Here is a 57,671-nt window from a genome sequence, read left to right on the forward strand (position 1 = left end):
CGTCAGGCGCGGCCGGCCTGGGGGCCGGCCGCGTCGAGGAGCGGTCGGGCCGGTCGCCGGAGGTGTTGACGGACTCGTTGCCGGTGGCCGCGTTGCCGGCGCCGACCACGCTCACGGTGTTGCCGCTGACGTTCACCGGGAGGTGGACCGGGAGCTGGACACCGTTGCCGGACAGCACACCCGGCGAATCCTTTCCGCGGCTCTCCGCGCCGGCTCCGCCGGGCTTGCCGCCCCGCTTCCCGCCCCCGCTCTCGTTGGCGCACTCGTTGCCCACCGTCGGATTGAGGAGCCCCACCACGTTCACGGTGTTCCCGCACACGTTCACCGGCACGTGCACCGGGAGCTGGATGGTGTTGCCGGAGATCAACCCGGGCGAGCCGGCCGCGGCACCCTCGGCCGCGGAGTCGGCGTACGCGGGCACTGTCACTGCCATCGCGCCGGACGCGGCGGCGACGGCGATCACACCGTTTCGGGTAACCCGTCTCATAGGTTCCCTGCCTTCCAGACATGGTCGCGGGCACTCGCCCGCACCGGATAAAACGCAAGCGAACCATCCGAGTTATGGCTTATCGGCCTTTCACCCCATCGAGCGGCAGACTTATCGAACTGGCGGCAAAGCCGCACCATGCGCCGAGGAGCGCACAGGGTAGGGCACTCCACACGATCCCGCCCGCCCGGAGGCGTCGGTTCCGGGGGCCGCCTATCGTGAGCGGAGGCGCCAATTCCGGTCCTCGGCGGGCGCCTCTGGAGGCATGGATGCTGGCCAAGCTGACGACGCGCCTCAAACTCCGGCGCTCCACGCTCACCGGCGCGGTCGGGCTGGCCGTGCTGGCGGCCGGGCTGCCGGCGGTGGCCGTACGTGACACCGAGTCCGACCTGACGCGGTTCTACCGGCAGAAGGTCGTGTGGACGAAGTGCGACAGCAAGTCGATGCCGAAGGACCTCCAGTGCGGCAAGGTCACCGTCCCCCTCGACTATGCGAAGCCGAAGTCGGGCACGCTCGAGCTGGCCCTCGCCCGCTACCGGGCCACCGGCAAGTCGCGCGGCTCGGTGGTGCTGAACTTCGGCGGCCCCGGGATCCCCGGGATCCCCGAACTCGCCTTCGGCGGCGACGACTTCATGGAGCTGACCGACGGCTACGACGTGGTCTCCTTCGACCCGCGCGGCGTCGGCAGATCCTCCCCGGTCAGCTGCGGCGACGGCTCCGACGAGGCCTCGGAGGCGATGGGCACGGGCACGGACCTCACCGACGACCCGCGGGCCGTCCTCAAGCAGTTGAAGGAGGCGGCCGCCCAGTGCGCGAAGCACTCCGGACCCGTGCTTCCCAACATAGGAACCGTGAACGCCTCCCGCGACCTGGACGTCATACGCCAGGCCGTCGGTGACAAGAAGCTCAACTACCTCGGCTTCTCGTACGGCACCCGGCTCGGCGCCGTGTACGCGGCGCAGTTCCCGGACAAGGTCGGCCGGCTGGTGCTCGACGGCGTGGACACGCTCACGGAGCCGCTGACCGAGCAGGCGGTCGTGGGCGCGGAGGGGCAGCAGACCGCGCTGGACGCCTTCGTCGCGTGGTGCGCCGAGGACGACGTCGCCTGTCCGCTCGGGACCGACTCCCGCACCGCCCGGGAACACGTCGTGACCCTCGTCGATTCGCTCGACGAGGATCCGGTGCCGACCGACTTCGGCGACTCCTTCACTGGGCAGGACCTCGTCGCCGCCCTCAGCCAGGCCCTGTACAGCGAGAACATGTGGCCCACGCTGGAACGTGCCATCGCCTCGCTCGTCGAGGACGGCGACGCCCGGGGCCTGCTCGCCCTCACCGGCGGCGGCATGGCACGGGACGACGACGGCGCCCTCGCGGACGAGGAGGACGTCCCCTTCGACAACCTGCCGGCCGCGTTGATGGCGATCAACTGCGCCGACGACCCCGACCGCCCGACGGCCGACTGGATCACGAAGAACCTCGACCGGCTGCGCACCGAGTACGAGGAGGCATCCCCCGTCTTCGGCGAGTACCGCCTCACGGAGGTACTCATGTGTTACGGCCGCCCCAAGGGCACCGACTACATCCGCAAGAAGGTGCGGGACGTCGACACCCCGAAGATGCTCCTCGTGGGCACCCGCGGCGACCCGGCGACGCCGTACTGGTGGACCACGGAGACGGCGAAGCGGCTGGGCTCCTCGGCCGTGGTGCTCGACAACAGGGGCGAGGGCCACACCGGTTACGCCTCCTCGAAGTGCGTGCACAAGAAGGTCGACGACTTCCTGCTCTACGGCTCCCTGCCCGCGAGCGGCAGCTCCTGCGGCTCGGATGACGACGACTGAAGCCCAGGTCAGCGAATCACCCCTGATGTCCGGTTGAGTTACCCCAAGTGCCCGATCGGTGAATCGGGCCTATCGTGCTGATATGGAGCACGCACTCAGCCCCGCGACCCTCACCGAGCTGCGCCGTCCGCGCCCTTATCCGGCGGTGTCCGTGCTGACGCCGACGCACCGCCGTGAGCCGGAGAAGGCCCAGGACCCCGTACGGCTGCGCAATGTCGTGGCCGCGGCCAAGAAGCAGCTGGAGTCCGATCCCGCGGTCAGCCGGGACCGGCGTGCCGACGTCGAACGACAGCTCGACCAGGCCCTCGCCGAGGTCGACCTCACGCATGCCGAGGACGGTCTGGTGATCTTCGCCGCGCCGGGTGAGCACCAGGTGTGGTCGCTCGCCCGTCCGGTGCCCGAGCGGGTGGTGCTGGCCGACACCTTCCTGACCCGGAACCTCGTCTCGGCGCAGGCGGCCGAGCGGCCGTTCTGGGTGCTGTCGGTCTCCACCGACCACGTCACACTGTGGAGCGGCGGCACGGACCGGGTCACCGAGGTCCGCGCCGGCGGTTTCCCGCTGACCCGGTCCTTCGACAACTTCGACGCCGAGCGGCAGGAGCGGATCGGGGATCTGCCGAGCACCTTCCGCGACGAGGGCACCCGCCACTTCCTGCGCGACGCCGACACCGCGATGAGCGCGGTCCTCAAGGACGACGCTCGCCCGCTGTACATCACCGGCGAGCAGGCAGCACTGTCCGCGCTCGACGAGATCGGAACGGTCACCAAGGACGCGGTGCACGTCCCGCACGGCGGCCTCGCGCACGGCACACACGAAGCCGTCTGGCAGGCGGTCCGGCCGATCGTCGCCGCCCAGGACCGCAAGAGCACCGACGAAGTCGCCCGGGAACTCGTATCGGCGCGCGGGCGGCGGGCGTTCGCGGCCGGCCTCGACGAGGTCTGGCAGAACGCCCGCGAGGCACGGGTGCGGCTGCTCGCCGTCGAGGAGAACTACCGGGCGACGGTCCGCGACGACGGCGATCACCTGGTCCCGGCCGAGAGCGGCGACCTCGACGCCCGCGAGGACATCGTGGACGAGATCGTCGAGCAGTGCCTGGAGACCGGCGCCGAGGTCCGCTTCGTACCGGACGGCACGCTGCGGGACGCCCACGGGATCGCGGGCGTACTGCGCTACTGACCGACGCTCCGGCGCCTCCCGCGTCTACCCTTCGCCAGGGGCAGTCGGCGACAAGGGAGTGCGCACGTGGGTGACCTGCTGGGCGTGGCGGTACTGGGTGCCGGGCACATGGGGGCCGACCACATACGTCGGCTCGAGTACGTGGTGAGCGGCGCGCGTGTCGCCGCCGTGGCCGACCCCGACACCGCGCGGGCCAAGGAGGCGGTGGCCGGGATCGACGGGGTCGCCGTGCATGCCGAGACGGCGGCCGCGCTCGATGCGCCCGGGGTCGACGCCGTACTGATCGCCTCGCCCGGCCCGGCACACGAGGAGGCGCTGCTCGCGGCGTTCGCGCGCGGCCTTCCGGTGCTGTGCGAGAAGCCCATGGTGCCGGACTCCACGGGCGCACTCCGCGTCGTGGAGGCGGAGGCACGACTCGGGCGGCGGCTGGCACAGATCGGGTTCATGCGGCGGTACGACGCCGAGTACCGGCAGCTCAAGTCGCTGCTGGACGGCGGGCGGTTGGGGCGTCCACTGATGCTGCACTGCACCCACCGCAATGTGTCCTCCCCGCCCGGCTTCACCTCCGCGATGCTGATCAACAGCTCTGTCTCGCACGAGATCGACGCCGCCCGCTGGCTCCTCGGCCAGGAGCTGACCGCGGTGACCGTGCTGCGTCCACGGTCCTGCGCCGACGCCCCCGAGGGGCTGCTGGACCCGCAGTTCGTGCTCTTCGAGACCGAGCACGGCGCCCTCGTCGACGTGGAGGTCTTCGTCAACTGCGGCTTCGGCTACCAGGTGCGCTGCGAGGCCGTCTGCGAGCGGGGCAGCGCCCGGATCGGCGAGGGGCACACCATGCTCGTCACCGCCGACGGCGGGGCCCGCGAAGAGGTCCCGCAGGACTACCTCGTACGGTTCGCCGATGCCTATGACCGCGAGGTGCAGGCCTGGGTCGACGCCACCCGGCAGGGCCGGGTCACCGGTCCCGCCGCCTGGGACGGCTATGCGGCCTCGGTGGTCGCCGAGGCCGGGATCCGGTCCCTGGAGACCGGCGACCGCACGACCGTGGCCCTCGCCCCACGCCCGCACCTGTACGCCGGCCACTGAGGCTGTCAGACACTCCCGAACAGCGCGCTCAGTCCGCGGTCGACGGCCGCGCCGACGTCCTCCTGCCCCGACGCGACCACGGCGTACGTCCGCAGCAGGAAGCGACGCAGGGCGGGCGTGCGGAACTGGAGCAGCGCCAGCCCGTACGGCGAGTGGAACTCCATGACCGTCCGGTCCAGGCCGCACGGCCAGATGCGCACGTCGCCGCTGCCCGCCGGGCCGCGCAGACCGGCCTCCAGCAGGGCCCGCCCGAAGGTCCAGGTGACGCACTCGCCGTCGAGTGCGGCCTCGGGCGGGAAGTCGATATGCACGGCCAGCGGGTCCGCGGCGGTATAGCGAAGCGTGGCGGAGACAGGAAGTTCCTCCTCCTCGGCGGTGATCAGGAGGGCGCGTGCGGGCTGCTCGAGGCTGATGTCCATGGTCGGTCTCCACTGCGGGTGAGAGGTCGGCCCGTTGTGCCGGTGTCTCTTACGACCCCGCAGAGGCCGTTTGCATTACGGGAAACCCGGAATCAATGGTGTGACCTGCGTCACGTCCGAATGATCGGCCCCATCCATAGAACAAACACGCGTCGAACACGTAACTGAGCGTCGACCCGAACCCGTCGACGACCGGTCAAGTCACGTATCCCGCCTACGACTTGCACCTTCGGCGACGTACTCCATTCGCACCGCACACGCAGGCCGTGAAGACTGTGGCATATGCCAGGAGCACCACCGTATCGTGTGTTGCCGAATCCCTTACAGCGCGTCGCGGGCTGTGCAACAGTCGTAACGGTCCCTCCGTCCGCCTTGGTCGTACCGTCCCCCTCGGAGTGCCTGATGCCGTCCCATCTCTCTGCGGACCGCCCAGCCGCCCAGCCGCCCGGACGCGGCTCGGTCGACGCGCTCATATCGCAGACGCGACGGCTCAAGGGCGACGTGGACGCCGTACGGCGGGACACGCAGAGCGAGGGATCGGATCCGCAGGACCGGTGGCAGCGCGCTCTGTACGACCTGGCACTGCACCAACTCAACGACCTGGACGCCCACTTGGCACAGCTGCGGGAAGGCCCGCCGCCCGTGCCGATGGCACCGGAGCCGGTGTCCGCAGTCCGGGCCGTGCCGCCCGCTCCCCGGCGCGGCTCGCTGCTCAGCCGGGTCGGCAGCGCCGAGTGGAATCTGCTGACGGACGAGGCCAGTTGGTCCGGTGAGCTCTTCCAGATCCTGGGCCGCGACCCCGCCGCTCCCCCGCTCACCCTCGACGAGCTCCCGTCCCTGGTGTTCGACGAGGACCGGCCGAAGCTGACAGCGATGGTCACCGACTGCCTCGTCGACGCGAAGCCGATCGACGGGGAGTTCCGCGTCGTACGCCCGGACGGCGACGTACGGACCGTGCACATGATGGGCGAGCCGGTGCTCGATGCCGACGGCAGCACCGCCTCGATGTGGGCCGTGCTGCGTGACGTCAGCGAACTGCGGCGCAGCCAGCGGGCGGTGAGCGAGACCCGTGACTCGCTGCAACGCCACCGGCAGCATGCGCAGACCGAGCACCGGCTGGCGGTCGAGTTGCAGGAGGCCGTGCTGCCGCCGTGGCGCGGTTCCCTGCGGCTCCCGCACCAGGGCGCCGAGAGCCTGGACCTCGCGGCGCACTACCTCCCCTCGTCGACGAGCGCACTGATCGGCGGGGACTGGTACGACGCGATCCAACTGGCCGACGGCGACACCCTGTTGAGCGTGGGCGACCTGACGGGACACGGTGTCGCCGTGACGTCCGGCATGGCGATGCTGCTCGGCGCGCTGCGCGGGATGGCGATGGCGGGCACCGAGCCCGGCCAGCTGATGTCCTGGCTCAACCAGTTGCTCGACGCCACCGTGCAGCCGGCCCTGGGCAGCGCCGTCTGCTGCCGCTACCGTCCCGCGACCCACACGCTGACGTGGGCGCAAGCAGGACACCCCGCCCCGCTGCTGTTCCGCAACGGGACGGGGCGCTCACTGGACGCGCCGGACGGCGTCCTGCTCGGCGCGACCTCGGGCGCCGCCTACGAGCAGGCCGAAGTGACCCTTGAGGCGGACGACCTGCTGGTGCTGTACACCGACGGGCTGGTGCCCAGGCGCAGCCGGGAGGAGGCGGTGCAGCGGCTCCTCGACCTGGCCCCCCGCTTCCACGAGGCGCGCACCGCACAGGACTGCGTACGGACGGTCGTGGAGGAGTTGGGCGAGTTCGAGCGTGAGGACGACACCTGCGTGCTCATCGCCCGGGTGGCCGACTGAAACCGAACGCCGACTGAACCCGACAGCGGCACGGACCCCCTATGCCCGTGCGCTGTTGCCGCCCTTCGGCTTCGGCAGCGCGAGCTTGATCTCCTCCCGCAGTTCGCTGATCCTCGGATAGCTGGAGTACTCGGCGGTGAGCCGGTACATCTGGCGCAGCCGGTCCCAGGTGCGATGGGAGGAGTTGGAGCCCATCGACATCAGGGCCAACCGCGCGTACCTGTCGGCCTGTTCGGGGTCGTCGGAGATGAAGCAGGCGGAGGCCATGGACAGATAGTCGAAGATCTTCGACCGCTGCCGCCCGTCGACCCGCAGAGCCAGGGCCTTCTCCGCATAGTGCTGGGCGTGCACGGCCGCGCCCGGCTCGTGCTCGGCCAGCGTGCGATAGGCCAGGGCCTGCATGCCGTACAGGTCCTCCTCCTTGAACATCTGCATCCAGCTCGGCGGCGGCACGTCGCCCCGGTCGGAGACGAAGAGGTCCTCCGCCTGTCCGAGGGTGCGGCGCATCGCCTGCCCCTTGCCCATCGACGCCTGTGCCCAGGCCTCGATGGTGTGCAGCATCGCCCGGGTGCGCGGCAGCACCTCTTCGCCGGAGCCGGACTGGGCGAGCTTCATCAGGTCGAGTGCGTCGTCGGGCCGGCCGAGGTGCACCATCTGGCGAGCCGCTCGGGAGAGCGCCTCCCCGGCGCGGGGCCGGTCGCCGCCCTCACGGGCCGCATGGGCGGCGATGACGAAGTACTTCTGGGCCGTGGGCTCCAGGCCGACGTCGTGCGACATCCAGCCCGCGAGAACGGCGAGGTTGGCGGCGACGCCCCACAGGCGCCGCTGGAGGTGATCGGGGTGACGGTAGGCGAGCATGCCGCCCACTTCGTTGAGCTGACCCACGACGGCCTTGCGTTGCAGCCCGCCGCCGCGGGCCGCGTCCCAGGCTCGGAACACCTCGACCGAGCGCTCCAGTTCCTCGATCTCCTGCGACCCGATGGGGGCGGCCTCATAGCGGTCGAACCCGGCGGGGTCGGCGTGCAGGGGATTGTCGAGGTCGGGAGCGTCGGCCGAGAGGGTCGGATCGGTGTGCAGCCAGTCGTGCATGGCGCTGCTGAGTGCTGATCCCGCGGCGAGCGCGGCACCCGCGCCCACCAAGCCGCGTCGGTTGAGCATGAGGTCCATTCCCGTGAATTCGGTGAGGACCGCGGCAGTCCGTTCGGGCGCCCACGGCACACCGTCGGGATGTTCCGCACTCCCGCCGCTCTGCCGTTTCCCCGTACGCCCGTGCCGGACCAGACCGAGGTCCTCGATGGTCACGACACGGCCGAGACGCTCTGTGAACAGGGCCGCCAGCACCCGCGGCACGGGATCGCGCGGGATCTCTCCCATGTCGATCCACCGCCGCACCCGGGAGGTGTCGGTCGACAGCTGGGGGTGGCCCATGGCCGCCGCCTGCCGGTTGACCAGCCTCGCGAGTTCACCTTTGGACCAGCCGGCCAGGCCGAACAGGTCCGCCAGGCGGGTGTTGGGTTCTCCGCTCACGTCAAGCCCCCAGGTTCTCGGCTGAGTTGACAGTAGCCCGGTGAGAGTTGCCGGGCGACTATTCGCCAGGGTTCGCCAGGGCGCGCCAGATGGTGTGCCACTGGGCGACGGGTGTCAGGTAGGAACGCGCCACCCCGACCCGGTTGCCGAGGGACATTCCCCAGGGTGCACCCGAGGGGCCGGGCCGGGTAGCGCATTGTCGTCGCAGGCACACGAAGGGATCTGTTTCGCCCATGTACGCAGCATCGTCCTCCGTGTCCGCCCCGCCCCGGTCGCTGCGCCCCCGCCCTGCGGGCAGCGGCCCCTACCTCGACCCCGCGCGTCCCGCGCCTCCCCGGCTCGGAGCGGGCCGGCCGCCGCGCGCCGCGGGGGTCGGCACCCAACCGCTCAGCGGGAGACTCGACTTGTCCGGCCCTCAGGGCACGCAGCTGCGTACGGCGGTCGCGTCGGTGCATCGCATCTGCCCGGAGTTCGCTCCGGTCCAGGTTCTGCGCCGCAGCGGGCGATCCGTCCTCCTGGTGGGGACGACGGGGCGCAGCACGGCCGTCGCGAAGTGTTTACTGGACCACTCCCCAGCGTGGGCCGAGCGCATCCGGCACGAAATAGCTGCGTACCGCTCGTTCGTCCGGCACCGCCCGCCCGTGCGGGTGCCCCGGCTGATCGCGGCGGACCCGGACAGCTGCACGCTCGTGATCGAGCGGATGCCGGGGCGGGTGGCGGCTCTCCAGCGGCACCCGGCGGAGGCCCCGCCGCGTGCGGACATCAGGGCGGCACTCGGCGCGATCTGCCGGCTGAACGCCTGGCGGCCACCGGCGGGCACCTTCGACGCGCCGCTGGACTATGCGGCGCGCATCGCCCGGTACCACGAGCTGGGTCTGCTCACCGACCGGGACATGGGCGATCTGCAGAAGCTGGTGCACGGCATCGCGCATACGGCGGGACGGCAGGGCATGGGCCAGTTCTGCCACGGCGACGCACTGCTGTCGAACATCCTCCTGTCACCGGCCGGTCCAGTGCTGGTGGACTGGGAGCACGCGGGCTGGTATCTGCCCGGGTACGACCTTGCGACCCTGTGGTCGGTCCTCGGGGACGCACCGGTGGCCCGGCGGCAGATCAGTCAGATCGCGCAGTCGGCGGGACCGGCCTCGCGGGACGCCTTCCTGGTGAACCTGATGCTCGTCCTGACGCGTGAGATCCGTACCTACGAGACGGCCGTGCAGCGTTCGATGCACGACACGACCCCGGCGGCACCGGGAGTGGCCCACCCGGGTGCTGCGCCGTCCGGCGAGGAACAGCGGCTGCTGCTCAGGCGGCTGCACGACGACTGCCAGCTGGCCCGACGGGCCGTACGCGCGGCGGTCGGCACTCGCTGACGGGGACGGAGATCCGCGGTACGCCCGGGACAGCGGCGTACCGCGGATCTTCGTATGCGCGAGATGGCTGTACGACGGGGCGCGCGCCCTTGCACTCCACCGCCACGAAACTCCCTACACCCTACGATTACACGATAAAACGCCTCTCTCTGGGCATGATTGACGGATCGTCGGCAGGCCGGTAGCACAGACGCACACCCGGCCCCGCACGGCTCGTCGCACTCGTCCGTCCCAGGAGGCTGTTTTGCGAGGATCCGCCACCGCTCCCGACCGAGACCGTCGCAGAACCGCCCAGGCAGTCGCAACCGCGGCCCTCATCCTGCCGCTCCTCGGCGCGGCACCGTCCGAGACGTCGGCAGACGGTCTGCAGCAGGCGTTCGCCGCAGCTTCCGCCGAGTACCACGTGCCGCAGAGCGTGCTCCTCGGCGTCTCCTATCTCCAGTCCCGCTGGGACGCGCACGGCGGGGCACCGAGCGTGGCCGGCGGCTACGGCCCGATGCACCTCACCGACGCCCGCACCGCGCTGGCCGAGGCCCCGCTCCACAGCGAGGGCACCGAGGACGCCCGCGGCGACAGCGCCCGCACTCCCCTGCTGCCCAGGACCGAGGTGCCGGCGAGCACCGAACTCCCGGCCCGCCTCACGACGTTGACGAAGGCGGCCGAGCTGACCGGCCTCGCGGCCGAGGAACTGCGCACGGACCCGGCGGCCAACGTGGCGGGCGGTGCGGCACTCCTGGCCGCCGCCCAGAAGGACCTGGGCGAGCCGCTCAGCGACGATCCGGCGGACTGGTACGGGGCGGTGGCCCGCTTCCCGGCCGCCGACGACAGGGCAACGGCGGCGGCGTACGCGAACGACGTGTACGACGTGCTCCGCACCGGCGAGCAGCGCACCACGGACGCCGGGCAGCGGATCACCCTGGCCGCCCGCCCGGGCCTCGCCCCCGAGACCGGGCAGCTGGCCCGGGCGGGGCTGCGGGACGCCTCGGCCGCGGAGACCGAGTGCCCCACGACGGTGTCCTGCGAGTGGATCCCGGCGCCGTACGGGCAGTTCGGCGAGGGCGACTACGGCAACCACGACCTCGGCGACCGGCCCGCGTCCCAGAGCATCGACTACATCGTCATCCACGACACGGAGGGCGCCTGGGAAGGTGTCCTCAACCTGGTGCAGGACCCGACCTATGTGTCGTGGAACTACAGCCTGCGCTCCACCGACGGCCACATCGCCCAGCACCTCAAGGCCAAGGATGTCGGCTGGCATGCCGGGAACTGGTACATCAACTCCAAGTCGATCGGCCTGGAGCACGAGGGCTTCCTGGCGAACCCGGACGCCTGGTACACGGAGGCGATGTACCGGACGTCCGCCCGCCTGGTGAAGTACCTCGCCGCCAAGTACGGCATCCCGCTGGACCGGCAGCACATCCTCGGCCACGACACCGTGCCCGGCCCGACCAGGTCGACGATCCCCGGCATGCACACCGACCCCGGCCCCTACTGGGACTGGCAGCACTACTTCACCCTGCTGGGCCGTCCGTTCGGCACCACCGCGCGAGCCGGCGCGGGCCTGGTGACGATCCTGCCCGACTACGCCAACCACCGGCCCGCCTTCACGGGCTGCACGGCGCAGGGCAAGCCCTGCCCGGCCCACGGCTCCAGCGCGGTCCGGCTGTACTCCCAGCCGGACGAGAACTCCGCCCTGATCAAGGACATCGGTCTGCGTCCGTCGGGGGACGCCTCGACGATCGACGTCAACGACATCGGTTCGCGGGTCTCCACCGGCCAGCAGTACGCGGTCGCGGGCCGGCAGGGCGACTGGACGGCGATCTGGTACCTGGGCCAGAAGGCCTGGTTCAAGAACCCGAAGAAGCAGCCGACGGCGGTGAACGCCTCCGGTGCAGTCGTCACCCCCAGGGCAGGGCTGGCGCAGATTCCCGTGTACGGGCGCGCGTACCCGGAGGCGGGGGCGTATCCGGCGGATGTGCCCACGCAGGCGGTGTCGCCGCTGCCGTACAAACTGCTCGCGGGGCAGAAGTACGTGGTGGGTGACAAGGTGCCGGGCGAGTACTACTACGCGGTCACCTTCGCGACGGACTCGCACAAGGTGATCGTCGGGAAGGATCTCTACTACGAGATCCAGTTCGGCCATCGGGTGGCGTACGTGCGGGCCGCCGACGTGCGCGAAGAGCCGGTCCGGTAGGTCGTCAGCCCTGCTGGAACAGCTCCGCGGGCAGCGGTTTCAGCAGGGCGTACAGGTCGTCGGTGATGGGGCGGTCCCAGGCGGCGATGGTGACCAGGACCTTGTCGCTGCGGTCGAACTGCACGCAGGAGATCCGGCTCTCGGAGAGCTTGAGACGGCGCACGATCAGCAGGTTGTCGCCCTGCATGACGGGCACGTCCTCGGCGCCGACGACGGTGACGTCCTCCTCGTTCTCCAGCGCGAGCAGCAGCTGGGCCACCTCGAAGGGGATCTCGTCCTCGGCGACCTCACGAGCCGGTGAGCCCTCCGGCAGATTGCCGATGATCATCGCCGGGCCACGGCCGCCGAACAGGTCGTAGCGCAGGAAGACGCCCTGGCAGGTGCCGTCGGGAGCGGGCAGCAGGCCCGCGCCCAGGTTTCCGGGCCAGTCGCCCGGGTCCATGGCCAGTACGTCGAAGTCGGGCCCGGCGGGGGTGGCGCTGCGGCGGCGGAGGAACGACATGCGGCCAATGGTACGTGGCCGAGGGGCCGCATATCGATACAGCCCCGCGCCCCTTACGTGGGTCGACGTTCACGTTGGCTTCAGAGCTACTGCCAGTCCGGTGGTGTCCGTGCCTGTCTTTCGGCAGTCCGCCGACGGCAGGCGCCGCCGGCGGAGGCGAGCAGGGCAGGTCGAGTGGTTCAGCGCCGTCCGCAGGCAGACCGGCGAGTTCGGCCAACGCCTCGTCGACGGCGGCGAGTTCGCTGTCGCGTTCGAAGAGGGTCCTGCTGCCCGTGAGCGGGCACGTACGCCTCGCGCAGCCCGTACAACCCTGTCCGACCGCTACTGACCGACCTTGTCCGCGGCCTTCTTGTGCCGGTCGTGATGGCGGGCCACGCGGGCCCGGTTGCCGCAGGACGGCTTGCACCACTCCTGCCGCGGATGCTCCTTGAGGAAGTACCGCACACAGCGCGGCGCATGGCAGGCGCGCAGCCGCTCCCGGTCCGGTCCGGCGAGGAACGCGATCGCGGCCTGCGCGAGCACGGCCACCAGCTCGCCCTCTCCGTCCACTGCCTGCCGGTGTACGACGGGCTCGGCGCCCTCGGCCCAGCGCAGCACCGGGGTGGTCGGCATCCGTGCGGCTGACGCGTTGAGGCGCTCGACGGCCTCCGGCACGGACAGCAGACGGGCCGCGTCGGCAGGGCTCGGTGCGCCGGGACGCACGGCGCGGGCGAAGAGCGCGCGGACGGCGGCGCGCAGATCGCGTACGGCGGTGAGGGCGGCGGCGTCGGCGACGTAGCCGTCGGGCCGCGTGCCGGGGTGGGCCCGCACCCACGCGGTGAGGCCGGCGGGCTCGGTGAGGTCGTCGGCGACCGAGCCGTTTCCGTCGTGCCGGATGGTGAGGGCGAGGTCCAGGGCCAGCCTGCTGAGCGAGTCCTCCATGGGGCTAATGATAGGCATGGCCTCATCCATTAATTCGGCCGGAGCCTCACTCCTCGCCCGGCGTCGGTGGCACCACCGCGATCGGGCTCGCCGCGTGCAGCAGGACGGCCTGGGTGACGGAGCCCATCGTGCGGGCGGGGGCGAGCAGACGGCGTCGGTGGCGGCCGACGACGACCAGCTCGGCGTCCTTGGACGAGGCGACGAGGTGGCCGGCCGCGTCGCCCGGCGCCACATACGGCTCGGCGTGGACGTCGGGGTGCCGTTTGCGGTGCGGGGCGAGGAAGCCCTCGGCGAGGACGCGGGTCTCGTTCTCGACGGCGTCCTGGTCGATCACGGGCGGGACGAGTTCGCCGGGCGTCGCCCAGGTCTGCACGGGCCACGGATAGGCGGCGACCACCTGGAGGCGGGCGCCACGCAGGGCGGCCTCGGTGAAGGCGAAGTCGAGCGTCGCCTCGTCGGGGCTGTCGGCGTGCAGGCCGACGACGACACGCGGGCCCGGTCCGGCCAAAGCGCCGTCATGGACCTCGCGGCCGGGCCGGGGAACCACGACGACCGGGCATTCGGCGTCGCGGGCGGCGGCCATGCCGTTGGAGCCGAGCAGCAGACTGGCGAAGCCGCCGCGGCCCCGGGAGCCGAGCACCAACAGCTGGGCAGCGGAGCCCAGTTCGGGCAACACCGCACTCGGGGCGCCCTCCAGCGCCACGTACTCGGCAGTGGTCCGGTCGGCGACATACGCACGGATCTGGTCGAGCACGGGATCGACGTCCGGATCCGGCGGCCCGGCCGCCAGGACGTCGGGCTGGGTCCACACGGCGTACTGCCGCACATGGACCACCCGCAACGGTGCCTCGCGGCGCCGGGCGGCGTCCAGGGCCCAGTCCAGGGCGCGCAGACTGTCGTCCGAGCCGTCGACCGCGGCGATGACCGGCAGGGTGCTCATGGTTCCCTCACCTCCGGAGTGCGACCTGCACGTCCTGGGACCAGCCTCGCTCAGGCATCGGCCCCGGAGGGTGCTCAGGGTCGCGTGTCCGGAAAAACGGGCGGAACACCCAGGGCTCGGTCCCGCCCGCCCCGGCTCAGGTGAGGTCGAACTCGCCCTCCCGCGCACCCGACACGAACGCACCCCACTCCGCCGGCGTGAAGATCAAGGAAGGGCTCTCCGGGCGACCGCTGTTGCGCATGGCGATGAAGCCCTCGACAAAGGCGATCTGTACGTCCCCCAGCCCGCGGCTGCTGGAGTGCCACTCGGCGTTGCTGAGGTCCAGCTCCGGCTTGTCCCAGCCCGTGAGCGGGTGGTCCTGGATGGTGCTCTCGGCCACGTCCGTGCTCCTCCCGATTCGTCGTCCGCGGGCCAGCCTAGCGATCGGTTCCGAGTGCCAACAGGCCACGTGAGGGGGACCTTTCAGGAGTCGGGCGGGCGCGACCCCACGAGCCACATGGAGAAGAACTGGGATCCGCCGCCGTAGGCGTGCCCGAGCACCCTGCGAGCCCCCTCCACCTGGTGCTCACCGGCCTGTCCGCGCACCTGGAGGGCCGCCTCCGCGAAGCGGATCATGCCGGAGGCGCCGATGGGATTGGTCGACAGGACGCCGCCCGACATATTGACCGGAAGATCCCCGTCCAGTTCGGTCACCCCGGACTCGGTGAGCTTCCAGCCCTCGCCCTCGGCGGCGAAGCCGAGGTTCTCCAGCCACATGGGCTCGTACCAGGAGAACGGCACGTACATCTCGACGGCGTCGATGTCCCGGCGCGGGTCGGCGATGCCGGCCTGCCGGTAGACATCGGCCGCGCAGTCCTTGCCGGCCTGCGGTGACACCGCGTCCTTGCCCGCGAAAAGCGTCGGTTCGCTGCGCATGGCGCCGCCGTGCATCCAGGCGGGCGGCCGGGGCGCGCGGGCCGCCCCCGCGCGGTCGGTGAGGATCATGGCGCAGGCGCCGTCCGAGGACGGACAGGTCTCCGAGTAGCGGATCGGGTCCCACAGCATGGGCGAGGCCTGGACCTTCTCCAGGGTGATGTCGTGCTCGTGCAGATGCGCGTACGGGTTCTTCAGCGCGTTGCGCCGGTCCTTGTACGCCACGAGCGAGCCGACGGTGTCGGGCGCGCCGCTGCGCCGCATGTACGCGCGCACGTGCGGCGCGAAGAACCCGCCCGCGCCGGCCAGCAGCGGCTGCTGGAAGGGGATGGGCAGCGACAGGCCCCACATCGCGTTCGACTCGGACTGCTTCTCGAAGGCCAGGGTCAGGACGGTGCCGTGCACCCGGGCGGCGACGAGGTTGGCCGCGACCAGCGCCGTGGACCCGCCGACCGACCCCGCGGTGTGCACGCGCAGCATGGGCTTGCCCACGGCGCCGAGCGCGTCGGCGAGGTACAGCTCCGGCATCATGACGCCCTCGAAGAAGTCGGGCGCCTTGCCGATCACGACGGCGTCGACGTCGGCCCACCTCAGCTCTGCGTCGTCGAGCGCCCGCTGCGCCGCCTCCCGCACGAGGCCCGCGATCGACACGTCCCGGCGTGCCGCCACGTGCTTGGTCTGGCCGATGCCTACGACGGCCACGGGCTCCTTGCTCATCGGGGATCCCCTTCGAGTACGGCGACCAGGTTCTGTTGCAGACAGGGGCCGGACGTGGCGTGGGCGAGGGCCCGGTCGGACTCCCCGCGGTGGATGCGGGCCGCGGCCTCGCCGATCCGGATCAACCCGGCGGCCATGATCGGGTTGGCGGCCAGGGCGCCGCCGGACGGGTTCACGCGGACGCTGTCGTCGAGGCGGAGCGCCTTGCGCAGGACGACCTCCTGTGAGGTGAAGGGTGCGTGCAGCTCGGCGGTGTCGACGGGGCGTTCGAAGGCGCCCGCCTTCTCGGCGGCCAGGCGGGTGGACGGGGAGTCGGTCAGGTCGCGGACGCCGAGTCCGTGTGCCTCGATGCGGTGGTCGGTGCCGCGGATCCAGGCGGGCCTCTCGCACAGCTCCCGGGCCCGGTCTCCGGCCGCGAGGATCACGGCGGCGGCGCCGTCGCCGATGGGCGGGCAGTCGCCGGTGCGCAGGGGCCGTACGAGATAGTCCCCGTGCGGTATCGAACCCCTCAGCTGCGCATGGGAGTTGTCGGCGGCGTCCCTTCGGCTGCGGGCGGCGACCCCGGCCAGCGCGGGCTCGTCGGTGTGGCCCGCGTCGATGAGCGCCTGCGCCTGGAGCGCGGCCAGGGCCACGGAGTCGGGCCACAGGGGCGCGACGTAGTACGGGTCGAGTTGCCGGGTCAGGACGTCGCGGACGGAGCCGGGCGAGGACTTGCCGTACGCGTAGACGAGCGCGGTGTCCGCGTCCCCGGTGAGGAGTTTCGTCCACGCCTCGTACAGCGCCCAGGCACCGTCCATTTCGACGTGCGACTCGGAGATCGGAGGCCAGGCTCCGACGCCGTCGAGGGCGAGGGTGAAGGAGAAGGCACGGCCGGCGAGGTAGTCGCTGGATCCGGAGCAGGTGAAGCCGATGTCGGCGGTCTTCAGACCGGTCCGGTCGAGCACCTGGTGCAGGACCGGCATGAGCATCTCCACCTCGGAGTGCTCGTCGCTGGTGCGCCGGTGGTCGGTCTGGGCGAAGGCGACCAGTGCTATGTCACGCATCACAGGAGCTCCCTGTAAGTGTCGTAGTCCGCGTCGGCCTCGCCGGTCGGCCGGTAGTGATCAGGGAAGCGGGCGCCTTCGGTCCACACCGGTTCCACCCGCAGGCCCATGCGCACCTGGTCGTAGGGGATGCCACCGATCCGGCCGTGCAGCGCGAGGTCGGCGCCGTCGAGGGCGATGTGGGCATAGACGTACGGCACCTCGATGTCGAGGTTCTTGGCCTTGATGTTGACGATGCAGAACGTGGTCACTGTGCCGCCCGGCCCCACCTCGACCTGTTCCAATGTGGCCACGCCACATCTGGGGCACGCACCCCTCGGCGGGACGTACACCTTGCGGCAGCTGGGGCAGCGCTCGCCGACGTTGCGGCGTTCGGACAGGGCGTTGATGTAGGCGGACTGGGCCCGGCCGGGTGAGTAGGTGTAGTCGAGGCGGGCGGGGGCGACGATGCCCGTGACCGTGTCCTCGAACTCGCCGGTGTGGCCCGCTGGTTCAGCCGAACTGCCGTCGTACGGCTCGAAGCAGGCGATGTCCGTGATGGCGCCGGTACGTTCCTCGGCCCAGCGGACCCGGACGCGCATACCGGTGTGCACGGCGTCGGGGCCGGGGGCGTCGAGGGCGTGCAGGAGGGCCGTGTCCGCGCCGTCGAGGCGGACGAGGGCCCAGGCGAAGGGGGTGTCGAGGGGCTGGCCGCGGCGGGGGGCGTGGTTCCAGGCCCAGGTGGTGACGGTGCCGGTGGGGGCGACCTCGACCAGGTCGCGGATCTCCTCGGCGGTGACGGGGTCGTACTCGACGGGCGGTACGAGCGTGCGGCCGTCGGTCGTCCTCACGCCGAGGACGACGCGTTCGCGCAGACCGGTGAGGAAGGCACTCTGGACGGGGCCGAGGGAGCGGGTGAAGGGGAATTCAACAGTCAGCGGGGCCTTGAGAACTTCGGGCATCGGGGCAGGGCCTCCTTCGGAGGTCGGATGCGTGGAGCGCCCCGAAAGGGGCGCGGGGAACTGCGCGACCAGCCACAGACGGCCCGCAGCTGCGAACCGGCCCAAGCCAGCGCAGCGCCTACGCACGCTTGTAGTGCGGCGGTCGCTTCTCCGCGAAGGCGCGGGCGCCCTCCTTGGCGTCGGCGGTGTCGAAGATCGGCCAGCCGCGCTTGAGTTCGGCGGCGAGCCCGTCGGCCTCGGTCATCTCGGCGGTCTCGTACACCGATGCCTTGACGGCCTCGACGGCCAGCGGGCCGCAGGCGTTGATCTGTTCGGCGATCTCCAGGGCCTTGGTGAGGGCCGTGCCGTCCGGTACGACGTGCCCGATCAGGCCGATGCCGGCGGCCTCCCGGGCGCTGTAGGGGCGGCCGGTGAGCAGCATCTCCAGGGCGTGCGTGCGCGGGATCTGGCGTTGCAGCCGGACCGTCGACCCGCCGATCGGGAACAGCCCGCGCTTGACCTCGAAGAGCCCGAAGGTCGCCGACTCGCCCGCGACGCGGATGTCGGTGCCCTGGAGGATCTCGGTGCCGCCCGCGACGCAGTGGCCCTCCACGGCGGCGATCACCGGTTTGCGGGGGCGGTGATGCCGCAGCATCGCCTTCCAGTGCAGGTCGGGGTCGGCCTGCAGCCGGTCCCGGTACTGCTGCCCCTCCATTCCTTTCCCTGCCAGGGCCTTGAGGTCCATGCCCGCGCAGAACGCGCCGCCCGCGCCGGTCAGCACGATCGAGCGGACCTCGTCGTCCTCGTCGGCCGCGATCCAGCCGTCGTACAGGCCGACGAGCATCGGCAGCGAGAGCGCGTTCTTGGCCTCGGGCCTGTTGAGCGTGAGCACCAGTGTGGCGCCTTCCCGCCGGATGGCGAGGTGTTCCGTCCCACCCATCGACCGTCTCCCCTCTCACAGAACGAGAACAGGTTGCAGGAGGCGGGGAAGCACTTCAAGAGTTTTCTGACAGTCAGTCAGATTTATTGTGCGCGGGCCCTTCACAGTTGTGCCGCCCTTTGCTCTGATGACCGGCAGCCGGTGAAGGGCGAGGTCAGGAGGAGCCGTGGAGTACAACCTTGCCGACCTGTTCGAGTCGGTCGTCGACGTGGTGCCGGACCGTGAGGCGCTGGTGTACATCGACCATCCCGGCACGGGGGCGGAGCGTCGGCTGACGTATGCGCAGTTGGACGCGGGCGCCAATCGCATCGGGCACCATCTGCTCGACAGCGGGATACGTCCCGGCGAGCACCTCGGGCTCCATCTCTACAACGGTGTCGAGTATCTGCAGACGGTACTCGGCTGCCTCAAGGCACGGATCGTGCCGGTCAACGTCAACTACCGGTACATGGAAGAGGAGTTAGTCTACCTCTACCGGGACGCCGACCTGGTGGCTCTCGTCTTCGACGCCGAGTTCACCGACCGGGTGGCGGCGGCGCTGCCGCGGGCGGAGAAGGTGCGGCATCTGGTGCGGGTGGGAGCCGGGAGCACGCCGGGTGCGCCCTTCGGCGAGGCCGAGGCCGCCGGATCCGGGGAGCGCGGGTTTGCCGAACGGTCGGGCGACGACCAGTTCATCATCTACACCGGCGGTACGACCGGGATGCCCAAGGGCGTGATGTGGCGCCAGGAGGACCTGTTCTTCTCCGGGCTCGGCGGCGGCGCGCCGACCGGTGAGCCGGTCAAGAAGCCGCAGGAGCTGGCCGAGCGGGTCGCGGCGGGCGGCGACGGGATCACCTTCTTCCCCACTCCCCCGCTCATGCACGGCACGTCCACGCTGACGGCGTTCATCGGCTTCAACTTCGGCCAACGGGTCGTGCTGCACCGCAAGTTCGCACCCGAGGAGGTGCTGCGCACCATCGAGCGGGAGAAGGTCACCAGCGTGTCGCTGGTCGGCGACGCGATGCTGCGGCCACTGATCGACGCCCTGAACGGCCCCATGAAAGGCACCGACTGCTCGTCGATGTTCAGCGTGTCGTCGTCGGGAGCGATCATGTCGGACACGGTGCGGCGGCAGTTCCAGGCGCTCGTCCCGAATGCGATGCTGCTCAACAACTTCGGCTCCTCCGAGTCCGGCTTCAACGGCACGGCGACGGAGGACTCCGGCCCCGAACGCGGCTTCCGCATCCGCGTCAACTCCCGCACACAGGTGGTCGATCCGGCCACCCATGAACCGGTCGCCGTCGGCGAGGTCGGCCGCGTCGCCCAGTGCGGCCACGTCCCGCTCGGCTACTACAACGACCCGGCGAAAACCGCCGAGACCTTCTTCGAGAAGGACGGCGAGCGATGGGTGCTGCTCGGCGACATGGCCACCGTCGACGAGGAGGGCGTCGTCACGGTCCTCGGCCGCGGCTCGCAGTGCATCAACACCGGGGGCGAGAAGGTGTACCCGGAGGAGGTCGAGCAGGCGCTCAAGTCTCATCCGGATGTGTACGACGCACTGGTCGCCGGGGTGCCGGACGTGAAGTGGGGCCATCACGTGGCGGCGGTGGTGCAGCTGCGCGAGGGTGCGCGCACGCCGTCCCTCGACGACATCCAGACGCACTGCCGTTCCCATCTGGCCGGCTACAAGATCCCTCGCCAGCTGGTGCTCACGGATGCGATCCGACGGTCGCCGAGCGGCAAGGCGGACTACCGGTGGGCACGGGAGGTGGCGGTGGCGGCGGACCGGTGATCCGGTACGGGCGGAACCTGTGATTCCGCGGGTTGCCCGATTGAACAACAGATGACGTGCGACCGTATTGATGGTGGCGGAACGGGTTCCGGCCGGATCCGGTCCGCCGCACCATCGCCGGGGTTTCGCACGGAAGGACCTTTGTGTCACAGCACGTCACTCGTTCTCGTCAGCTGCCGGATGCCGAAGACGGGACGGCTGGGACCGGGACGACGGACGCCCTCTCTGATACGACGGACGCCCCTGCTGGTGGGAAAGGTGGCTGGTTCGGCTGGCGCCGGAAGTACCCCCGTACCGCCCGCGGCGTGAGTGTGGGCACCACGGTCCTGGCCGGTGCCCTCGTCCTCTTCGCCCTCCTCATGCCCAACCGGCTCGAACGCCTGAACCCCAGCGCGTTCCTGCGCATCCCCGCCGAGGGCGTCCTGCTCGCCGGGCTGCTGCTGGCGCTGCCGCCCAGGCCCCGGCGGATCATGGCTGTCGTCTCAGGCGTGTTCCTGGGTCTGCTCACCGTCCTGAAGTTCGTCGACATGGGCTTCTACCAGGTGCTGGCCCGCCCCTTCGACCTGGTCCTGGACTGGATCCTGCTCGACGACGCGACGGACTTCCTGCGCGAGTCGTTCGGCCGTACCGGCCAGGTGCTCGCCGTGGTCGCGGTGATCATCCTGTTCGCCGCGGTCCTGGTGCTGACCACGCTCGCGACGGTGCGGCTGACGAACCTGATGGTCCGCCACCGTCCCGCCGCCGCCCGTACGACCCTGGTCCTCGGCACCGCGTGGATCACCTGCGTCACCCTTGGCGTGCAGGTCGCCGGCACCCAGGTCGCCACCAAGGGCAACGCCGAGTTCCTCGGCAACCGGGTGGAACAGGTACGCGCGGGCCTGCGGGACGCCCGGGTCTTCCAGCAGCAGGCCGCCGTCGACGCGTTCGCGAAGACTCCGCCGGACCAGCTGCTCACCGGGCTGCGCGGCAAGGACGTCCTGTTCACGTTCATCGAGAGCTACGGCCGGGTCGCCATCGACGACCCGGCGATGGCACCGCAGATCGACGCGGTCCTGAAGGAAGGCACCCGCTCCCTCGACGCGGCCGGGTTCGCGTCGCGCAGCGCCTGGCTCAGGTCGCCCGTCACCGGGGCCGGCAGCTGGCTGGCCCACTCGACCTTCCTGTCCGGACTGTGGATCAAGAACCAGCAGCGCTACCGGAGCCTGACCACCAGCGACCGCATGACCCTCACCAACTACTTCGGCAGGACCGGCGCCTGGCGCACGGTCGGTGTCGTGCCCGGGGTGCGGCGGGCCTGGCCGGAGGGGAAGTTCTTCGGCCTGGACCACATCTACGACTCCGAGCACCTCGGCTATCACGGCCCCTACTTCAGCTGGACGCCCGTGCCGGACCAGTTCAGCCTGGAGGCCTTCGAACGCCTGGAGCACGGCCGCAAGGACCGGCAGCCGATCATGGCGGAGATCATCCTGGCCTCCAGTCACAACCCCTGGGCGCCCGTCGCCCGCATGATCGACTGGAACGACCTCGGCGACGGCTCGGTCTTCCACGAGATCAAGAAAGACGGCAAGGACCCCGAAGAGGTCTGGAAGAACCCGGAGAGCGTACGCACCGAGTACCGGCGCGCCATCGAATACTCCCTGCGCAGCACGACCGAATGGGTCGAGCGCTACGGCGACGAGAACACGGTCCTCGTCTTCCTCGGCGACCACCAGCCCGTCCCCACGGTCACCGCGGGCGACCGGAGCAAGGACGTGCCGATCACCATCGTCGCCCGTGACAAGAAGGTGCTCGACAGGATCGCGGACTGGGGCTGGACGGACGGCCTCAAGCCCGCTCCGGACGGCCCGCGCTGGGAGATGGACGCCTTCCGCGACCGCTTCATGACGGCGTACGGGCCTCAGAACTCCGGGTGAAGACGTCCTCAGCATCGAGGAACGCCTCCACAGCCGCGAGGAACTCCGCCGGCCGGGTCTCATGCACCAGATGACCCGCATCGATGGTCACGAGCCGGGCGTCGGGGATCTGGTCGGCGAGCGCGGCGATCTGCTCCTGTGGGATCAGGCTGGTGGGGCCACCCCCAATGAGCAGCGCGGGCATGGTGATCCGCCCCATGTGGTCCCACCACACAGGATCGGGCGCGTTGCGCTGTGCGTCGGTGGCCCGCACCATGACCCAGTCGAACGGCAGCTCCCCGTCGGGCCGTTCGGCGGGCGGCCGGGGCGGGTCGAGCGGGATCGGCACGGGCACGTCCTCCAGGACGAGCCGCCGTATGACGTCGGGTTCCGTCTGCGCCAGCAGGTAGGCGACAGCACCACCGAGCGAATGGCCCACCACATCGACGCGGTCGATGCCGAGGGCCGCGAGGAAGGCACGTATGTCGTCACGCATCGCCGTATACGCGTAGACGTCCGCACCCGCCCCCGGCACTGTCCCCGGCCAGTCGCTGCGCCCGTGTCCCCGCAGATCCGGGGCATACACCCGGCGCGGACCGGCCGCGAGCCGCTCGGCGACCGGCGCCCAGTCCGCGCCGTCGGCACCGCGGCAGTGCAGCAGCAGAACGGCAGGCGCCTGTTCGGGACCCCAGGCGCGGTAGGCGAGGGTGATGCCGTTGGCTTTGACGGTGCGCGGCTCGATGTCCATGCCGGGCACGCTAACCGGCGGAGCACCGCCCTCTCCCCCTGCTCTGCCCATAGCCGAGCCGCACCGGGCGACGCCTGCCAGGAGAAGTCGGCGGCACGGCTCTTGCCTGAGGTCAGATGGCCTGGATTGCTGATCCCGAGTGGATCGACCGCGCTGGAAGCCTTGACGGCCGCTGAGCGCCCATAGAGTTCAGACCGCGGTTTCGCCGAACCGGTCCCTCAGCTCCCGTTTCAGGATCTTCCCGCTCGCGTTCCGCGGCAGTTCGTCCACGAACAGGACCCGCTTGGGTGCCTTGAAGTGGGCGAGCTTGTCGCGGGCGTGCGCGATCAGGTCCTCCTCCGTGGTCTCACCGCGTCGGACGACGACGGCCGTCACGGCCTCGATCCAGCGGTCGTCGGGCAGGCCGATCACCGCCACCTCGGCGACCGCCTCGTGGGTGTAGAGCGCGTCCTCGACCTGCCGTGAAGCGACCAGCACGCCGCCGGAGTTGATGACGTCCTTCACCCGGTCGACGATGGTGAAGTAGCCGTGCGCGTCCCGCACGGCGAGGTCGCCGGAGTGGAACCAGCCGTCGCGGAAGGCGTCCGCGGTCTCCTCGGGCTTGTCCCAGTAGCCCTCGCACAACTGCGGGGAGCGGTACACGATTTCGCCGGGCGTTCCGTCGGGGACGTCCTTGCCGTCCTCGTCGACCACGCGGGCGTCGACGAACAGCACCGGACGGCCGCAGGAATCCATCCGGCCCTTGTGTTCATCGGGTCCGAGGACCGTGGCCAGGGGGCCGATCTCGCTCTGGCCGAAGCAGTTGTAGAACGCCAGCTTCGGCAGCCGCTCACGCAGCCGTTCCAGCACGGGCACCGGCATGATCGACGCCCCGTAGTACGCCTTCCGCAGCCCGGCCAGGTCACGTCGGTCGAAGTCCGGGCGGTTGGCGAGACCGATCCACACGGTGGGCGGCGCGAACAGGCTGTCCACGCGGCCCGCTTCGATCAGGTCGAACAGCCGGTCGCCGTCGGGCGCGTCGAGGATGATGTTCGTCGCCCCGACCGCGAGGTACGGCAGCAGGAACACATGCATCTGCGCCGAGTGGTACAGCGGCAGCGAGTGCACGGGACGGTCGCCGGCGCTGAGGTCGAGGGCGGTGATCGCACTGAGGTACTCGTGCACCAGCGCCCGGTGCGTCATCATCGCGCCCTTGGGCAGGGCCGTGGTGCCGGAGGTGTAGAGCAGCTGCACCAGGTCCTCGGAGCGCGGCTCCGGGCCGTCGTACGCGGGCGCCTGTGTCAGCCGCGCGAGCAGCGAGTCGTCGGCGTCGCGCAGGGGCACCGTACGGACGCCGTCGGGGAGCCGGTCCGACAGGTCGGGGTCGGCGAGGACCAGCGCGCTGCCGGACTGGCCGACGATGTACGCGAGGTCGTCGCCGGTCAGGTTCTGGTTGACCGGTACGTGCACCAGGCCCGCCCGGGCGCAGGCCAGGAAGCCGATGAGGTAGGCGTCGGAGTTGTGGCCGTAGGCGCCGACCCGGTCGCCGGGGGCCAGGCCCTGGTCGCGCAGGACGCTCGCGGCCCGTGAGACGGCCTCGTCGAGTTCCTCGTACGCCCAGGAGCGGTCGCCGTACTCGACCGCGACGCGCGCCGGGGTGCGCCGGGCGCTGCGCCGCAGGATCCCGTCAACCGTACTGCCGTGTCCAGGCGTCATGACACTTGATCCTGGTTGTGCCGCTGACGGAGGTCAAGGCACATACCCGTTGGTACGCTCAACCGCTCCTTCCCTCAATGACGTTGGGAGGCACGATGCGCACCCGCTTCAGACGGCTCCTCGGCGCGGCCGTCGCTGTACTCACCGCGGCCGCCTGTAGGGTTCCAGAAGTGACGTACAGCATCTGACCAGGCACTTTGCGACTCCGGGCGATCACGACAAGCTCGCACCCCATGGCATTGCGCATGCTCTACCTGGTCTTCCTCCGACTCCTCGGACTGCTCCTGCTGCTCTCCCGCTCGCAGCAGACCAAGGACGCCGAGCTGCTCGCGCTGCGCCACGAGAACGCGGTGCTGCGCCGACACCGCCTGTTCACACCCGGCACCCTGCTCACCTGGCACCGGCGACTACTGCGCTGGAAGTGGAAGCAGAAACCCGCACGGACCGGCCGCCCGCCGATCTCCGAGGAACTCACCGCCCTGATCCTGCGCCTGGCCCGCGGGAACCCGACCTGGGGCTCAACCCGTATCCAGGGCGAGCTGCGGCGCCTGGGCCACCGCGTCGGCGCCTCCACCATCCGACGCATCCTGCGCAGCGCCGGCCTCGGCCCTGCACCCAGACGAAGCCGCGGCGCCCCGACCTGGCGCGAGTTCGTACGCGCCCAGGCCTCCGGTCTGCTCGCGGCCGACTTCTTCCACGTGGACACCGCCGCGCTGACCAGGCTGTACGCCTTCGTGGTCATGGAGGTCGGCACCCGCACCGTGCGCATCCTCGGCGTCACCGCCCACCCGACCGCAGCCTGGGCCACCCAGCTCTCGAGGAACCTCCTCGCCAACCTCGCAGACCGCGCCGCCGGCTTCCGCTACCTGCTACGCGACCGCGACAGCCGCTACACCCAGGCGTTCGACGCCGTCTTCACCGCCGACGGCATCGAGATCCTGAAGAGCGCGCCACAGACACCGCAGATGAACGCCCACGTGGAGAGGTTCATCCGCAGCGTGCGGGCCGAGTGCACCGACCGGATGCTGATCTACAACGAGCAACACGCACGGCGTGTCCTCGCCGAATACGCCGAGCACTACAACTCCGGAAGGCCGCACCGGGCCCTGCACCTTGCGCACCAGCCGACGATCCGGACGTCATCCCCTTCCCCGCCCAACATCCAGCGCCACGACGTCCTCAGCGGACTCATCCACGAGTACCGCGACACAGCCTGACGAAGATCACGACAGTCTGGCGAACGCCCAGCTCAACGCATGTGCGGGACTTTTGGCACCCAACAGGATCTCCTGAGTGAGCGGCAGACTCACGCCAACCGCCCGCATCCGGCCGCCCGTTGGCCGGCCCAGCACGAGGGCCTGTGTCTCCGGCGTCGTTCCGGTCACCCCGATGACCACGGCCTCAGTGGTGTGGCGCTCGCGCCACTTCACCCAGCCCGAGGCCAGGCCGGCGGCGTACGGTGCGTCGGTCTTCTTACCCACCAGGCCCTCCACGCCCGCGAGCGCTCCGACCCACTTGAGGGCTTGCCCACGATCCTCGGTAGCCGGAACCGCTCGCAGGGTGGGCGCGCCGCCCTCGAGCAGATGCAGCAGCTCTGTACGGCGCTCGGTATACGGGCGGGGCCGCCAGTCGAGGTCGCCGACGGCGAGGACGTCGAACAGGGCGACGTGGACGGTGAAGTCGGCGCTGCGTCGCGGGCCGCGGCGGCCGGCCCGGCTCTGCAGCCGGTCGAAAACCACGCCGGAGCCGTCGTTGAGGACCGCGACGAGCTCACCGTCGAGGACTGCGTCCGGCAGGCCGGCGGCAGCATCTGCGACGTCGGAGAACTGGCGGGACAAGTCGGTGCCGTGCCGGCTCCATACCCGTCGGGTCGCGGTGTGGATCTGGCATCTCCAGCCGTCCCATTTCAGTTACGCGCTGTTGAGCTGTCCACGGGCTATCGTCCGGCTTCATGTCGATCACGGGATGGCGGGTGCGCTTCACTCGCCGAGGGCTGGCTTGAGCTGATGCCACATCCAGGCGATGTCGGGGTAAGGGGGCGGGGTGAGGTCGTCGGGGTCCCACAGCATGGGGGTCGGGCTCGGGCTGACGGTCAGCGGCGTGGCGGGGCCGGTCCCGGCCGCATCGCTGGTGAAGTAGCGGGCGCTGATGGCGGTGAACTCGACGGTAGCGGGGATCCACTGAGGCAATTCGGCGGCGTAGCGGACGACGGCTGGCCGGGGATCCTTCAACAGCCGCTCCTGGAGGCGCAGCATGAGGCAGAGCATACGTTCGTAGAGTTCTGCGGCCTTCAGCAGAGCAGTGGTGGTGTCAAGGCCGTGTTCGGCGGCGAGGGCGGAGAAGAGGTTGATGTCTCGCTGTCCGGCCTGGGCTTCCTTGGCCAGGCTGCCGAGGTCGTTGACGATGGTGCAGGGATAGAACACCGACAAGGTGAACGCCCGGACGAGTGGGTCGTAGAACTCGTCCGGTGTCATCGCGTATCCGGCGCCCGGCGCGGTGTAGGCGGCCAGGACCCCGGCGCCGCACTTGGGCCAGCGCATGCGCAGGTATTCGCCGACCGCGGGCGCTGCGGTGCTGGACTGGAGGGCGAGTTTCCACAACTGGCCGCCGAGCCACTGGGCGTTCTCGCTGCGGACAGCAGCGAGGCCGTCAGGGGGCAGGCACGCCTGCAGGACGCGCCGCAGGTCACGGAGGCTGGTGAGGAACGGGTCGGCCGGCAGGGGAACGTCGGACGGCTCGTATAGGACGCGGTTGGCCTCGGCTGACAGCGCGGCCGCACGGGCGGGATTGCCGGTCAAGGTATCGAGATGGTCATCCCACTTGCACGCCCAGTGGGTGTAGTAGGTCATGGCGATCGCTGCCTCTTCGGTGACGAAGGGCATCCCGTGGGCGATGAACGTACCGAAGTTCATCCGGGTCATGCGGGAGTCGGGGGCACACAACCCCTGCTCGATGGCCCAGGCGGCGCCAGCCCGATCCAGGCACTGGCCGCCGGACGGGTGCTGTTGAAGGGGGACAGGGCAGTAGAGCTGCAGGCCCTCGGGGGGAAGAGTGTCCAGGAGTCGACCGAAAGCGGTTGCCATACGGGGTCTGGTCTCCCTAAAGGTTCTCGGTGGTCTGAGGTCAGTGGTCGCGGTTGGTGAGCAGCCGGGCCAGGACGATGAGTTCCTCCACAGCACTTGGTTCGAGTCGTCCGCTATGCAGGTGTTCCAGGGCCTGCGCAGTGTGCTGTTCGCACTCACTCCTCGCCCAGGCACGGCCTCCGGCCTGCTCCACCAGACGAGCAGCCAGCTCCTGCTCGGCGGTGCTCAGCGGGCCGGAGCGCGCATACAGGGCACGCAGCCGGTGTGCGGCCGGACCGTCGGCGCCCAGCGCGGCCACGACGGGCAAGGTCTTCTTGCGCGCGGCCAGGTCGGAGCCGACCGGCTTGCCGGTGCGCTGCGGGTCGCCCCAGATACCGAGCAGGTCATCGACGAGTTGGAAGGCGGCGCCCAGGTGGGCCCCGAACGCCCGCAGGTGAGCGACCCGCTCTCCGTCCCCGCCGCCGACCAATGCCCCCAGCGCGCACGCCGCGGCCATCAAGGCGCCGGTCTTGCCCGCCGCCATCGCCTGGACCTCCTCGAGTGACGCCCCGGTCTCGTTCACCAGGAGACTGTCGGCGTATTCGCCCTCAATCAAGTCCTGCACCGAGGCGGTCAACAGTGCCACTCCTGCTGAGGTGTCCAGGGACGGCGAGGCGGTGGCCATCACCTGCGTGGCCAAGAAGAACAGGGCGTCTCCAGTCAGGACCGCGGCCGGCACGCCCATCTGGGCCCACAGGGCGGGGCGGCCCCGGCGGATACGGTCACCGTCGAGGACATCGTCGTGCAGGAGCGAGGCGTTGTGGACCAGTTCGACGACTACCGCCGCCGAGGCCCCCGCCGCCTGGCTTCCCCCTACTGCAGCGCAGCCACCAAGAGCCAGGGCGGGCCGTACGCCCTTCCCCTTGGCCGTCACGGCAGACAGCTCTGTACCCTCGGTGTCCCACCAGCCGAAGTGGACCCCAGCCGGATGCCGGATCCGCCGGGGCAGCCGCGAGACCGCCTCCCGCAGGACCGGCCCGGTCACTGCGGCGGCATCGGACAAGATCTGCCGGGCGTCACGGGCTGGGCGTACAAGAGGCTCCACGGTCATCACGCACCCTCTGCTGTCAAGGGACACTGGCCGCCAGGGGCAGGCAGCACTACATGGATCCCCATCAAGGCGCACATGCCACCGGTGGCTACAGAGGCGGCCAGAAGCAGACAGGGCGCGCACATATTTCTGAGGGCCAGTCGTATGCGCCGCGCGTGAGACCCGCGAGGGCGGAGCTGGTGCTGCCCCGGTCTGAAGGTCTCTTTGGACCCGGCGCTGGGCACCGGTGCTGCCGCAGCCGTCGGCGCCCGATCCGACGCGGTACTGCTCTGAGGATGGCCGGATGGACCCGGATGCAGGGTCAGCTCCCATGCTGCGCCCGACCGGAGTGCGGACAATGGACAGTTCAAAACCTTGTCCATAATTTCGGCTCGCGCGTCCAGCCCGGCGACTTGGGCACGGCAGTAACTGCGCGGGCCAGAGCAAGCGGGGCGGGCAGAGCGAAGGGCGGCACCGGAACCTCCTGCGTAGGTCGGGGGCCCCTTCGCACGCGCCCCGAACCAGCGGGAACAGCACCCCGTGCAGTCCGTCGGTCTGCCTCACGTACCGGGCAGTGCGTCGGACTGAAGTTCGCGTGCGGCCTGCTTCTCGCGACGCTGGGCCCGCCCGCCCGTGCCCGGCTTGTCGAGCGCCTCCCAGTCGGGTTCCGGCCCGGGATCCTTCGCAGGAACCTTCGTCACCTTGAGGCCAGCTGCCCGCCCGCGTGTGTGCTGCCCGGTGTCGCAGGTCAACAGCCTTACGTCGCGTGCGGCAAGCGGCTGAATGGCCACAGCCCGGTCGATGATCTCGTCATCAGGGATTGGTAGGCGCGCATGGCCGGGCGGGTCCAGGACGATCTCCACGTTCACTTCGCCGCGTACCTCGCCGTCCTGCGAGACGAGGTCCGCCTGTCGCAGGATCCCGAACGTGGCCTCCGAGGTTTCGTCCAGGAGGCCGAGCGTGTGGGAGGCCCGCCAGCGGGGCGCGCTGCTTGCCGGCCTCCTTGAGACCGTCGAGTTCGTCGACCACGACGATCGGGAACAGCAGCCGGATGTGCTCACCGCTCGGCAGTCCGAGAACCTTGTGCAGATCGACGTCCGCCAACTTGTCGGGATTCTGGATGTAGAAGCTGGAGTCCGCGACCACGAACCACTCCCGACCGTTCCAGCGCCCTATCTGCGCCTCAAGGGCCGCTTCCGCTTCCGCGAACGCCTGGATGCGTTCGGTGATCTCAAGTTCCACCAGGCCGTTGACGAGTCGCTGCTGGTCAGCGCCGGCGAGGGTGCCGCAGCTGCCGAGGAGGGCCTGATAGCGCGGGGTGAGGACGAGGGAGTCGAGGTCCCTGTCGCTGATCTGGGAGCGCAGCATGCCTGCCGCATCGGTGGCCCATTCCAGGTACCGCAGAAGGCTCTCGAAGGCACTCCGCATTGGGGAAGGGCCACGGAGGTTCTCGGCTTTGACGCGGGTCTCTCGGAGCACGTTGCGGAGGTTCCTACCGTCGGCTCCCGGGCGGGGCGTGATGGGCATGCGCTGATCCTGCCAGGCCCCTGCACGTCGACGCGTTCGCGGAGCAGGTGGCCGAGGCGGCGTCGGAGTACGCCCCGCACAAGCTGGCGGCGTACCTCTACCAGCTGGCGTCCCTGTACACGACGTTCTACGGCAAGTGCCCGGTCCTGAAGGCCGAGTCGCCGACCCAGGTGGAGAACCGGTTGTTCCTGTGCGATGTCACCGCGCGGACGCTGCACCGGCGGATGGCGCTGCTGGGGATCAGGACGCCTGAGCGGCTCTGAGTGCGTGCTTCTGATCCCCGGTTCTGAGTAGCCTGGAGTCCTAGGCTGGCTCGGTGTCCGAGGACGCCGGGCGGGCCGGGGAGAGGATCTGGCCGGGTTGTGGTAAACGGCTGAGGCCGGGTGCCCTCCCCAGGGCGGAGTTCTGCTCGTCGGCCTGTCGTGCCAGGCAGTGGCGGAAGGAACGTCGGCTGCGCCGACTTCTGGCGGCGGCTCAGAATGGCGTCGGCGAGGCGGAGTGCCCGGAGTGCGGGACCGGGTGGTGGTCGGTGTGGATCGCCGGGCGGATGCCATGTACTGCTCGACGCGGTGCAAGGTGAGGGCGTGGAGGCGCCGGAAGGAACCGTACGGCGAGCGGTCACAGCAACCGCCGGGCGAACGCATCCTGAGTCCAAAGTTGGTGGTGAGACCCTGATCGCCTGGGCAGCCATCACCCTCATGACCGCCGCCTGACCCGGAGAGGCGCCACCCCCAGCTGGCCAAGGCAACCGGCGTCGGCCGACGGCTGAGCCGTCCTCTCCACACATCAGGCTGGATCAGCCGGACAACCAGGCCACTAGCCCGGTGGCCTGCGGGTCTCCAGTCACGTCATACAAGCCGAGGACGCCGTCCATCATCACCACCACAGGCCCCCGGGACGCCCAACGGGGTGCCTTTCCGCGTCAGCCATCGGACGCGGAAAGGCACCCCGTGATCCCGCCAAGGCGCCCCTATGACGCTACCTTCCCGGCGAACTCCTCGTATCGGACGTCTTTGAAGTTCAAATTGAAGGGCTGCCCATCCGAGACGTTGAAAGCAAGCACCTTCCAGGTCCGTGCTGGCGCGTCCTTGTAGTCGTTGCAGTACAGCCGTGCGAGCGTCTCCTTCGCGAAGAAGCAGACCTGGACCTCGACGGGGATCGCCAGCTTCACATTGATGTCACGACAGCGGGTCGACGTTTTGAAGTAGGCCCCGCCCATCGGCGCAGTGGGCCAGCCCTCGTACTTGGTGAAGTCCTGCGCGCCGTCGTAGCACGGGTTCGACGGTGCGGCGCCGGCTGGCGCCGCCGTGGTTAAGGCACCACCCGCCACTAGGGCGCGTATCGAGTCGTGATCATCGGGTGGTTCTGGTGAGGTCTTTGATCCAGATCATCGAGGCGTGCAGGTGGAGACTGGCGAGGTAGCTGTCGGGAGTCTTGTCGTATCGGGTGTCTCACCGTCCCAGTTCCGGCCTCCTGGTACGTCACGCTCTGGGGCGGGTGAGGCACGTGGAGCCGACGTGAGCCGACCGGTGCACTGATGTCCGGGCGGGGACTCATGGGACATGGCCCGGCACCCGGCTCAGGTTCCGGGGAGGATACGGCGCGTCTCGTAGGCCCACATCGCGATCTCGACCCGGTTGCGGGCGCCGAGTTTGGCCATCAGGCTCGCCAGATGCGTCTTCACCGTGCTGAGGCTGATGTGCAGAGCGTCGGCGATCTCGGTGTTGGTCAGCCCGCGGGCGACGGCGAGGAGCACCTGCTCCTCGCGGGCGGTGACGGGGGAGACCGGCTGGGCCGCGGGCCGGCCGGCGGGCAGGTCCGCGAACGCCTGGAGCAGACGGACGGTGACGCTGGGCGCGATGAGCGCCTCACCGTCGGACGCCGACCGTACGGCCTGGGCCAGAAGGTCCGGTCCCGTGTCCTTGAGGAGGAATCCGCGGGCGCCGGCACGCAGTGAGCCGTAGACGTACTCGTCGAGGTCGAACGTGGTGATGACGACCACGGCCAGCGGGTCGGCGACGCCCGGGCCGGCGATCAGCCGGGTGGCCTCGAGCCCGTCGAGCACGGGCATGCGGATGTCGAACAGGCAGACGTCGGGGCGCAGTTCGCGGGCCAGACGTACCGCTTCGTGTCCGTCGTCGGCCTCGCCGACCACCTCGATTCCGGGCTGGGCGTTCAGCATGATCCGCAACCCGGTGCGGATGATCGCCTGGTCGTCAGCGACGAGGACGCGAATGGACACCGCTCTCGCTCCTCGCTCTCGGCAGTTCGGCTTCGACATGCCAGCCCCGGTCGGTACCCGGGCCGGCTCGTAGTGTGCCGCCGAGCAGGGTCGCGCGCTCGCGCAGTCCGGTAAGTCCGTATCCGTCGCGACCCCGGCCTGTGCGCCGGCCGTTGTCGCGCACGCTCACCCGTACCGTGTGCCGTTCCGCGGCGACCCGGACGACGAGCTCGGTCGCGTCGACCGCATGGCGCAGCGCGTTGGTCACCGCCTCCTGCACGATCCGGTAGACGGCCGCGTCCACGGCCGGGGGCAGCGAGTCCAGTTCGCCGTCGAGCCCCAGGTCGACCTTGAGGCGATCACCCGGCGTGCGCACCAGGCGCTCCAGATCCGCGACGCCGGCAGGCGGCGCCAGCTCGGCGCCGACCCCGCGGTCGCGCAGCGCGGCGACCATGGCGCGCATTTCCTCCAGCGTGCGCGCCCCTTCCTCCTCGACCCCCTCCAGCGCCTCGACGGCGGCGGACGGGTCGGTGCCCGCGAGCACCCGGCCCGCCTGGGCGGTGATCACCATGGCCGACACGTGGTGGGCCACCGTGTCGTGCAGTTCCCGGGCGAGCTGCTCACGCTCGCGGGAGCGCACCTGCTCCAACTGCCGCTCGCGAGCGGTCACCCGGAACCGCACGGCAGCCCCGACCACGCCGGGCAGCAGCAGGAAGACGAAGCCCACGACCTTTTCGACGACCGGAGCCTCGTACGTGACGACACACAGCGCGCCGACCGCGAGGATCACCGCGCCGCCCAGCACGATCTCGCGTCCCGATCCCCACCGGGGCAGCGCGTACACCAGCACGAGCACGACCGCGCCGGTGTCCAGGCCGACGGGCTCGCGCGGTGCGGCGACGAGCGAGGCCACCTGGAGCAGCATCACCGAGCCGAACGCCAGCGTGACCATCGCCAGCGGGCGGGTCCGGCGCCACAGAGGCAGCAGGCACAGCCATACGGTGAAACCCACCGCCACCGGCCGCCACACGACGTTCTCGCGCAGGGTGGCCTCCAGCACCACACCGCCCAGGCCCGCGGCGAGCAGCGCCCAGTCCCGCCGCACCCGGGCGGGCGCGTCGGGCGGCCGGGGTTCGGTCCACAGGGTTCGCAGGTCGTCTCGCAGCACGGTTCTCAGCGTAGGGACCGCGCCGTGCCGCGCATCGGCCGAAAGGACGGGGCGTCACTCCGACTTGGGGCCGACGGATCCGCGGCCCGCGAGCCGATGCCGAAGAGCGCCGTGGCGACGAGCCTCGGCATCGGCGGCCGTACAAGGACGGCCGACGAGGTGGTTGGAGGACCCGATGCTCTCGAAAGCCCTGTTGCGCCTGGGCGCAAGCGCCGCCCGCCATCCCTGGCGGGTGATCGCGGCATGGCTGGTCGCCGCCACGCTCGCCGTCCTCGCCGCCGTCGCCTTCGGCGGGCGGAATGCGGATTCGATGACCGCTCCGGGACTGGACTCCCAGCGGGCCGCGGAACTGATCGAGCGGGCCGGCACCGGCCAGGAGGGGATGACCGCCCAAGTGGTCGTCACCCCCCTCGACGGCGCTGCGAGGTTCTTCGACCACGGCAGCGCGCGCACCGCTCTCACGCGGCTGCAGACCGAGGTGAAACGGCTGCCGCACGTGCTCGGCACGAGCGACCCGGCGGGGGCACTCGACGCAGGCGGGGACACCGCCGTGCGCGGCGGCCTCGTCTCGGCCGACGGGCGGATCGCGGTCGTCCGGGTGCAGTACCCCGACCAGAGCCGGCTGTCGGCCGAAGACCTCGACGCCCTCGTCGATCTCGGCGACCGGCTGCGCGCCGAACTGCCCCTGCGCATCGAGATGGGCGGAAACCTCTTCTACGCCTTCTCCGACCCCGACGGCGGCGTGAGCGAGTTGATCGGCCTCCTCGCCGCGGCCGCGATCCTGTTCCTGGCGTTCGGTTCGCTCGTCGCCGCCGCGCTGCCGATCGGCATGGCGGTCTTCGGACTGACCGTCGGTGTCGCCACGATGACGGTACTGGCGGGGGTCACGGACGTCCCCACCTTCGCACCGGTCCTGGGCAGCATGGTCGGGCTCGGAGTGGGCATCGACTACGCGCTGTTCGTGCTCGCCAGGCACCGGGAGTACCTCGCGCGCGGGCTCGATCCGCACGAGGCGGCCGGACGAGCGGTGGCCACGGCGGGGCGGCCGGTGGTCTTCGCCGGCGGAACCGTCGTCGTATCGATCCTCGGCATGGCGGTCGCGAACGTGCCGTTCATGACGGTGGGCGGACTTGCCGTCTCGATCGTCGTCCTGACCATGGTGCTCGCGTCGGTGACGCTGCTGCCGGCCTTCCTCGGCGCCGCCGGCCCACGCCTGGCCCGGGCCGGCCGGATCGGCCGGGCTCTGCAGACCAGGAAGCTGGGCCGACTCGCACGGCGGCGGGACCCGGCGGCAGGCGCCGCCCACGCCGCCGGGTGGCGTCGCTGGATCGGGCACGTCAGCCGGCACCCGGTGCCGTACGCGGTCGGCGCGGCGGGGCTGCTGCTGACGGCGACGCTGCCCGTGCTCGGCCTGCGTGTCGGCCTGCCCGACGACGGCTCACTGCCGCAGAGCCGGACCGAGCGCCGCGCGTACGACCTCGTCGCCGAGGGATTCGGCCCGGGCACCAACGGTCCCCTCGTCATCGCCGCGGACCCCGCCGGTGATCCGGGAGTGCTGGACCGACTCGTCGCAACGGTCGCGGCGGATCCGGGCATCGCATCCGTCGCGCCGACGCACATCGATCGGGCCACCGGCATCGCGACCCTCGTGGTGTTCCCGACCACCAGCCCTCAGGACAAGGCCACTGCCGACACCATCGCCCGGCTGCGCACCGACGTGCTGCCCACGGCGATCGGGCACGGCCCGGCCAGGGCCCACGTCGGCGGCGCCGCCGCGAGCCTGTCCGATGTGGGCCAACGCACCAGCCAACGCCTGCCGGTGTTCGTCGCCACCGTGCTGGCGATGTCGTTCCTGCTGCTGATGCTGGTCTTCCGCTCGATACTCGTACCGCTCAAGGCGGTACTGCTGAATCTGCTGAGCATCGGCGCGGCCTACGGCATCATGGTCGCGGTCTTCCAGTGGGGCTGGGCAGGCGCACTCATCGGGCTGGAAGCGACGGTTCCGATCGTGTCGTTCATCCCGATGTTCCTCTTCGCCATCCTGTTCGGCCTGTCGATGGACTACGAGGTGTTCCTCCTCTCCCGCGTACGCGAGGAGTACCTGCGCACCGGCGACAACGGCACGGCGATCGTTGAGGGCGTCTCGGGCACCGCCCGGATCATCACCTCGGCCGCCCTCATCATGGTGGCGGTCTTCCTGTCCTTCGCCGTCGCCGAGGACCCCTCCACCAAAATGTTCGGGCTCGGCCTGGCCACCGCGATCTTCATCGACGCCACGGTCGTACGCATGGTGCTGGTACCGGCGACCATGACACTCCTCGGCCGGACCAACTGGTGGCTGCCGAAGTGGCTGGACTGGATGCTTCCCCGCGGCCCGGTCGGCACCGACGACACCGACGCGGAATCCACGGGTGAGGCCCCGCGTCCACGGCTGGTTGACCGTTGACTCAACTCCTGCCCGCCCTTGGCGTCCGGCACCTCAGCGCGTCACCTGGGGCATATCGAGTCGTGATCATCGGGTGGTCCTGGTGAGGTCCTTGATCCAGATCATCGAGGCGCGCAGGTGGAGACCGGCGAGGTAGCTGTCGGGAGTCTTGTCGTATCGGGTGGCGATGCCTCGCCATGCTTTGAGCTTGTTGATCAGGCGTTCGACGGTGTTCCGCTCCTTGTGGAGATCGGCGTCGTGGCTGACGGGTCGGCCACCTCTGGAGCCCTTCTTCTTCCGGTTGGCGGCCTGGTCCTTCTTCTCCGGGATGACCGCCTTGATACGGCGTTTGCGCAGGTGGGCGCGGTTTCCGCGGGACGAGTACGCCTTGTCCCCGGCGACCGCGTCCGGCCGGATGCGGGGTCGGCCGACGGGCCCGCGTACCCGTACCTTCTTCAGGACGGGGATGAACTGCGGGCTGTCCGCTGCCTGGCCTGTGGTCAGGATGAACGCCAGCGGGCGGCACTTGCGGTCGGCGGCGAGGTGGACCTTGCTGGTCTGCCCGCCTCTGGAACGTCCGAGGAGGCCGGCCTTCAGCCGGAGTTTCCGCCGACGCCGGATGCGTCGTCGTTCATCCAGCGCGGGATCACATTCGGTCTCTTGCCCGTTTTGCTCTTCGAGGCCGCCCCCTTTGACCTGGCCTTCTCCTCCTCGGCCGCGGCTTTCTCCAGGGCGGTGACGACGTCCTCGTCGAGGTGCATCCCGGCCGCGTCGTGGTGGGCTCGGGCGGTGGTGGAGTCGATGCTGACCAGGGACAGGTCCACCTCACCTCGCTTCGCGGCTTCCGTGATCAGGCCCTCCAGCAGGGCCTCGAAGACGCCGGCGTCACGCCACTGCCGGAAGCGGTTGTGGACGGTCGACCAGGCGCCGAACTCCGTCGGCATCTCCCGCCACTGCCCGCCCGTCTTGAACCGCCAGATCACGCCCTCGAACTGCTGCCGCAGTCGCTCGAGGTACGGGCCGTACTCGCCGATCGGCAGGTACGGCTCGATGAACTCCCAATCCGGATCGGTCAGTTGCACTCGCGTCACGTAAGACCGTCTATCGGACCGGACCGTGCCACGAAGGCACATCCCGCAAATTGATCACGACGCGATACGCGCCCTAGGCCTCAGTCTTTTGAACCACACGTCAAGTTGAGCGGGCACCGACCTCCAGCCGGCCCTGCTCGATCCCGTCGCCCGTGGCCCGCCAAGGCTCCGTGCCACTCTCTCTGCGGTGACGGGCCTAGTGCTTCTCATGCACCCCCAGGCCGGGATCGCACCGGCCGCACGGGGCGCATGGGCTTCACCTGCACCTACTCGATGTCCCCCGTCCCCATACCGGTCCAACGAACCGTCCACCAGGCCCGTCACCAGCACCCAGGATCAGAAACAGCCTCTGACCTTGTTCTTTATGGTCTGACCTGGTCACGTTCGGCGATGGTCTCGGGTCGCTTGACGGTTTTGCCCACGTCGTAGCGGGTGGCGGGGTGCCGGTTCTTCGAGCCGAGTGGCCTGCCAGGGCCGGGCCGGTTGGGTTTGGGCGCACGTGCCGGGCAGGGCAAGTTGGGGCGGAGGTTCCTGAACCCCCGGCGGACCCGGGCGGGAGTGAGCCGACCGGGCTCGGCCGACTTCTCCCAGGGGCGACGGAGGTCCGCGGCCAGCGGCCGGGCGAGGCGGAGTTGGGTATGGGCCGCGATGACCAGCCAGGTCCACCGGTCCGCCGCCTCGGGGGTGCGGAGCTTCGGGCGGGTCCAGCCGAGCGTCTGCTTGATCATCCGGAAGGTGTGCTCCAGGTCGAATCTGCGCAGGAACGCCTGCCAGCGCAGGTCGACGCCCTCGCCCGACATGCCGGTGGCTGACGACCATAGCCAGACAGGGAGCGGATCGTGGCCGCCTGGCAGGCGGTCGACTTCCAGGCGGATCAACGTGCCCTCGATGACGGGGAGTTCGCTGGTATGGTCGATCCACGCGGAGCGGGTGGTCAGCCGGGGGTGAATGCGGTCCAGGCCATCACGCGAGCGGTGCCACAGCGGTCGGTGACCTGCAGGGTCGCGGCATCGGGCGCGCCCCAGGTGTCGGGCTTGGCGAAGCGGAACTCCTTGCCGTGCTTCGGCGGGCGCCCGCCCTGCGGCGGCGAGATCCAGGGAACCGGGACGGGTTTGCGCATCACGCGGTCCGTGCGCATCCGCCCGAGGACCTCCACCGGCAGTCCTTCCAGCAGATAGGCCATGCGCGGAGCGTCGTAGCCGGCGTCGAAGACGACCAGGATGTCGCGGTCACCCGCGTGCCAACGGCCCATGTCGATGAGGTCCTCGACCACCCGGCGGACCTGGGCCGCGGTGACCTCGGCGACATCATCGGCCGGCCCCAGCCGCAACGCGTCCAGGATCTGGCACCACGAGGTCCGGCCCGACTCCAACGCGGCAACGAACGAGTAGGGCCAGCCGGGGACGAATTGGTCCGACGAGCGTCCGCAGCGGCCGTAGACGTGGCAGAACAAGCGGTCGGCACTGCACGGAGCGTCCGGCCGCAGCCAGTGGGTGACGTCCACCGCCAGGACCAGACGCCCGTCGGCGGCCTCGGGCTGCGGCAATCCGGCCAATACCTGCCGCAGTCGCGGCACATCGACGTTCCCGCTGTTCAGCGCGTCGTACATCGCGCCGTGCCCACGCCGGTGCTCGGCCGTCAGCGTGAGGTCCACCGGCGTGGTCACCGGGCCGTCCGCGCACAGCAACGCGTCGGTCAGCTCGAACAGCGTGTCACCGCGCCGGGTCAGGCACGAGTAGAAGTCGTCCCGGATTCCTAATGCTGTTTGTCAAGCCACCAGAGTGATCGGTGGCGCGGGCTCGTAACGCCGCCCGTCGCGCAGAAGAGCCCACAGAACGTTGACGCGGCGGCGGGCAAGAGCGAGGACCGCCTGCGTGTGACGCTTGCCCTCGGCACGCTTGCGTTCGTAAAAGCGCCTGGAGTCCTGGCAGTACCGGATGCTGAACAACGCCGAGGTGTAGAAGACACGTTGGAGGCGGCGGTTGTATCGCTGAGGACGCTTCAGGCTGCCGCTGATCCTGCCAGAGTCTCGGGGCACCGGGGCGACACCGCCGAAGCTGGCAAGTCGGTCCGGTGTGCCGAAGACGGCCATGTCGCCGCCGGTCGCGGCTAGGAACTCGGCGCCGAGGATGACGCTCAGGCCGGGCATGCTGGTGATCACTTCGAAGGCGTGGTGTTCGCGAAACCGGGCCTCGATGCGCTTGTCGAGCTCGGCCACCTGCTCGTTGAGGGCCATCACCTCCTTCGCGAGCGTGTGCATCATCTGGGCGGCCAGCTTCTCCCCGGGCAGGCTGGTGTGTTGGCGCTCTGCGGCGTGGACCGCCGCCTCGGCGAGCCGGTCGGCACGGGTGACCCCGCGGTTACGCAGCCAGGTCTCCAGCCGTCTGGCGCCAATCCGGCGCAAGGCGGCCGGGGTCTGGTAGCCCGTCAGCAAGACGAGCGGGCCAGTGTTGTTGAGGTCCAGAGCTCGTTCCAAGGCCGGGAAGATGCTGCTGATCTGGGCGCGGAGGCGGTTGATGGCTCGTGTGCGGTCGGCGACCAGGTCCATGCGCCGGCCGGTGAGGATCCTGAGGTCGGTGACGGTCTCGTCGCTGGTCCGTAAGGGGTGCAGGTCACGGCGGACGCGGACCTGGTCGGCGATGACTGCGGCATCCTTGGCGTCGGTCTTGCCTTCGCCGCGGTAGCTCTCGGAGGCGCGGTGGATCGCCCGGCCAGAGATGTAACGCACCGGCTGATCGTGGTTGAGGAGGATCGCGATGGTCAGGGCAGCGCCGCCGTCGGCCAGGTCGATGCCCCAGGTCACCTCTTCACCCAAGGTCAGGACGTCGGCGAGGAGTTTGAGGAGTTCGGGTTCGTCGTTGGCGACGCGTCTCGACAGCAGTCGACGACCGCTCTCGTCGATCGCGACGCAATGGTGATGGGTCTTGCCTGCGTCGATGCCGGCCCAGATCGCAGCCATGTGGTGCCTCCGTGCGGTGTTCTGCTGATGCCTCTCACAGACGACCTCGCTGTCGATTCCCTACTCAGCGATCATTCGCAATTCCTAATTGGCAGCCGAGTCGTCGTGGGGCGTCGGGCGGCCAATCCGGGGTAGCCACAAGCGGCAGAAGCGTGAAAGCCACACCCGCGCCCCTGGGTGGGTGAACCATACGAAGGGCTCACCACGTCCCGCAGAACAACGTAGGGAAGTGTGAGGCGAAGTCGAACGCGTCCCGCCGGGCATCGTGGTGCAGCAAACTCACCTCTGCGGCCTTCGTATGAACCTGATTCCGTGGCGGAACACATGATCACGCGAAGGCCGTCCGCCTGCCCGGCGAGTCCCCGGACGAGCGAGCGCGTGCGATGCGACGTTCGAGGCCAGAGGTTGAAAGACAAGCTGAGCGAGCCCGCCGGACGATCAGTCGCCGAAGTAGGCCTTGGCAACGGCGTAGCTGTCCTCGTAGAGGTGGTAACGGGTGATCCGCCCGTCCCGGACCGTGGTGTGCAGGGCGAACGCGGTTTCGATGTCCCGGCCCGTCTTCTTGACCTCGGAGACCATGCGCCCGATGAGCACCACATCGTCGCCCTCGGCGATGACCTGGCGGAGGTCGAACTCCTTGGCTTGCACATGGATCTGCAGCAGCTCGAAGAACGTCCGCATGCCCTCCGCCGAGTCGACCTCCGGTACCCACGGAATGCCCGGCGGGTGCGGGATTGAGAACGACACCGAGTCGGCGAACAGCGCCGCCGCCTCCGCACTCTTCCCCTCGGCGAGCAGCGGGAACAAGCGTTGCACAGTCTGCGTCGGTGACTCTGCTGTCATGCGTGTCGACCTTACAGGCCGGATATGCGGTGCAAGCCCATCAAGCCCTGATTCAAGAGCACCCTCTAGGCCGTGCCGACATGTGTCGAAGCCGCAAGTCAACCGAGGCGGGGCCGTGCCCGCCTGCCCTGTGGGTGCACGGCCCCGTCGGAGGGCTTCAGCTGAGCTGCTCGGCGAGTCCGACGACGATGCCCTCGGGGCCGCGGACGTAGCAGAGCCGATAGATGTTCTCGTACTGCACGATCTCGCCGACGAGTTCGGCACCGTGGGCCCGCAGGCGGGCAACGACGTCCTCGATGTCGTCGACGGCAAACATGATTCGACGAAGGCCGAGCGTGTTCGCCGGCGCGTCTTTCAGCTCGGGGGTGATGGCCTTCGGCCTGTGGAACTTCGCCAGCTCTACTCGCCCGTGGCCGTCCGGGACCCGCAGCATGGCGATGTCCTGCCGGACGTCATCGAGCCCGATGACACGCTCCGCCCCGCGCCATTCGAGTGGCCCCTTACCCTCGAGCTCCATGCCGAGTTCGACGAAGAATGCAATGACAGCCTCAAGGTCGTCGACGACGATGAGGACGTTGTCCATCCGCTGGATCGTCATGTTGGGCCTCCTTCGTGCGGCACGGCCACGGTAGCCGCTTCTGCCCCTGAGACGGAGCTGAGAAGCCGCCCTCGACGTCCTCGGCCACATTCCCTTCGAGAACCGCAGGGCTGTCAGGATCATGGAGTCTCAGCGAGCGGCCTGCACCACTCAAACCTCGATGGCACGCGCTCAAGGTGCAGTGTCATAGAACAATCAGACTTCGATGAGACTGCTCAGACATCGATGGGGCAGGACAGCCGGAGGTTAAAGAACAAGCTGACACAACGTACGGCACGCGCCGCGGCCCGTCCTCTCCCCGCTGGGAGGACGGGCCGCGGTCGTCAGGCCGGCTCAGCAGCCGGTCTTCCCGTTGAAGTCCCAGAACGCGGCCCTGGTCGCCTCGCCGGCGTCCCCGTCGACGGCGAGGTTGTAGTCGCCGACCGAGTTCAGGTAGCGCTGCAGCGCACTGATCGTGTCGGGTCCGACCTTTCCGTCGACTTCGCCCGCGTCAAGGCCCAGGAGGTTGAAATACCGCTGCGCCGCGGTCCAGCTGCTGGTGCCCAGCTTCCCGTCGATCTCGCCGGGGTCGTAACCCGCGTCGCGCAGCCAGCACTGCCAGTTCTTGGCCCGCTGCTCGTCCAGGCCGAGGTTCTCTTCAGCGAGCACGGAGACGTCCTGGGCACTCACCGCGGCCGTGGCAGCCGGCTGAGTCGCCGCGAAGCCGGTGCCCGCGGCCGCCACGCCTCCGGCGGCGATCCCGGCGGCGGTGGCGACACCGACGAGGGTCCTGGTGATGGTGCGCATGTCGTTTTCCTTTCCTGTGGCATCCGGGGATCCGATGAATCGAGCGTGCGGGGCCGGGAGCAGGTGTCGCCACCATCGCCGCAGAAGTGACGTCCGCACGGGACGTCCCACGCGCTGACCTGCCCGGACGGGGCCCATGGAGTCGGTGCGACGGGACGGCTGGGACGCCCTCGGGTCCGGTCCCGTGTCTGCGGGCGCACCATGCGATCCGGGAACGATCGAGGAACGGGGACCGCGAACGCGAGTGAGGGTGACATGTCGCGTTGGAAAGAACTGCCCGCCGAACTGAATCCGCGCGTCCGCCAGTTGGTGGTGCGGCTGCGCCGGTTGAAGGACCACAGCGGGCTGAGCATGCGCCAGTTGGAGACGAAGACCGGGTATAGCGCGAAGTCGTGGGAGCGGTATCTGGGGGGCAGGTCGCTGCCGCCCCCGGAGGCCGTCGAGGCGATGGCCCGGATCTGCGGCGACGATCCGACCAGGCTGCTCGCGCTGCGGGAGGTCGCCATAGAGGCCTGGCGACCACCGGCAACACCACGAACAGCACCAACAACCAAACGGCGTCCGCCGCAGGGCGTGCTGGTGGCGGGGGCCCTGGTCCTGGCCGTCTTCGCGACGGTCCTGCTGGCCGTACAGCTCGACGGCGGGGCGGCTGCCTCGCCGTCGCGGTCGAAGCCCACGTACACCTGCCGCCTGGAGCGGAACGACGGCCGCTGGTACGCGGGCAACAGCCGCACCGCGGACGCCGTCCTGACATCCGGCCAGGCCGGTCCGAAGGTGGCCGAGGCGCAGTGCCTGCTGCGCCGGGCGGGCATCTCGCCGGGAGACGTGGACGGCATCTACGGTCCGCTGACGGAAGCCGCGGTCAAACGCCTCCAGCAGCGGGCCGGCCTGGTCGTCGACGGCATCGTCGGCCCGCACACGTGGGGAGCGCTACGGGCATGACGCGCACGACACCGACACCGACACCGACACCAACACCGGCACCGCCGTCCCCGGAGCGCGCGCGGCTGGCTGCCGCGCTGCGAGACCTGAAGACCCGCACAGGCCTGAGCCTGGCGGGCCTCGCGGCGCGGACCTCGTTCAGCAAGTCGTCCTGGGAGCGCTATCTCAACGGCAGGACCCTGCCGCCGTGCCCGGCGGTGCGGGAGCTGTGCCACCTCGCCGGCGAACCGGAGGGGCGGTGCCTGGCACTGTGGGAGATCGCGGAGTCCCCTGCTCCGGAACCAGGGCCGAGTCCGGGTCCGGGTCCGGGTCCGGTCGCGGAGGAGGACGCGGGGCCTGGTCGCGGGGGTACGGCGGTCGCGCTCGCGTGGGTGTGTGCCGTGGTGGTGGTCGTCGGGAGCGTGGCGGCGACTCTGCTCCTGCTGCCCGGCCAGAGCGACGCATCACGGTCGTCCACGTCGTCGCCCCCGTCGACCGCCTTCGGGCCCCGCTGCCATGAAGCCGCCTGTGACGGCCGGAACCCGATGCACATGAAATGCAGCGTCGCACCGCAGACGCTCGCCTCGCACCGCACGGCCACCGGAGCCCGGCTGGAACTGCGCCACAACACGGAGTGCGGGGCGAGTTGGGCCCGAATGTGGGCCACGCGCGTCGGCGACCGGCTGGAGATCACGGCGGGCGGCCGTACACATTCCGCGAAGGTCGCGGACGACATCGACGCGCGGGCCTACGTCTACACCCCCATGACCGCGGCCGACTCCGGAACCGTCGTCCGGGCCTGCTTCCTCCCGGCGGAGGGCGGCGGGCGGGAGTGCGTCGAGGGCCGGCCGGAGTCGTGGAGGTAGTCGGTGTGGTGGGCTCTGCATCCTCGGACGTCGCAGCGGTGCCGCAGCCGGTGACGGTGGCCAGGAGCAGGGCAGCACTGACGAATGCATGGCGGCGTAGCGACACATGGGCTCCATGCTCGAGTTCTGATGGCGACTCATCGTCCCAAGCAGGCCTCCCTGTTGGGCACGGTGCGCTTACGGCTCACTGCGTCACTGTCAGGTGCGCACCCGGCTCCCCCACGCCCCCGGCTGCCTGCGCTGTACCCGTTCTCCACTCCGATCTCAGCCCTCATCTTCGGTGAACCGGGGGTCGCCAACGGCAAGGCTGTCATCGAACTGCGCAAGGACCTCCGGCTGCCCGCCGCGTTGTCGGCCGTGCAGATCGCCCACGAGCAGGCGTCGGCGGAGTTCTGAGCATGGCCTCCACACGATGGTCGCGACGCCGTGCGCGCAGTGCGGTCCGCCGCGACCTGACCCGTTTCGAGGTCCGGCTGCGCAGTTCCTGCCCCGGCATCGGCTTCACCGCCCGGATCACGGCCACCGTCCTCACCGAGCCGCCCTATCCGGGCACTACCGAGGAGATCGCAAGGGCTGTGCGCACCGCACTCAGACGCGCGGCGGGCGAGGTCTCCACGGACTGTGATCCGGCCGACCTCGCCTCGGCCCGGGACGTCTTGGGCCAGCACCTTGCGCGACAGCGCCAGCTGCCGACCGACCCTCCCGTCGAGTTCACGGCCGAGCTGACCCTGGATCTGCTGCCGGACGACCGGACGGCCGTGGCCACGCTGCTGGCAGCGCAACGTCAGCAGGCCGTCACAGACATGGTGCGCCGACAGAAGACCGATGCGCTCGCCGCCGAACTGGCCGACCCTGCAGCCCTGTTGGTGCGCTGGGTGGAGCGGGAAGGCGTCGACTGGTCCAAGCTCTCCGACCTCGCCGACAACGTGACCAGGGTCGCGGAGGTGTTCGCCCAGCACCGTCCCGAGGACGAGCGCACCGTAGAGCACGGAGCCGTCGAAGTGCTGCGCGAATTCCTCACCAGTTTCCCCGAGCACGCCCAGAAGCGAATGCTGTACGCCCTCCTGGCCGCCGGTATGGATACGACCCAGCGACCGCAGCACGCCGCGAAAGCGCTGGCCCTGCTCAACGGGCACGCGGTGGTGGATCCGGAGGGTGAGTCGTGAGGCAGATGTCGGGCATCCGCCTGCGGCTCGCGGACGCGGTGATCCGGTGAGAACGTCAGTGTGGCGATGGCTGCTCTCGCCATGGACGAGTTGGCGTGCGTGGCAGCTCGCGCGGGCCACCGACGCACGGGAGTTGGCCATGGTGGTCGCGGCCCGCGCCGCCGTCGCCGCCGAGTACGGCGACGTGGCCATGCACTCGTCCAACTCGCCCGCAACGCCGATGCGTACGTGAAGTTGTTGAACCTGGCCGACACTGGTGTGGAGACCTGGAGACCACAGGATCAAAAGGGAAGATTCCCTTCTGGCTTCACTTCCGCCCTTGCCTCGCTCCACGACAGGGGGTAAGGCTGACCTATTGCTATCGATCGGTGTTCCGTGTGAGTATGCGACGGACGCCAACGCGTTCGGTGACGAGACTACGGGGGTAGTGCGATGTCCGGGTATTCACTCCTTGAAGCCTGTAGGGCGATCTGCCCCTCCTGATCCGTTGTTGCGACGTATGCATTTCCGCCCCGCTGAATGCCGCAGTCGGTATCGAGCGCTGGGCATCATGTGATACGCACCGTTCGCGAAACTGATATCGAGGACTTTCATGCTGCCCAGAGGCAACCCGGCGGTGCCCCATGACCGTGAAGAAATGAACCTCTACGCACTCTTAGATAAAAGCCTGAAACTGCACCACGATCGCATAGCCGTAACCGACGATGACGGATCTCACCGCTATGCCCGACTGGGGCAGCGAGTAAACGAGATAGCGAGTGCCTTATTTGAGGCCGGGTGTCAGTCGCGCACCCGTGTATGTCTGGCCGTCGGTCATCGATTAGACCTGGTGGCTTCGGTGCTCGCGGTGCTGCGGCTCGGCGCGACATATGTGCCGATAGACACCAGGAATCCCGTCGACCGGATCAGGTACATTGTCGACGACAGCGAAGCCACGATGGTTATCTGCTCGGCCGAGTACGTGGAGACAGTCGGTCAGCTGGGCCTCGTCGAGCTGCGGTTGGACGGGCTGAGCCGCCCCGGCGAGACCGTGCCGACGGTGGTCGTCCCCTCGTCTGAGCTGGCCTACATCCTCTACACCTCAGGGTCGACCGGAAGACCCAAGGGCGTCGGCATCACCCACGGAAACCTCCTGAACTACGTCCGGTGGGCGAGTGACAGGTACTTGCAGTCCCCGGACGACAGAATCGCGCTGTATACGACCCTGGCGTTCGATTTCACGGTGACCTGCTTATTTCCGCCCCTGATCGCCGGCGCTTCGATTGGTATCTACGATGGTGTCGCCGACCCTATGGCGATCCAGCGAATCCTGGCGGACGAAGACGTCAACGTCGTCAAGATAACTCCGTCGTACCTCTACCTCTTGTCCCATCTGCTCAACGGTCACCGGCACATTAGGCGACTGATTGTCGGCGGCGAGGATCTGACGGCCGAGCTCGCGGCGAAGGTCCACGCTCAGTTGATGGGGAGCGCCGAGATCGTCAACGAGTACGGTCCCACGGAAGCCACCGTTGGCTGCATTACCCACACCTTCGATCCCGCCGTGGACCGGGACGGCTCAGTGCCGATCGGTGAGCCGATACCGGGAATGCGGGCATACGTCGTCAACAAGTACGGCGACCCGGTGGCCGATGGCGAGGAAGGTGAGATCCTCCTCTCCGGGAAAAGCGTCGCCCCCGGGTATCTACGCCCAGAATCTCACGCCTTCACTGATAATCCATTTGACCCGGGAACGGTCGTGTACCGGACCGGAGACATTGCCCGGCGGGGCACCGACGGCAACCTCCTGTTCATCGGGAGAAAAGACGACCAGGTTAAGATCCGCGGAAACAGGGTCGAGCTGTCGGAGGTCTCCGCAGCGATCCTGAACCATCCGATGGTGGCCTCGGCGTACGTCACGGCCGTCCGCGAGCACGGATCCCGCGCGCTGGCCGCTGTGGTCACGGGCGACCCCGGCCTCACCGAGGCCCTACTCCAGAAGCACCTCGCGCAACAGCTGCCTGGGTACGCAGTGCCCACCAGCCTTAAGGTCATCGACGCACTACCGCTGACCTTCAATCAGAAAGTAGACCGTGACGCCGTACTGACCATCTTTCGTAACGGGGAGGCCACACGATGACCACATGGACCACGGACGCATACCAGCATGCCATCGACACCATCACGCCGATCTGGGCGGAGCTGCTGAACACAGAAACCGGCCTCGTCACCGAGTCCACGCACTTCTTCGAGTCCGGCGGACACTCGCTCACCGCGATGCTGCTGGTCACCAGGGTGTCAGGAGAGCTGGGCAAGTCGGTTCCCCTCTTCGCGCTGGTGGAGAACCCCACGCTCTCCGCGTTCGTCAGCTATGTGCTGAAGGCTGATGAGGAGGCGGTGGTCGAGGAGGCGAAGGCACCGGACGGCTCCATGACCCAGACGGAACGGCTGCTGCGCTACAACGAGCCCGAGCGCCAAGAGTCCCGGAACCAGCGGTTCGAACGCTACTACGCCACCGCCATGGCCAGTGACGCCCACGCGGAGTTCTGCCGGCAGGTCTACGGCCGGAACCTCGGTCAGCACGGCATGGCGGATTTCACGCAGATCGACCGGATGCTCGCCCTGCTCGCCCCGAAGGAGGGTGACACCGTCCTGGACCTCGGCTGTGGATACGGACTGATCTCCCAGTACATCGCGGAGCAGACCGGAGCGAACGTCGTCGGCGTCGATCTGTCGGCCAGCGCTATCGCCTATGCCGATATGTTGGCCGAGTCGGACAGCCGACTGCGCTTTCACACCATGGACGTCCGCGACCTGCGCTTCCCGCCCCGCACCTTCACGCACATCATCTCCATCGACACCATCTATTACGCCCCGTCGCTGAAGTCGCTGCTACGCAGGTTCCAGGAGATCGGCACCGACGCCGTACGGCTTGGGATCGTCCGGACGTTCCCGATGCGAACCTTCACTGCGGAGACATGGAGCCCCGACCTCACAGAGCTGGCGACGCTGCTCAAAGAGATGTTCGGCGGCTACGAGTCCGTCGACCTGAGCCGGGAAGAGAACGAGCACTGGCGGAAGAAGGTCACCGTGCTCGAATCGCTCCGGGAGAGGTTCCTCGAGGAGCGCAACGAGGAGCTGTTCCAGTTCCGGTACAGCGAGGCGGAGTACGAGGCCGGAATCGAGCAGCTCCGGTACATGTTCGTGTCGAGGAACTCGTGACCGGCGGACGGGCCCAGGTGCTGCAACCCGCGCGGGTCTCGGACCATCCGCCCGCGCGGGGCATCTCCTACAACCAGGAGCAGATTTGCCTGCTCAGCGCCTTCTACCCGCGCAATCAGGCGTACAACGCGCAGGCGACGATCCACATCAGGGGCGAGCTGGACTTGGTCTGCCTGGAGCGGGCCGTGACGCACGTCATCGACCGGCACGAGATGCTACGCACCACGATCAGCCTGGGCAGCTCCGGCTACCTGGCGACCGTCCACGAGCCCTTTCCCTTCGACATCCCGTTCCACGACCTGTCCGGGCTGCCGGAACCGGAGCGGCAGCAGGCGCTCGAGGAGCTGCGCCTCGCGCGACAGCACCAGGTCTTCGACCCCGCGACGCTCCCGCTGCTGAGCATCGACGCGGTGCGGCTCGCGCCCGGTGCGTGGACGCTGATCCAGGTCGAGCACCACGCCGTCCACGACGGCTGGTCGTTCGGCCGGTTCTGGGAGGAGGTGCAGGCCGCCTATAACGCCCTGGCGGCCGGTCTGCGGCCCGACCTGCCGCCGGTGCCAGCGCAGTACCAGCAGTTCGTCAGCTGGCAGCGCGGCCGGATGGAGGGGGAGTACGGCCGGGAGGCGGTCGACTTCTGGGCCGACTATCTGGACGGCGCCGGGGAGGTGACGGTCGGCGGTCCGCCGACCCGGGTGGACAGCCTGGACGGCCACAACCTCGAGGCCACGCTGCCCGCGGAATCCTTCGGTCGGATCCGCGACACCGCCCGGCGCCTGGCTGTCTCGCCGTTTGTACTGATGCTCGGCGTCTACGCGCAGATGCTGGCCGAGAAGAGCGGCGAGACCGACTTCTGCGTCGGCACCGCGGTCAACGCCAGGACCGAGACCGACCTGGAGCCGATGCTCGGCATGGTGGTGAACACCATGCCGGTGCGGGTCAGGGTCCCCGAGGGAGGGCCACCGGCTGACGTCTTCCGCGGCGTCCAGAGGTCGCTGTTCCGGGCGCTGCGCTACAACGACGTGCCCCTGTCGCTGATGGTCCGCCAGCTGAAAACCGCGCAGCGGCCGGGCCGTAATCCGGTCTTCCAGCACTGCTTCAGCTTTCACGACTCGCAGGTGCCACGACTGGAGTTGGGGAACTGCGCGGCCGAGATCCGCGAGGGGCAGAACCACACCGCGAAGTTCGACATGAACGTCGTGGTGATCCCGCCGAGTCCCACGCGGGACGCCGGGCACGCGCGGATGTTCTGGCAGTTCTCGCGGAGCGTCTTCTCGCGCGCGGAGGCGGTCGCTCTCGTCCGCGACTATGAGCAGTTGCTGGAGAGGGTTCTTCGTGAGCCATAGCACAGCGGACACAACGACGCCGCCGAGCCGGGCGACGAAGTACGTGCCCGCCGTGGTCATGGGGCTGGGCGGCTTCTTCGCCACCTTCGATCTGACCGCGGTCGCGCTCATCCTCACCGACCTCGGCCGGGAATTCGACGTGGATGTCGCCGGCTCGGTGTGGATCATGAACGGCTACAGCCTGGCGCTGACCGTCATGCTCCTCATTGCAGGTGTGCTGTCCGACCGTTACGGTCACCGGCTCTCGGTCATGGTCGGCTCCGCGCTCCTCCTGGTCGCATCTGTGGTCTGCGCGTTCGCCCCGCACTACGGCGTCCTGATCGGCGGGCGGGTCGTTCAGGGGATCGGCGGGGCGTTTATCGTCTGCGGCGGCCTGGCGTTGGTCGGCCGGATCTACACGGAGAAGGCCGCGCGGGTACGCGCCTTCGCCCTCATCGGCACGATCCAGGGCATGGCGCTGGTGGCAGGTCCCGGGCTCGGCGGCGTCATCGCGAGCGTGCTCGGCTGGCAGTGGATCTTCCTGATCAACATTCCGGTCTGCGCGGTCATCATCGCGGGCTGCCTGGTGGCGAGGGAAGCGCCCGGTGTCCGCAAGAACAACCCGCTTGACCTGCCCGGCCTGGCCGCCTTCAGCGTGTTCCTGTTCCTGGCGACCTGGTTGCTGATGTACGGCCCGGTCATCGGCGGTACAACGGTGAGCAAACCGCTGGTCGTCGCGGTGCTGATCGCAGTCTTCGCCCTGTTCGTGTGGACCGAACGAAAGGCCCGGCACCCGGCCGTCGACCTCGGCCTCTTCCGGATGCGGGTGTTCGCGGGCCTGGCGCTGGTGCCGCTGTGTCTCGCGGTCAGCTACTGGTCGCTGATGGTCTATCTGCCGATGTTCCTGGAGTCCTCGATGGACCTGGGCACCGAGAAGCTCTCGTACCTCATGCTCTTCTTCACCGTGCCGATGTTCGCGGTCCCCTACCTGGTCACGCCGGTGGCCACGAGGGCGAAGCAGAGCACCTTTTACTCCGGCGGCCTGACTGTGGTGGCCGCCGGGTGCCTGATCATCGGCGTCGGCGCCCAGAAGACCGCGCTGGCCGTGGTGATCGCGGGAATGACCGTCGCCGGTATCGGCGCGGCCACCGTGCAGAACCAGGTGACTGGCGCGCTCATCGCGAGTGCGCCGCCGGACCGGGCCGGTTCCGTCGCCGCGATCATGACGATCCTGCGACAGGGCGGTTTCGCCGTCGGCAGTGCCTTGCTGTCCAACGCCACCAGCGGGTACTCGGGGCTGTTCGGGATCTGCGTGCTGGTGGCCGGGGCCGGCGCGGTGTGCACGTTCCTGCTCATCCGTTCGGACGAATCGAGACGTGACCGAGGAATGGAGTGACCGGTGGAACGGAATCGGGATGACAGCCGAGCCGCCATCGCACAGACGGTGGAGGCGATCTGGCGTGAGGTCCTTAACAGGGACGCCGCCGACCCGCAAGACAACTTCTTCGACCTCGGGGGAAATTCGCTGGGCGTGGTGAAGTTCCTCGCCCAGATCGAGGACTCCTTAGGCCTCGATGTCCTCATGCCGGAGGAGCTCTACCAGACGCCGACCCTGTCGGCGGTCGTGTCGACGATCGAGTCCCGCGTCCGCCGTGCCGACAGCAGCTTCCCAGGCGGGACGATCGCCGAGGTGTTCGCGGAGCGCGCCGCCGAGGCCCCGGAGGCGATCGCACTGCGTTTCCGTGACCGCGCCGTGACGTACCGGGAGCTCGACCGCGCCGCCAACGACCTCGCCTGGCGGCTGCACCGGGAGGGGGTCAAGCCCGGCACGGTCGTCGCCACGGCAATGGCGCGCACGCCCGAGTTCGTCGCCGCACTGCTGGGCATCCTCAAGGCCGGCGGCGCCTATCTGCCGATCGACCCGGGGTGGCCGGCCGCCCGGCTGGCCACGATGACCGACCTGGCCTCCGTTCCGGTCGTCGTCACGGACGAGGCGACCGACGCGCCGCTGCCGGACCACGTCACCCGCATGCGCGTCGGCGCCACGGACGCCGCGGGCCGGGACGACGGCCCGGACGTCGAAGTGGCTGCCGCGGGCGCCGCCATCGTCAACTTCACCTCCGGGTCGACAGGCGAGCCAAAGGGAGTGCTGACCCCGCACCACGGCGTCACCAGCCTGCTGTTCCCGGCGGCCTACACGGAGCTCTCAGCCGACACCGTGCTGCTCCAGCACATGTCCCCGAGCTTCGACGCGATGACGATCGAGCTGTGGGGAGCGCTGCTGCACGGTGGCACCTGCGTCCTGTTCGACGGCATGTTCCCCAGCGTCAGCCGACTCCGTGCGGCCATCTACGACAACGGCGTCAACACGCTGGTACTGACCACCGCGCTGTTCAACGTCATCGTCGACAGCGCACCGGACCTGCTGGACCCACTGGTCGCGCTGATCCTCGGCGGCGAGGCGCAGTCCCCGCGGCACATCCGCGCGGCGCATGAGCGGCTGCCGAAGCTGCCGATCATCAACGCCTACGGCCCCACCGAGACGACGGTCATCGCGACCTGCTTCCCGGTTGCCGAGCTCGCGGCGGACGCCTCCTCGGTGCCGATCGGCCGCCCCATCGCCCACCGTGAGGTGTCGATCCTCGGGCCGGACCTCACCCCGGTGGCGCCGGGCGAGACCGGCGAGATCTGTGTGTCGGGCCCAGGCCTGTCGATCGGCTACGTCGGCCGCCCCGATCTGACAGACGAACGGTTTATCACGATCCGGACCGAGGACGGCAGACCCCGGCGGATCTACCGCACGGGGGACCTCGCCCGCGTCAACCCGGCCGGCGAGATGGAGTTCCTGGGACGTGCCGACCGCCAGGTGAAGCTCAACGGGCAGCGCATCGAGCTCGAGGAGATCGAGCGCGCCCTGGAGGCGCACCCCGGCGTCCTCCAGGCGGTCGCGCTGGTGCACGGCGAAGGAGTGACCCGGACCCTGCAGGCAGTGCTGGTCGCGCCGGACGGGGTGCCGGACGACCTGCGGAGGGTCCTGTCCCGTTCACTTCCCGACTACATGATCCCCATGGGCGTGCGCGCGATCGACACGCTGCCGCTCACCACGAACGGCAAGGTCGACCGGGCCGCCCTGACCGAGCTGCTCGACCAGGTCTGAGTACCCGTCCGTTGTTCCGCCGACTGTGAAGAGAGGTTCAGGTGCCAGCGAAGCCCTTGCCGGTGCTGGTCGACTACGCCCGCCGCAACTCACCGTTCTACGCTGATCTCTACCGTGACCTGCCCGAGGTGATCACCGACCTCACCCAGCTCCCCGTCGTGGATCAGGAGGCCTTCTGGGACGCGAACACCTTCCCGGGCAACCGGCTGCTTACCAGGCCGTTGACAAACGGAATCGTGTACAAGTCCGGCGGCACCACCGGCGCGCCGAAGTTCTCCCCGTGGGACGAGGAGGAGAACACCGATGCCGTCGTCGCGTTCGGCACCGGGCTGGTGCGGGCAGGGGTGCGCCCCGGCCACCGAGTAGCCAATCTGTTCTTCGCCGGCGAGTTGTACAGCGGCTTTGCCTTTATGAACGACGTGTTGACGCACGCCCCCATCGAGAATCTGCGGCTGCCGATCGCCGGTGCGGCGCCGGTGGAGTTCGTCGCCTCCGTGTTCAAGGAGTTCGGCGTCAATGTCACCTGCGGTATGGCGTCGACGCTGGTCCGGCTGGCCGACCTGTTGATCGAGCGCGGTGAGGTCGCCGACTCGGTCGAACGGCTGCTCTTCGCCGGCGAGCCGCTCTTCGACGATGTCCGCTCGGTGCTTGCTCAGGCATTCCCCAAGGCCACCGTGGGGTCGCTCGGATACGCCGCGGTCGACGGCGGCCCGCTCGGCGCACCCGTCCCCGGCGACGACGTGCGGGTACACGAGTCACTCGCGCCCTACAGCCTCATCGAGCTGCTCGACGAGGCAACCGGCGAGCCGATCACCCGGGCCGGCATGCCGGGCCGGGTGATCGCGACCAACACGTCCCGGACGCTGATGCCTGTCATCCGCTACCCGGTCGGTGACCGTGCCGAGTGGACCGATGTGGAGCGGAAGCAGTTCCGCTTGCTGGGCCGCTCCGAGGACGCCGTGAAGGTCGGCCCGGACGTGCTGCGCCCCGGCGAGGTCCGCAACGTCATCGCCCGGGCCGACCGGGACGGGGTGGTGACCGGAATGCAGCTGGTCGCGCGTCGCTGGGAGGGCAGGGATGGACTGGTGCTGCGGCTGGCTGCGCAGGAGCAGGCCCCGGACGGTCTGGACCAGGCGGTTATCGACGCCGTGTACGCGGCCAGTCCGCCGTATCCCCGCGCGGTCCGCCGGGGCACCATCCACCCGATCACAGTGGAGTGGGTGCGCCCCGCCGAGCTGACGACGAACCCCCGCACCGGCAAGCTGATCGAGGTCGTGGACGAGCGGCCCAGCCCCTGACCCTGGCTGGTCAGGTCGATGCGTGGCGGGCCACCGGCGCCTCCACAAGCAGCCTGTCGTGAACAGGGCATATCCCACCGCCCTGTTCACGGCGTTCATCTGCGACTTCTGCTGTTGACGGTCGAGGCGGTGGCGCACACCTCGGGGAGAGCTCGCGGAGCCGAAGTGTCTGTGCGGTCTTGATCCAGCGGGCCGGGCCGCCGCTGCCGATGCCCAGGGCCACCCAGCTCAAGCCGACCGCAGCAGAGGCGGGGGAACGATCTTGATCGGGTTGGGGAACGATCTTGGAGGGCTCGGGAACGCGCTGGTCAGACCCACTCGTGAACAGCCCTGCCTGGCCGAAGGCTTCGTCATGCGGCCAGGCAGCGGCGTGCTGAGACACTTTCGGGTTGGAACAGGTTGACAGACTCCATAACGCCCTAGTCCACCCAGTACAGCGTCTTCGGGTCGTCGTCATGGGGGCCTTTGCCCAGCGCCTTGCGGGCGATGTCGAGTTGCCGGGCGCACGCCTTCTTCGCGCCGGTCTTCGACAGGGCGCGGGCGGTGCGAGCCGCCAGCATGGCGTGCATCCGTGGAGTCGCCTTCCGCCTCACCTGCTCTTGCGCCGTCTGAAGGAGCGATACCGCCCTGCCCGCGTGCCCGGGGGTGGAGTAGCACTGGATCGCGGCGAACGAGAGCGCATAGGCCCCGCTGATCGGATCGCCGGCCTCGGCGGAGGCGCGGAGGGAGCCGTCGAAGAAGCGTTGTGCGACGCCGGGGCGGCTCTGGTCGAAGGCCGCCCACGCGACCTGCCGCGCCGCCTCGGACGCCATCGCATGCAAGTAGTCCACGGTCCGGCCGTCGTAGCGGCGCGATGAGATCAGTTTGACGATCAAGGACAGTTCACTGCGGGCCAGTTGGTACACCTCGCCGCTGCCGAGCTCGTCATCGAGGTGCCGGAAATGGTCAAGGCGATCGTCGACATGGGCTAACAGCGCCGGACCGCTGGGGAGAGCGGCGGACGGGCCGTCTGTCCGGATCGGCTCCAGGGCCTTGGACCAGCTGCTCGCCGAGACGGAGAGCGTGCTCGCCCAGCTCGCCGAAGAGGTCGTAGACACCCCCGACCAAGGCCTCCTCGAACGGGCCGCACAGGCACCTCTCGGCTACACCCTGGCCGCTCACCAACTCGGCGCCCGCCACTGGTCGCTTCAACCGCTGGTCCGCTTCTCCGCACGCCGCGTCCGGACCATCAGCCAACGCCTGCCCGATCGCGCCATCCGTGCCGGCATCGTCCGCACCGGTCTGAGCGTCCAAGGAGGCATCGACGCCCTCACGGCCGCCGACCGCATCGCCACCGCTCTCGAGGAACGCCCCGCACTCCTCGATCGCGACAACTGGCACGAATTGCAGGAACTTGTCCTGACCGCAGCCACCACGGTCTTGGAACTTCAGCGGGGCGCCCGCAAGAAAAAGGTTCCCGTCGCCGCCATCGCCCCCGCCGCAGCCGACTGGATTGCTGGCCTTCCACCGACGGACATCCACGACCGGCACAAGAGCGCGCTGCACACGGCCGGTATCACGAAGACCACCGTCGTGCTCGACACTCCTTGAACTACGCCGCGGCACCTCACACGAAGGCCGACTCACCACCCTTCCCGCCATGGTCAAGTACGGTGTCGACACGCCCGCTGCGTGCTACGCCTCCAGCATGGGCATCCACGACCGCGCTGCCGCCATTGCCCTGGCCGCTCATTGCCCCTATCCCGAACCCGCCTTCGGCGCCTTCCCCGACTGGCTCAGCCACCTCAGCACCGACGAGCTCACCGCGATCACCGCACCAGACATTGCGGCTCTCCTCATACGCAGCGCCGAACGCCGAAGCCCACGCGCAGCCCACCTGGAGGCCGGCGTGCCGACCTACCCGGGCGAGGTGGGCGAGTCCCTGCCCGGCGTGAATATCAGCGGGTACAGCACCTTCCGGGACACTCGGTTCGGCGGCACCTTCGAGGGCCAGACGCAGGTCGGTCTCGGTGTGCGCGCCCGACTGCCGTTCCGCGTGCTCCAGTTGGCCGACCGGGTCGTGGTCGACGTGGCCCACAGCTGGACGAGCTAGCCCTCGCCCGGCCCGGCATGGACGCCACAGTCCTTGTGTCCCTCGCCGCCCAGCTCAAACCAGCTGCAGGTTCAGCAAGCCAGCTCGAAGGTGTACGCGCATCCAGGCAGCGGCCTCGACAACTACTTCGATGGCACACGCCTGACCTTCGGTGTCGGTCGGGGCCGTCCTCGCCGGGGTGCACCGTCTCGCCGAACGGGGGCTCGGTCCAGGACCCAGGTAACCCGGTTCATCCTTGTCGAGGATGCCCGCCCAGGCGTTCACGTCTCCGTATGTCGTCGTCCAGGTGTGCCAGCAGGCGGCGAGGCCAGCGCCGTGAGCTCAGTCGCATCTTCGAGCGGCACATGGTCGACCTATAGTTGCCCTCATGAGCCGTTGGGAGGAGTTGACTGGGGGGACGTCCGGACAGGACTACGCTGAACGGTTCGCGGCCCTGGCCGGTAGCGGGAAGGATGTGCACGGTGAGGCGCGGTTCTGCGCAGCACTCGTGCCTGCCGGAGCGCGGGTGCTGGACGCCGGGTGCGGTACCGGACGGGTCATGATCCGGCTTGCGGAGCTCGGCTACGACTGCGTCGGAGTGGATCTTGATGCGTCGATGCTGGCAGTGGCGCAGAAACAGGCGCCGGAACTGCCCTGGTTCCAAGTCGATTTGACCGGGTTCGACCCGGACTTGCTCGGCATTTCACCGTACTTCGATCTCGTGATCGCCGCAGGCAACGTTTTCCCGTTGCTCGCCGCTGGCACCGAGGCCACGGCGGTCGAGCGCCTGGCCGCGGCCCTGCGTCCGGGCGGTTTGATCGTCGCCGGTTTCGGCCTGGACGAAGCCCACCTGCCCGTGCCACCCAGCATCACCCTGTCGGAATACGACGACTACTGCGCCGCAGCCGGCCTCACCTTCGTCGACCGCTTCGCCACCTGGGACGCCGACTCTTACGATGGCGGC

General features: G+C 69.5%; 51 protein-coding genes and 3 pseudogenes (2 of these 54 only partly in view). 26 read left to right on the plus strand and 28 right to left on the minus strand.

Annotated elements, in window-relative coordinates; translation table 11 throughout:
• Positions 1–487 carry the 5' portion of a chaplin gene (locus tag QQY66_RS03275; protein WP_301977492.1) on the minus strand. It extends 158 nt beyond the left edge of the window, so the window shows 487 of its 645 coding nt (coding positions 1–487); the start codon lies at positions 485–487; the stop codon falls past the left edge of the window.
• Between the two features lie 269 nt (positions 488–756).
• On the opposite strand from QQY66_RS03275, the gene QQY66_RS03280 reads away from it, so the two are divergent.
• From QQY66_RS03280 to QQY66_RS03290, 3 genes are all read left to right on the plus strand, one after another.
• Positions 757–2,325, plus strand: a complete 1,569-nt coding sequence (locus tag QQY66_RS03280; RefSeq protein WP_301977493.1) for an alpha/beta hydrolase — start codon at positions 757–759, stop codon at positions 2,323–2,325.
• Between the two features lie 82 nt (positions 2,326–2,407).
• Positions 2,408–3,502, plus strand: a complete 1,095-nt coding sequence (locus tag QQY66_RS03285; protein ID WP_301977494.1) for a chemotaxis protein — start codon at positions 2,408–2,410, stop codon at positions 3,500–3,502.
• A gap of 66 nt (positions 3,503–3,568) precedes the next feature.
• Entirely contained in the window at positions 3,569–4,588 is a 1,020-nt protein-coding gene (locus tag QQY66_RS03290; RefSeq protein ID WP_301977495.1) for a Gfo/Idh/MocA family protein, read from the plus strand.
• 5 nt (positions 4,589–4,593) lie between these two features.
• Here the strand turns inward: QQY66_RS03290 and QQY66_RS03295 are convergent, their stop codons facing one another.
• The gene (locus QQY66_RS03295; protein ID WP_301977496.1) at positions 4,594–5,007 is read right to left on the minus strand and encodes an SsgA family sporulation/cell division regulator; all 414 of its coding nucleotides are present in this window, start codon (positions 5,005–5,007) and stop codon (positions 4,594–4,596) included.
• Positions 5,008–5,409: 402 nt separating this feature from the next.
• On the opposite strand from QQY66_RS03295, the gene QQY66_RS03300 reads away from it, so the two are divergent.
• A complete protein-coding gene (locus tag QQY66_RS03300; protein WP_301977497.1) occupies positions 5,410–6,840 on the plus strand; it encodes a PP2C family protein-serine/threonine phosphatase in 1,431 nt (476 codons plus the stop codon).
• Between the two features lie 39 nt (positions 6,841–6,879).
• Here the strand turns inward: QQY66_RS03300 and QQY66_RS03305 are convergent, their stop codons facing one another.
• The gene (locus tag QQY66_RS03305; protein ID WP_301977498.1) at positions 6,880–8,367 is read right to left on the minus strand and encodes a hypothetical protein; all 1,488 of its coding nucleotides are present in this window, start codon (positions 8,365–8,367) and stop codon (positions 6,880–6,882) included.
• 233 nt (positions 8,368–8,600) lie between these two features.
• On the opposite strand from QQY66_RS03305, the gene QQY66_RS03310 reads away from it, so the two are divergent.
• Together QQY66_RS03310 and QQY66_RS03315 are read left to right on the plus strand one after the other, a co-directional pair.
• Positions 8,601–9,740, plus strand: a complete 1,140-nt coding sequence (locus QQY66_RS03310; RefSeq protein WP_301977499.1) for an aminoglycoside phosphotransferase family protein — start codon at positions 8,601–8,603, stop codon at positions 9,738–9,740.
• A 244-nt stretch (positions 9,741–9,984) separates the two neighbouring features.
• The gene (locus tag QQY66_RS03315; protein ID WP_301977500.1) at positions 9,985–11,934 is read left to right on the plus strand and encodes an N-acetylmuramoyl-L-alanine amidase; all 1,950 of its coding nucleotides are present in this window, start codon (positions 9,985–9,987) and stop codon (positions 11,932–11,934) included.
• 4 nt (positions 11,935–11,938) lie between these two features.
• Here the strand turns inward: QQY66_RS03315 and QQY66_RS03320 are convergent, their stop codons facing one another.
• A complete protein-coding gene (locus tag QQY66_RS03320; protein WP_301977501.1) occupies positions 11,939–12,436 on the minus strand; it encodes a hypothetical protein in 498 nt (165 codons plus the stop codon).
• A gap of 109 nt (positions 12,437–12,545) precedes the next feature.
• On the opposite strand from QQY66_RS03320, the gene QQY66_RS03325 reads away from it, so the two are divergent.
• Positions 12,546–12,764, plus strand: a complete 219-nt coding sequence (locus QQY66_RS03325) for a hypothetical protein (protein WP_301977502.1) — start codon at positions 12,546–12,548, stop codon at positions 12,762–12,764.
• Here the strand turns inward: QQY66_RS03325 and QQY66_RS03330 are convergent.
• The 7 genes from QQY66_RS03330 to QQY66_RS03360 all read right to left on the minus strand — a co-directional run bounded on the left by QQY66_RS03330 (position 12,758) and on the right by QQY66_RS03360 (position 18,829).
• Positions 12,758–13,357 (minus strand): ABATE domain-containing protein, encoded by a 600-nt coding sequence (locus QQY66_RS03330; protein WP_301977503.1) that lies wholly within the window; start codon positions 13,355–13,357, stop codon positions 12,758–12,760. The genes QQY66_RS03325 and QQY66_RS03330 overlap by 7 nt on opposite strands.
• 46 nt (positions 13,358–13,403) lie before the next feature.
• Positions 13,404–14,297 (minus strand): universal stress protein, encoded by an 894-nt coding sequence (locus QQY66_RS03335; RefSeq protein WP_301977504.1) that lies wholly within the window; start codon positions 14,295–14,297, stop codon positions 13,404–13,406.
• Between the two features lie 136 nt (positions 14,298–14,433).
• Positions 14,434–14,676: a DUF397 domain-containing protein gene (locus tag QQY66_RS03340; protein ID WP_155059979.1), complete on the minus strand. Its 243-nt coding sequence runs from the start codon at positions 14,674–14,676 to the stop codon at positions 14,434–14,436.
• Positions 14,677–14,759: 83 nt separating this feature from the next.
• Entirely contained in the window at positions 14,760–15,926 is a 1,167-nt protein-coding gene (locus tag QQY66_RS03345; RefSeq protein WP_301977505.1) for a thiolase domain-containing protein, read from the minus strand.
• On the minus strand, positions 15,923–16,969 hold the full coding sequence (locus tag QQY66_RS03350) for a thiolase domain-containing protein (RefSeq protein ID WP_301977506.1): 1,047 nt from the start codon (positions 16,967–16,969) through the stop codon (positions 15,923–15,925). Before QQY66_RS03350 ends, QQY66_RS03345 begins: the two co-directional genes overlap by 4 nt.
• Positions 16,969–17,910, minus strand: a complete 942-nt coding sequence (locus tag QQY66_RS03355) for a Zn-ribbon domain-containing OB-fold protein (RefSeq protein WP_301977507.1) — start codon at positions 17,908–17,910, stop codon at positions 16,969–16,971. The genes QQY66_RS03350 and QQY66_RS03355 overlap by 1 nt, the downstream gene beginning before the upstream one ends.
• A 118-nt stretch (positions 17,911–18,028) precedes the next feature.
• The gene (locus QQY66_RS03360) at positions 18,029–18,829 is read right to left on the minus strand and encodes a crotonase/enoyl-CoA hydratase family protein (protein ID WP_301977508.1); all 801 of its coding nucleotides are present in this window, start codon (positions 18,827–18,829) and stop codon (positions 18,029–18,031) included.
• Between the two features lie 166 nt (positions 18,830–18,995).
• Between QQY66_RS03360 and QQY66_RS03365 the strand changes: the two genes are divergently transcribed.
• Both QQY66_RS03365 and QQY66_RS03370 read left to right on the plus strand, forming a co-directional pair.
• The gene (locus QQY66_RS03365) at positions 18,996–20,600 is read left to right on the plus strand and encodes an acyl-CoA synthetase (RefSeq protein ID WP_301977509.1); all 1,605 of its coding nucleotides are present in this window, start codon (positions 18,996–18,998) and stop codon (positions 20,598–20,600) included.
• Between the two features lie 173 nt (positions 20,601–20,773).
• A complete protein-coding gene (locus QQY66_RS03370; protein ID WP_301987139.1) occupies positions 20,774–22,513 on the plus strand; it encodes a sulfatase in 1,740 nt (579 codons plus the stop codon).
• Here QQY66_RS03370 and QQY66_RS03375 read toward each other — a convergent pair.
• Together QQY66_RS03375 and QQY66_RS03380 are read right to left on the minus strand one after the other, a co-directional pair.
• Positions 22,479–23,240, minus strand: coding sequence for an alpha/beta fold hydrolase (locus tag QQY66_RS03375; protein WP_301977510.1), 762 nt, complete (start codon positions 23,238–23,240; stop codon positions 22,479–22,481). The two genes, QQY66_RS03370 and QQY66_RS03375, sit on opposite strands and share 35 nt — an antisense overlap.
• Before the next feature lie 189 nt (positions 23,241–23,429).
• Complete coding sequence (locus tag QQY66_RS03380) at positions 23,430–24,935, minus strand: acyl-CoA synthetase (RefSeq protein ID WP_301977511.1); 1,506 nt, start codon at positions 24,933–24,935, stop codon at positions 23,430–23,432.
• Between the two features lie 233 nt (positions 24,936–25,168).
• Here QQY66_RS03380 and QQY66_RS03385 point away from each other — a divergent pair, with 233 nt between their 5' ends.
• Complete coding sequence (locus QQY66_RS03385) at positions 25,169–26,152, plus strand: integrase core domain-containing protein (RefSeq protein ID WP_301977513.1); 984 nt, start codon at positions 25,169–25,171, stop codon at positions 26,150–26,152.
• A 6-nt stretch (positions 26,153–26,158) separates the two neighbouring features.
• Here the strand turns inward: QQY66_RS03385 and QQY66_RS03390 are convergent, their stop codons facing one another.
• The 5 genes from QQY66_RS03390 to QQY66_RS03410 form a co-directional block, all read right to left on the minus strand.
• Entirely contained in the window at positions 26,159–26,845 is a 687-nt protein-coding gene (locus QQY66_RS03390; protein ID WP_301987141.1) for a hypothetical protein, read from the minus strand.
• Positions 26,846–26,914: 69 nt separating this feature from the next.
• Positions 26,915–28,018, minus strand: a complete 1,104-nt coding sequence (locus QQY66_RS03395; protein WP_301977514.1) for a hypothetical protein — start codon at positions 28,016–28,018, stop codon at positions 26,915–26,917.
• Positions 28,019–28,058: 40 nt separating this feature from the next.
• Positions 28,059–29,042, minus strand: coding sequence for a polyprenyl synthetase family protein (locus QQY66_RS03400; protein ID WP_301977515.1), 984 nt, complete (start codon positions 29,040–29,042; stop codon positions 28,059–28,061).
• Positions 29,043–29,647: 605 nt separating this feature from the next.
• A complete protein-coding gene (locus tag QQY66_RS03405; RefSeq protein WP_301977516.1) occupies positions 29,648–29,788 on the minus strand; it encodes a hypothetical protein in 141 nt (46 codons plus the stop codon).
• A gap of 112 nt (positions 29,789–29,900) precedes the next feature.
• Positions 29,901–30,515 (minus strand): hypothetical protein, encoded by a 615-nt coding sequence (locus QQY66_RS03410; protein WP_301977517.1) that lies wholly within the window; start codon positions 30,513–30,515, stop codon positions 29,901–29,903.
• A 119-nt stretch (positions 30,516–30,634) separates the two neighbouring features.
• On the opposite strand from QQY66_RS03410, the pseudogene QQY66_RS03415 reads away from it, so the two are divergent.
• Positions 30,635–30,877, plus strand: a pseudogene (locus tag QQY66_RS03415) (DALR anticodon-binding domain-containing protein); the annotation flags it as partial.
• Positions 30,878–31,584: 707 nt separating this feature from the next.
• On the opposite strand, the gene QQY66_RS03420 reads toward QQY66_RS03415, so the two are convergent.
• The 3 genes from QQY66_RS03420 to QQY66_RS03430 form a co-directional block, all read right to left on the minus strand.
• Positions 31,585–31,944, minus strand: a complete 360-nt coding sequence (locus QQY66_RS03420) for a hypothetical protein (RefSeq protein ID WP_301977518.1) — start codon at positions 31,942–31,944, stop codon at positions 31,585–31,587.
• A gap of 249 nt (positions 31,945–32,193) precedes the next feature.
• A complete protein-coding gene (locus QQY66_RS03425; RefSeq protein WP_301977519.1) occupies positions 32,194–32,856 on the minus strand; it encodes a response regulator transcription factor in 663 nt (220 codons plus the stop codon).
• A complete protein-coding gene (locus QQY66_RS03430) occupies positions 32,831–34,003 on the minus strand; it encodes a sensor histidine kinase (protein WP_301977520.1) in 1,173 nt (390 codons plus the stop codon). The genes QQY66_RS03425 and QQY66_RS03430 overlap by 26 nt, the downstream gene beginning before the upstream one ends.
• A 175-nt stretch (positions 34,004–34,178) precedes the next feature.
• On the opposite strand from QQY66_RS03430, the gene QQY66_RS03435 reads away from it, so the two are divergent.
• Positions 34,179–36,449 carry an MMPL family transporter gene (locus tag QQY66_RS03435; protein ID WP_301977521.1) on the plus strand — a complete coding sequence of 757 codons (2,271 nt, stop codon included), beginning with the start codon at positions 34,179–34,181 and terminating at the stop codon, positions 36,447–36,449.
• Between the two features lie 66 nt (positions 36,450–36,515).
• Here the strand turns inward: QQY66_RS03435 and QQY66_RS03440 are convergent.
• The 6 genes and pseudogenes from QQY66_RS03440 to QQY66_RS03465 all read right to left on the minus strand — a co-directional run bounded on the left by QQY66_RS03440 (position 36,516) and on the right by QQY66_RS03465 (position 42,705).
• Positions 36,516–37,519 (minus strand): annotated as a pseudogene (locus QQY66_RS03440) (IS5 family transposase).
• Between the two features lie 362 nt (positions 37,520–37,881).
• A pseudogene (locus QQY66_RS03445) lies at positions 37,882–39,272 on the minus strand (NF041680 family putative transposase).
• 15 nt (positions 39,273–39,287) lie between these two features.
• Entirely contained in the window at positions 39,288–40,478 is a 1,191-nt protein-coding gene (locus QQY66_RS03450) for an IS110 family transposase (protein ID WP_301977523.1), read from the minus strand.
• A gap of 438 nt (positions 40,479–40,916) precedes the next feature.
• Entirely contained in the window at positions 40,917–41,321 is a 405-nt protein-coding gene (locus QQY66_RS03455) for a nuclear transport factor 2 family protein (RefSeq protein ID WP_301977525.1), read from the minus strand.
• A gap of 157 nt (positions 41,322–41,478) precedes the next feature.
• Positions 41,479–41,919 carry a VOC family protein gene (locus tag QQY66_RS03460; protein ID WP_301977526.1) on the minus strand — a complete coding sequence of 147 codons (441 nt, stop codon included), beginning with the start codon at positions 41,917–41,919 and terminating at the stop codon, positions 41,479–41,481.
• A 333-nt stretch (positions 41,920–42,252) separates the two neighbouring features.
• Positions 42,253–42,705, minus strand: coding sequence for a peptidoglycan-binding protein (locus QQY66_RS03465; protein ID WP_301977527.1), 453 nt, complete (start codon positions 42,703–42,705; stop codon positions 42,253–42,255).
• Between the two features lie 255 nt (positions 42,706–42,960).
• Here QQY66_RS03465 and QQY66_RS03470 point away from each other — a divergent pair, with 255 nt between their 5' ends.
• The 11 genes from QQY66_RS03470 to QQY66_RS03520 all read left to right on the plus strand — a co-directional run bounded on the left by QQY66_RS03470 (position 42,961) and on the right by QQY66_RS03520 (position 54,636).
• On the plus strand, positions 42,961–43,647 hold the full coding sequence (locus QQY66_RS03470; protein ID WP_301977528.1) for a peptidoglycan-binding protein: 687 nt from the start codon (positions 42,961–42,963) through the stop codon (positions 43,645–43,647).
• On the plus strand, positions 43,644–44,492 hold the full coding sequence (locus tag QQY66_RS03475) for an XRE family transcriptional regulator (protein WP_301977529.1): 849 nt from the start codon (positions 43,644–43,646) through the stop codon (positions 44,490–44,492). Before QQY66_RS03470 ends, QQY66_RS03475 begins: the two co-directional genes overlap by 4 nt.
• Positions 44,493–44,621: 129 nt before the next feature.
• On the plus strand, positions 44,622–44,888 hold the full coding sequence (locus tag QQY66_RS03480) for a hypothetical protein (protein WP_301977530.1): 267 nt from the start codon (positions 44,622–44,624) through the stop codon (positions 44,886–44,888).
• A gap of 2 nt (positions 44,889–44,890) precedes the next feature.
• The gene (locus QQY66_RS03485) at positions 44,891–45,658 is read left to right on the plus strand and encodes a hypothetical protein (RefSeq protein WP_301977531.1); all 768 of its coding nucleotides are present in this window, start codon (positions 44,891–44,893) and stop codon (positions 45,656–45,658) included.
• A 46-nt stretch (positions 45,659–45,704) separates the two neighbouring features.
• Positions 45,705–45,890, plus strand: a complete 186-nt coding sequence (locus QQY66_RS03490) for a hypothetical protein (RefSeq protein WP_301977532.1) — start codon at positions 45,705–45,707, stop codon at positions 45,888–45,890.
• A gap of 405 nt (positions 45,891–46,295) precedes the next feature.
• Entirely contained in the window at positions 46,296–47,777 is a 1,482-nt protein-coding gene (locus tag QQY66_RS03495) for an amino acid adenylation domain-containing protein (protein WP_301977533.1), read from the plus strand.
• Positions 47,774–48,859, plus strand: a complete 1,086-nt coding sequence (locus tag QQY66_RS03500) for a methyltransferase domain-containing protein (RefSeq protein ID WP_301977534.1) — start codon at positions 47,774–47,776, stop codon at positions 48,857–48,859. Before QQY66_RS03495 ends, QQY66_RS03500 begins: the two co-directional genes overlap by 4 nt.
• Positions 48,856–50,202 (plus strand): condensation domain-containing protein, encoded by a 1,347-nt coding sequence (locus QQY66_RS03505; RefSeq protein WP_301977535.1) that lies wholly within the window; start codon positions 48,856–48,858, stop codon positions 50,200–50,202. The genes QQY66_RS03500 and QQY66_RS03505 overlap by 4 nt, the downstream gene beginning before the upstream one ends.
• Complete coding sequence (locus tag QQY66_RS03510; protein WP_301977536.1) at positions 50,192–51,577, plus strand: MFS transporter; 1,386 nt, start codon at positions 50,192–50,194, stop codon at positions 51,575–51,577. The genes QQY66_RS03505 and QQY66_RS03510 overlap by 11 nt, the downstream gene beginning before the upstream one ends.
• Positions 51,578–51,580: 3 nt before the next feature.
• Complete coding sequence (locus QQY66_RS03515; RefSeq protein ID WP_301977538.1) at positions 51,581–53,338, plus strand: amino acid adenylation domain-containing protein; 1,758 nt, start codon at positions 51,581–51,583, stop codon at positions 53,336–53,338.
• Between the two features lie 41 nt (positions 53,339–53,379).
• The gene (locus QQY66_RS03520; RefSeq protein ID WP_301977539.1) at positions 53,380–54,636 is read left to right on the plus strand and encodes a phenylacetate--CoA ligase family protein; all 1,257 of its coding nucleotides are present in this window, start codon (positions 53,380–53,382) and stop codon (positions 54,634–54,636) included.
• 419 nt (positions 54,637–55,055) lie between these two features.
• Here QQY66_RS03520 and QQY66_RS03525 read toward each other — a convergent pair whose 3' ends face one another.
• Positions 55,056–55,733, minus strand: a complete 678-nt coding sequence (locus QQY66_RS03525; protein WP_301977540.1) for a hypothetical protein — start codon at positions 55,731–55,733, stop codon at positions 55,056–55,058.
• Here QQY66_RS03525 and QQY66_RS03530 point away from each other — a divergent pair.
• From QQY66_RS03530 to QQY66_RS03540, 3 genes are all read left to right on the plus strand, one after another.
• A complete protein-coding gene (locus QQY66_RS03530; RefSeq protein WP_301977542.1) occupies positions 55,699–56,226 on the plus strand; it encodes a hypothetical protein in 528 nt (175 codons plus the stop codon). The two genes, QQY66_RS03525 and QQY66_RS03530, sit on opposite strands and share 35 nt — an antisense overlap.
• 49 nt (positions 56,227–56,275) lie before the next feature.
• On the plus strand, positions 56,276–56,728 hold the full coding sequence (locus tag QQY66_RS03535) for a hypothetical protein (protein ID WP_301977543.1): 453 nt from the start codon (positions 56,276–56,278) through the stop codon (positions 56,726–56,728).
• Between the two features lie 367 nt (positions 56,729–57,095).
• On the plus strand, positions 57,096–57,671 hold the 5' portion of the coding sequence (locus QQY66_RS03540; protein ID WP_062711941.1) for a bifunctional 2-polyprenyl-6-hydroxyphenol methylase/3-demethylubiquinol 3-O-methyltransferase UbiG. 30 nt of this gene lie beyond the right edge of the window; only the first 576 of its 606 coding nucleotides appear in the window; the start codon lies at positions 57,096–57,098; its stop codon lies off the right edge, out of view.

Source organism: Streptomyces sp. DG2A-72 (assembly GCF_030499575.1).
Taxonomy (GTDB): Bacteria; Actinomycetota; Actinomycetes; order Streptomycetales; family Streptomycetaceae; genus Streptomyces.

Bases quoted from the DNA above. Each gene is read 5' to 3' on its own strand.
- QQY66_RS03280 (WP_301977493.1), top strand. From the start codon at position 757: ATGCTGGCCAAGCTGACGACGCGCCTCAAACTCCGGCGCTCCACGCTC.
- QQY66_RS03285 (WP_301977494.1), top strand. From the start codon at position 2,408: ATGGAGCACGCACTCAGCCCCGCGACCCTCACCGAGCTGCGCCGTCCG.
- QQY66_RS03295 (WP_301977496.1), bottom strand. From the start codon at position 5,007: ATGGACATCAGCCTCGAGCAGCCCGCACGCGCCCTCCTGATCACCGCC.
- QQY66_RS03300 (WP_301977497.1), top strand. From the start codon at position 5,410: ATGCCGTCCCATCTCTCTGCGGACCGCCCAGCCGCCCAGCCGCCCGGA.
- QQY66_RS03310 (WP_301977499.1), top strand. From the start codon at position 8,601: ATGTACGCAGCATCGTCCTCCGTGTCCGCCCCGCCCCGGTCGCTGCGC.
- QQY66_RS03320 (WP_301977501.1), bottom strand. From the start codon at position 12,436: ATGTCGTTCCTCCGCCGCCGCAGCGCCACCCCCGCCGGGCCCGACTTC.
- QQY66_RS03330 (WP_301977503.1), bottom strand. From the start codon at position 13,357: ATGGAGGACTCGCTCAGCAGGCTGGCCCTGGACCTCGCCCTCACCATC.
- QQY66_RS03335 (WP_301977504.1), bottom strand. From the start codon at position 14,297: ATGAGCACCCTGCCGGTCATCGCCGCGGTCGACGGCTCGGACGACAGT.
- QQY66_RS03345 (WP_301977505.1), bottom strand. From the start codon at position 15,926: ATGAGCAAGGAGCCCGTGGCCGTCGTAGGCATCGGCCAGACCAAGCAC.
- QQY66_RS03350 (WP_301977506.1), bottom strand. From the start codon at position 16,969: ATGCGTGACATAGCACTGGTCGCCTTCGCCCAGACCGACCACCGGCGC.
- QQY66_RS03355 (WP_301977507.1), bottom strand. From the start codon at position 17,910: ATGCCCGAAGTTCTCAAGGCCCCGCTGACTGTTGAATTCCCCTTCACC.
- QQY66_RS03360 (WP_301977508.1), bottom strand. From the start codon at position 18,829: ATGGGTGGGACGGAACACCTCGCCATCCGGCGGGAAGGCGCCACACTG.
- QQY66_RS03375 (WP_301977510.1), bottom strand. From the start codon at position 23,240: ATGGACATCGAGCCGCGCACCGTCAAAGCCAACGGCATCACCCTCGCC.
- QQY66_RS03380 (WP_301977511.1), bottom strand. From the start codon at position 24,935: ATGACGCCTGGACACGGCAGTACGGTTGACGGGATCCTGCGGCGCAGC.
- QQY66_RS03385 (WP_301977513.1), top strand. From the start codon at position 25,169: ATGGCATTGCGCATGCTCTACCTGGTCTTCCTCCGACTCCTCGGACTG.
- QQY66_RS03395 (WP_301977514.1), bottom strand. From the start codon at position 28,018: ATGGCAACCGCTTTCGGTCGACTCCTGGACACTCTTCCCCCCGAGGGC.
- QQY66_RS03410 (WP_301977517.1), bottom strand. From the start codon at position 30,515: ATGCGGAGTGCCTTCGAGAGCCTTCTGCGGTACCTGGAATGGGCCACC.
- QQY66_RS03435 (WP_301977521.1), top strand. From the start codon at position 34,179: ATGCTCTCGAAAGCCCTGTTGCGCCTGGGCGCAAGCGCCGCCCGCCAT.
- QQY66_RS03450 (WP_301977523.1), bottom strand. From the start codon at position 40,478: ATGGCTGCGATCTGGGCCGGCATCGACGCAGGCAAGACCCATCACCAT.
- QQY66_RS03455 (WP_301977525.1), bottom strand. From the start codon at position 41,321: ATGACAGCAGAGTCACCGACGCAGACTGTGCAACGCTTGTTCCCGCTG.
- QQY66_RS03460 (WP_301977526.1), bottom strand. From the start codon at position 41,919: ATGACGATCCAGCGGATGGACAACGTCCTCATCGTCGTCGACGACCTT.
- QQY66_RS03465 (WP_301977527.1), bottom strand. From the start codon at position 42,705: ATGCGCACCATCACCAGGACCCTCGTCGGTGTCGCCACCGCCGCCGGG.
- QQY66_RS03470 (WP_301977528.1), top strand. From the start codon at position 42,961: ATGTCGCGTTGGAAAGAACTGCCCGCCGAACTGAATCCGCGCGTCCGC.
- QQY66_RS03475 (WP_301977529.1), top strand. From the start codon at position 43,644: ATGACGCGCACGACACCGACACCGACACCGACACCAACACCGGCACCG.
- QQY66_RS03480 (WP_301977530.1), top strand. From the start codon at position 44,622: ATGGCGACTCATCGTCCCAAGCAGGCCTCCCTGTTGGGCACGGTGCGC.
- QQY66_RS03485 (WP_301977531.1), top strand. From the start codon at position 44,891: ATGGCCTCCACACGATGGTCGCGACGCCGTGCGCGCAGTGCGGTCCGC.
- QQY66_RS03495 (WP_301977533.1), top strand. From the start codon at position 46,296: ATGAACCTCTACGCACTCTTAGATAAAAGCCTGAAACTGCACCACGAT.
- QQY66_RS03500 (WP_301977534.1), top strand. From the start codon at position 47,774: ATGACCACATGGACCACGGACGCATACCAGCATGCCATCGACACCATC.
- QQY66_RS03535 (WP_301977543.1), top strand. From the start codon at position 56,276: ATGGTCAAGTACGGTGTCGACACGCCCGCTGCGTGCTACGCCTCCAGC.